The following is a 57012-nucleotide window of genomic DNA, read 5'->3' as shown; positions in this document are numbered from 1 at the left end:
GATTTAAAAGCGGGGGCAGCAGGTACAGTATTAAATCTGTTTGAAAGCCAGGCGTCATATCACTATGCAGTAATAGAGTCCGGTTTGCTGGAACAAGAGTGTCGCGAACAGTTACAGAGTTTTTTCAAGAGAAGACGTAAAGAGAAGAAAGCGCTGAAAGAGAAGAAATCTAATGGCAAACACCAGGACTGATGTTTGCCGTTTAGAAATACCGTATCTTCTGAATTAAGAGTCGAAGCAAAGAGCAAAAGCTCTGCTACGCCAAATCACTTTTTTCTTGTTATTGGCAAGCATTCGCTTACGACGGTTAGAAGATACAGCCTTTTGGAGCAGTCGTTTAGACGACTTTCTTTTGGAGAACATAGTTTCTCTCCTCTACCAAGCTAACAATAACGGCGCTGTTTTGTTTTTCTGGCACCGCCCAATCACTCATTCCACCGCTTTTCACTACGTCTTGTCTGCGGCGAAAAGTGAGATTTCGTTTACTGCGAAGCACTGTTTATAAGCTTCGATTGTTACGGGTTGATGACGAATCAAGATCAATCACCATCCCGTTCAATGTAAGGGCGAATTTAACATTTTTCAAGTGGTAGGATTTTGTTGTCGAATGACTGCTATTCAAGAGAGAAAAATTCGCGCCCGAAAGAGGATTCGAGCGCGGTAGGATTACTTCTTATCTTCTGTTGATTTACTTTCTTCTGAAGACGCCTTGTTTGAATCAACGTTCTCTTTTTCAGAGGGCTCTTCGTCGTTTGTAGTTTCAGCATTAGAAACCGACTCTGACGCAGAAGAGCCTGCTGCGGAAGAGATAGGCACATCAATCACCTGTAAGTCATCAATACTGAGCTCTTCATTATCGATTCGCTGTTTATCCACATGACCAATGATCGATTGGTAGTAGCGACGGATATTTTCTACGTAGTTCCTAGCTTCATCGCCACGCGCGTAACCATAGCGTGTTTTACTGTAGAACTCTTTTTTGCGTAGCAAAGGCAGGCGATCTTTCACATCTGCCCATGAATCCGGGTCGCCACCCTGACGTTTGGTCAGGCGGCGCGCGTCCATCATGTGACCATAACCGACGTTATAAGACGCTAATGCAAACCAGATTTTCTCATGCTCTGAAATGGAATCGGGTACGCGATCCACAATACGTCGCAAGTACTCCACACCACCACGTACAGATTGCTCCGGGTCGAGCCGGTTTTTCACCCCGACACTTTTCGCAGTAGGCAGGGTTAACATCATCATGCCCCGAACACCGGTTGGCGATTTAGCCAGAGGGTTCCAATGGGATTCCTGATAGGCCAAAGCAGCGATCAAACGCCAGTCAAACTCGTTGGAATGCTTTTTAAACAGGGATTCCCACTTTGGAAGCTTACTGTCCAGAGCACGAATAAAGGCACGTGTGTCAACGAAATCGAAGCTTTCTACGTGACCGAAGTATTTCTCTTCCAAACGTGCCAAGTCACCGGATTGTTTCAGCAGACCGAAGAATTCAATCAGTAAGGCATACAGGCTTTCGTCGTCGCTGCGACGCATGTACCAGGAAATAGGCTGATCTTCTGTCAGTTCAAAAGCGAGTGCCAAAGAAGGGTAGAGGCGCTGAGAAAGTGACAATTCTACAGAATCCGCCATCGTCAGTGCCAGTTCACCTTTGTAGACCTTTTGAAGGAGATCATTAACGTCTGCATCGTGTTCATCTCGGTAGATGAGCCCAGGTTTTTCTTTTTGCAGTGCTTTTAACGTACGTTCAAAGTGAGAATCTTTCACCACGACAATAGGGATTTGTTTGTCGACGAGCTGGTCGACATTACGTGGCCTCCAGGTGCCTTTTTTGTAGACCACTTGCTGAGAAACGTAATAGTAAGCGGGACCTGCTCTAAACTGCTTTAGTCTGTCTGGGGTTTGGCTCAGGCCTGCGGCAATCATGTCAATTTCGCCACGTTCTAGTGCTGGGAACAGCTCAGCTAAACGATAGGCAGGTTTCATTTCAAGTTTTACGCCCAATTCGTCAGCAAATCGCTTCGCCAGTTCGAAATCCAACCCGGTTGGACCATCAGGACCAATGTAATAAGACAGTTGGTTATTTAAGGTTCCGACTCTCAACGTGCCTCTTTCGCGAACTTTTTCCAGTTCGCTCTTGGGGTTCGATTCTATCTGACAGCCAGCCAGCACAAGGCTGAAAAGGGAGAAAAGTGTTAATCGCCTTAACCAAACTAACGGGGCAAAATTACTCAAAGTGACATACTCATATTAAAGCTGAGCCCTCTTTATATCAAAGCAGGTCAGTAGGGCAAAGTCAGATGCTTAAAAAGAATTAAAAAGCGCGAGCTGGTGGATGAAAGTTCACTCATCTACTCAACCGAGGTCAGAATTGAGAGGCGTCTGAAACCGCGTGCGACAAAAAAAGACGCAAACGGTTGCTATTTGAGGTTACGTCACAAATTTTTTCCTCTATAATACGCCCGCAAAAGCGAGGTGAAATTGGTATGAGTTTTCGGGTTGATTCTAACTCATTGAATTTATTGCAATATCACCTTAACTAACTGCATAAGAGACCTAAGCACATGAGAATTTTGCGTGGCTCCCCAGCTCTTTCTGAGTTTCGTGTTAACAAATTACTTGAACTTTGTCGTGAGCAAAGCCTGCCAGTAACAGGTATTTACGCTGAGTTTATGCACTTTGCTGACCTGACAGCGGATCTAGATGCGTCTGAACTCGACAAGCTAGAAAAACTGCTGACTTACGGTCCAACGATCGAAGAGCACGAGCCAGAAGGTCTTCTACTTCTTGTGACTCCACGTCCGGGTACTATTTCTCCTTGGTCCTCTAAATCCACGGATATCGCCATCAACTGTGGTCTTGAGAAAGTAAAACGTCTTGAGCGCGGCACGGCGTACTACATTGAAACGTCGGCTGAACTGTCTGGCGAGCAAACTCAGGCAGTCAAAGCCCTGATTCATGATCGCATGATGGAATCTGTGTTCACTGATCTTGAAGCAGCATCTGCATTGTTCACAGTTGCAGAGCCTGCGCCAGTGGCTCACGTTGATATCTTAGCGGGCGGTCGAGCGGCGCTTGAAGAAGCAAACGTTTCTCTTGGTCTTGCCCTTGCAGAAGACGAAATCGACTACTTAGTGGAAAACTTCACTAAGCTGGGTCGTAACCCTAACGACATCGAGCTGATGATGTTTGCTCAGGCGAACTCAGAGCACTGTCGCCACAAAATCTTTAATGCAGACTGGACTATCGACGGCGAGCAGCAAGAGAAGTCTCTGTTTAAGATGATCAAGAACACCTTCGAGACTACGCCAGATCACGTACTGTCTGCTTACAAAGACAATGCGGCGGTAATGACAGGTTCGAAAGTCGGTCGTTTCTTCCCAAATCCTGAAACTCGCCAGTACAACTACCATCACGAAGATGCTCACATCCTGATGAAGGTAGAAACACACAACCACCCAACAGCGATTTCTCCTTGGCCAGGTGCTTCTACCGGATCCGGTGGTGAAATCCGTGACGAAGGCGCTACTGGTATTGGTGGTAAACCAAAAGCGGGTCTTGTTGGATTCACAACTTCTAACCTGCGTATTCCTGGTTACGAGCAACCTTGGGAAACGGATTTCGGTAAGCCGGGTCGTATCGTTAACGCTCTGGACATCATGCTAGAAGGTCCACTAGGTGGCGCAGCGTTCAACAACGAATTTGGTCGTCCTAACCTGTTAGGTTACTTCCGTACTTACGAAGAAAAAGTAACTTCTCACGCGGGTGAAGAAGTACGTGGTTACCACAAGCCGATTATGATTGCTGGTGGTATGGGTAACATTCGTGATGAGCACGTTCAGAAGAAAGAGATCCCAGTAGGTGCGAAACTTATCGTACTGGGTGGTCCTGCGATGAACATCGGTCTTGGTGGCGGTGCGGCATCTTCTATGGCTTCGGGTCAATCAGCTGAAGACTTAGACTTCGCTTCTGTACAGCGTGAAAACCCAGAGATGGAACGTCGTTGTCAGGAAGTGATTGATCGTTGTTGGCAGTTGGGTGAAGACAACCCAATCGCGTTTATCCACGATGTGGGCGCTGGCGGTATCTCAAATGCACTGCCAGAGTTATGTGACGACGGTGAGCGTGGTGGCAAGTTCCAGCTACGCGATGTTCCTAATGATGAGCTTAGCATGAGCCCGCTTGAAATCTGGTGTAACGAGTCACAAGAGCGCTATGTAATGGCGGTCGCACCAGAGAACATGGAAACTTTTGATGCTATCTGTAAGCGTGAACGTGCCCCTTATGCGGTAGTGGGTGAAGCAACTGAAGAACGCCACCTAACGCTGGAAGATTCACACTTCGACAACACGCCTATTGATATGCCAATGGACATCTTGTTAGGTAAAACACCTAAGATGCACCGTGAAGCGACCACACTTAAAGTGGAAAGCCCAGCTATCGCACGTGACGGCATCGAGCTGAACGAAGCGGCAGATCGTGTTCTTCGTCTTCCTACCGTGGCAGAAAAAACATTCCTTATCACCATTGGTGACCGTACTGTAACGGGCTTGGTTGCTCGTGACCAAATGGTTGGTCCTTGGCAGGTTCCAGTGGCGAACTGCGCAGTAACGGCGGCAAGCTACGATTCTTACCACGGTGAAGCGATGTCGATGGGTGAGCGTACACCAGTTGCACTGCTTGACTTCGGCGCGTCTGCCCGTTTAGCTGTAGGTGAGTCTCTGACGAACATTGCAGCGACAGACATTGGCGACATCAAGCACATCAAACTGTCCGCAAACTGGATGTCTCCAGCGGGTCACCCTGGGGAAGATGCTGGTCTTTATGAAGCAGTAAAAGCAGTGGGTGAAGAGCTATGTCCGGCACTAGGTCTGACTATCCCTGTGGGTAAAGATTCTATGTCGATGAAGACTAAGTGGAATGAAAACGGTGAGGACAAAGAAGTCACTTCGCCACTTTCACTGGTTATCACGGCATTTGGTCGTGTGGAAGACGTACGTAAGACAGTCACTCCGCAGCTATTAACAGACAAAGGTGAATCATCTTTGGTTCTGGTCGACCTGGGTAACGGTAAGAACCGTTTAGGTGCAACAGCACTGGCACAGGTATACAAACAGTTGGGTGACAAGCCTGCTGATGTAGACAACGCTGAGCAACTAAAAGGCTTCTTCGACGCAATGCAAACCCTTGTTCGTGATGACAAGCTGGTGGCATACCACGATAAAGGCGACGGTGGCTTGTTTGTCACTCTGGCAGAAATGGCATTCGCAGGTCACTGTGGTGTTCGTGCTAACATTGCAGAACTGGGCGAAGATGCATTAGCAGCACTATTCAATGAAGAATTGGGTGCTGTGGTTCAGGTTAAGAATGACGACTTGGATACAGTGCTTTCTACTCTGGCTGCGAATGGCTTGGAGACATGCTCTCACGTTATCGGTAGTGTTGAAGATTCTGACGACTTTGTTATCACTTCAGGTGATACAGTTGTGCTTGAGCGTTCACGCACAGAGCTGCGTACTATCTGGGCAGAGACAACGCACAAGATGCAAGGTCTCCGTGATAACCCTGCCTGTGCAGACCAAGAATTCGAAGCGAAGAAAGACAACTCAGACCCAGGTCTGAACGTCAAACTGAGCTACGACGTGAATGAAGACATCGCTGCACCATACATTGCGAAAGGCGCTAAACCTAAGATGGCAATCCTGCGTGAGCAGGGCGTTAACTCTCACGTTGAAATGGCTGCGGCGTTTGATCGCGCCGGTTTTGAAGCGACTGATATTCACATGAGCGACATCCTGACTGGTAAAGCAGTACTGGATGAGTACAACGGTCTTGTGGCGTGTGGTGGCTTCTCTTACGGTGACGTGTTAGGTGCAGGTGAAGGTTGGGCGAAATCCATCCTGTTCAACGGTCAGGCACGCGAGCAGTTTGAAGGCTTCTTCAAGCGTGAAGACACCTTCTCTCTTGGTGTGTGTAATGGCTGTCAGATGCTTTCAAACCTGAAAGAACTGATTCCTGGTGCTGACTTGTGGCCACGTTTCGTGCGCAACGAATCTGAGCGTTTCGAAGCACGTTTCAGCCTGGTCGAAGTTCAGAAGTCTGATTCTGTCTTCTTCAATGGTATGGAAGGTTCTCGTATGCCAATCGCAGTGTCACACGGTGAAGGTCGTGTTGAAGTTCGCGATGCAGAGCACCTAGCCGCAATTGAAGCGTCTGGTACAGTGGCGGTGCGTTACGTTGATAACCACGGTAACCCAACGCAGCAATACCCGAACAACCCGAACGGTTCTCCAAACGCAATCACGGGTCTGACGACACAAGATGGTCGTGTAACCATCATGATGCCTCACCCAGAGCGTGTGTTCCGTACCGTAGCCAACTCTTGGTCACCAGAAGGTTGGGGCGAGAACGGCGCTTGGATGCGTATGTTCCAAAATGCTCGCAAAAATGTCGGTTAATTGAGTTTTCGCTAGCAACTGAATCTCAGTTTACCGTAACCGCCAGAGTGAAAGCTCTGGCGGTTTTTTTATCCCTCTTTTTCCTCCATCCAAACAATGTCTCGACATTGCATTCGTATGCAGTTTTGTGATCAAAATGTTAATAATACTGTTGCTATGATTGTTTTTTGAGCATATTCTGATTTTGGCATACGTATGCAGTCTGCGTATCTCAACTTACTAATTAGGATTTCCATGGAGGGATATCATGAAACTTTCTTCACTAATCTTTTTGTTTAGTGGTGTGGTGGTTAGCGCATTTTCGCAGGCGGATACCACCATTCGTATTGGTCACGCAACACCGGAAGTGTCGCCAATACATCAGTCTTTACTCTATTTTGAAAAGGAACTGGAATCGCGCTCCGAAGGCAAGATTCAAGTAGAGATTTATCCTGGTGGGCAACTGGGTGGCGTTAGAGAGATGACGGAATTGGTACAGTCAGGGAGCATCACAATGACTACTGGGGCTTCTGTGCACCTGTCTTCGACTGTCAATGAACTGGCAGTTTTAGATCAATTCTTACTGTTCCCAGATGAAGAAACTGCTCGTGGTGTGTTAGATGGGAAAGCGGGCAAAGCATTGGGAGAAGCGATAGAGAATCGAGGATTGAAGTCAATGGGTTTTATGGAGCTCGGTTTTAGGAGCTTCACTAACAATCGTGCTCCGCTAGACAGTTATGAGTCTTTTAAAGGATTGAGAATGCGTTCAGCAGACAACCCTATAGCGATCAAAGCCTGGCGTTCTGTTGATGCGGTTCCCGTTCCTTTGGCGTGGGGAGAGATTTATTCTTCGTTGCAGCAAAACCTGATTGATGGGCAGGAAAGTGCTCTGTCTTCAATGATCATTGAACGTTTTTTCGAAGTACAGAAGTACGTTTCGCTGACAAAGCATATCTATTGGCCAGAGCTGTGGATTGCCAATTTGGATTGGTACCAAGATCTGCCGTCTGATGACCGAGTTTTGATCGATGAAGTGGCAAGAGAGACCGTTGTTCTGCAGCGCCAGCTTACTTTTGATACCAACACCAAAACCCTAGACGAACTCAAAGCGAAAGGGTTAAAGATTAACAGCCTGTATGACGATGACAGAAAACGCCTCGGTGAAACCATGAACTCTTCAATTGAAGCCGACATTCGCAAAAAAGTAGGTGACGCTTTTTACGAAGATTTCATGAATGCACTAAAACAGTAATCCAGAAGCGAAGAGGCGGTCGTTATGTGGCGTAGTATCGAAAAGTATTTTGAGCCAACCGTAATAGTCATAGCTCTTACAGCAATATTGGTGTTGGTATTTGCAGATGTCGTGGCACGGTTTGCCTTTTCCACGTCTATTGTGATTGCCAATGAACTTGCCCGCTTGTGTTTTGTGTACATGATTTATTTCGGGATCAGCTATGCGATTCGAGAGCATCGGCACATGCGAGTCACCCTGTTGGTAGATAGTTTACCTCAATGGTTACAGCGCCCAGTAATGGCTTTGGCTGAAGCTGTGTTCCTCACTTATTCGATTGCGGTGTGTTACCTCGGTATTGAGATCACTCAGCAAGCTGTCGAGCGTGGTAAAACCTTGTCTGCAACTCAGTGGTCTACAGCCGTACTCTACGCCGCCATCATCTTCTCTGGTTTACTTTGTACTTTGCGTCTGAGTTATTCACTGTATCGAATAGTGGTGCATGGGGAATCGTGTTTTGCACCCAAAGGAGGACAGGAAGAATGACGGCAATAATTTTGTTCGGTAGCTTTTTTGCTTTTTTACTGATTGGAGTTCCCATTGGTATTTCTCTGGGTGTCGCTTCTTTGCTTGCCATTGCCAATATTCCGTTTCTGAAATTTGACCTCTACGCGTTAGGTTTGGTTAGTGGAATAGACAGTTTTACGTTAATTGCCGTGGTGTTGTTTACGCTGGCAGGTAACCTAATGAGTCAGGGAGGGATTTCCCGCAGGCTAATTGCGGTTGCAGATAAGTTGTTTGGTCGGGCACCTGGAGATTTGGGCACAGTAACCATCATGGCGTGTCTGTTCTTTGCCGCAATTTCTGGTACTGGCAGTGCAACGGTAGCTGCTGTAGGGCTTGCGATGATCCCTGCTTTGGTCGAGCGGGGATATGATCGTGCCTACGCTGGTGCCATGGTGGCGAGTGCTGGTGGGTTGGGAGTAATGATTCCTCCTTCGGTCGTCATGATTGTGTATGCAGTGGCTGCGGGGGTTTCGGTTACTGCTCTATTTATGTCCGGAATTTTACCCGGAATGCTGATTGCACTTGTGCTGATGGGTTACAACTACATGGTCAGACGCCAGTCAGTCGGCATGGCGCCAGTTATACCTAAAGAGCCAACAAGCACTAGCGAAATCCTTAAAGTACTTAACGATGCCAAGCTTGCGTTGCTGATGCCTTTGGTTGTTCTGGGGGGAATTTATGGCGGCATTGTCACCCCTACCGAGTCGTCTGCTGTTGCAGTGGTTTACGCGCTGGTGGTGTCCTGTTTTGTTTATCGAGAACTGTCCGTAAAAGCTCTTCCAAAAATCATGTTGGAGTCTGCACTTTTGGTATCTGCAGTGCTCGTCATCATTGGTGCATCAGTTGCGTTCGGGCGAATTATCACCCTAGAACGAATTCCTTTGGAATTAGCGCAGTTTGTTGTGTCAGTGACGGAAAACAAATACTTGGTGCTAATTGCCGCCATAGTGTTGCTTCTGATTATTGGTACTTTTCTTGAAACTCTTGCATCGATCGTCATCCTTACGCCAGTTTTGTTGCCTGTACTGACAAAACTGGAAATCGATTTGATTCACTTTGGCATAGTCATGATAATTGCATTGGCAATCGGGTTTGTGACGCCTCCCCTTGGCGCGAACCTTTTTATGGCAGCACAAGTGGGTAAAATTCCTTTTGATCAACTGGCACGTAAAATACTGCCCTGGGTTGTGGTGATGGTGTTTGCCCTGATGATCATTGCATTTTTCCCAGCCATATCTCTGATATTGCCTGAGCTGTTTTTAGATTATGGAAAATAGTGGGAACTGGTAGTGAGCAAAAAGGGAAACAGAGTTGAAATATGTTGTGAAAAAGCCAAGTAGTGAAAAAGTTACATCGACGCAGGTAGCAAAATTAGCAGGTGTCAGTCAGTCAGCGGTTTCCCGGGTGTTTACGCCCGGAGCCAATGTGTCCAAGCGCATGTCTGAAAAAGTCAGAGCGGCGGCTGATAAACTCGGGTATCGCCCTAATGCTTTGGCTCGCTCACTGATCACAGGTAAAAGTCAGATCATCGGTTTGGTAGTGACCTATCTTGAAAATCAGTTTTACCCTCAAGCGATAGAGCGGCTTTCTAACGAGCTGCAGAAGTATGGTTACCACATACTGATCTTTATGGCGTCTAACGACAACAAGAACACCCAAACTGTAATTGATGAACTTCTGGATTATCAGGTCGATGGGATCATTACTGCGTCGGTTGGGTTATCGAATGACTTGACCGCGCGCTGCGAAGCAGCTGGCATCCCGATTGTTCTTTTCAACCGCCAGCAAGATTGTGACCATATTTCTGGTGTTTGTTCCGATAACGTGTCAGGTGGGCGTAAATTAGCTGAATTATTGGTGAATGCCGGGCATAAGCGCATCGCCCATATTGCCGGATGGGAGAGTGCATCGACTCAGCGGGATCGCGAAGCGGGCTTTATGTATGGCTTGCAAATGGCAGGGCAAACTTTATATGCCCGAGAAGTCGGAAACTTTGACTTTGAAGAAGCTAAAGAGGCGACCCGACGAATGTTTGCTGGCGAAGACATTCCAGATGCTGTTTTTGTTGCCAACGATCATATGGCGTTTGCCGTGATGGATGTGCTTCGCCATGAGCTCAAACTCAGAATACCTGAGGACGTTTCCGTCGTCGGATACGACGACGTTCCATTGAGTGCGTGGTCAAGTTACGACCTGACGACCATTCGCCAGCCAGTAGACAGAATGGTGGAAGAAACGGTCAGAACCTTATTGACTCATATAGATGAACCTGACTCTGAGGCTCGTCGAATTTCAATTGATGGTCCTCTGGTTTTAAGAGGCTCATGCCGATTACCTTAATTCACGCATTTCGTATATGAAGAGGTTTGGCGGCAAAAAAGAGCAGCGAAATGATTTTATTTATGCTCTAATACCGCGCTTGCCAAGGGATGGCTGAATCCCTTTACCGAAATCCCTTAGGAATACAGAAATGTCGAAAAACAGAAAGTTTGCTATCCGAGTCTCCGAAAAGCGCAAAGGCTGGACAGCAGAAATTACCCGCCAAGTGACTTCTCGCCGTACCATGGTATCGAAGCGTGAAAGTGGTTTTGAGTCTGAAGCACAGGCGCAAGACTGGGCGGAAAAAACACTGGCTGAATTTGTAGAGAATCAAGCAAAGCGTAACGATCGCAAAGCAGAAAAACGCAGCGAGCGTGAAGCCGCGGCATTGGCTGCCGCTGAAAAGAAAAAAGCATTCGAAGAAGCGAGAAAAATCGCTGACGAAGAAGACGGCGAATAAAACGTCTTTCCTAAGATACAAAAAGGCTGGCAAATTGATTTGCCAGCCTTTCTTTTTTGCAGGAGATTACTTTTTCTCAGGAATCGCTTCTAGCAGTGCGACCATCTGCTCCCAGTAAAGTGCAACCGTATCGATTTTCACTTTTTCATCAGGAGAGTGTGGGAATTTGATTGTTGGACCAAAAGAAACCATATCCATTTCAGGGTAAGGTTCTTTAAACAGACCACACTCAAGACCAGCGTGGATAACCATGATGTTTGGCTTGTGACCGTAAATGCCTTCATACATGTCACGGAAAATTGCCATGATCTCTGAATCTGCATCAGGTTTCCAACCAGGGTACGCGCCAGAGAAATCAATTTGAGCACCAGCAAGCTCGGCAATAGAGCGAAGCGTACTTTCGACTTGCTGACGACCAGAGTCGATCAGAGAGCGGATAAGACAAAGTACAGTTACTTTATCAGCTTCAGTCGTGATTACACCTACGTTCAAAGACGTTTCCACTACACCTTCGATATCGTCACTCATGCGAATCACACCATTTGGCGCAGCGTTCAAAGCGGCGATGAAGCGAGATTGATCTGCTTGAGAGAATACACCGCTAGTGGCGTCAGAATCTTCATTGAAAGAAACAATGTCAGTTTCGATACGACCTAGCTCAGCACTAAGAAGCTCAGTGTAGGTTGAAAGTAGTTCGGCAAGTTTGTCTTGGTTGGCAGCCGGTACTGCGACCGTTACCCAAGCTTCACGCGGGATTGCGTTTCGTAGGCTACCACCACGGAAATCGATTAGACGTAGATCCAGTTCTTGTGCATGACCTGCCAGGAAGCGAGCGAATAGTTTGTTCGCATTGCCGCGACCAGTGTGGATATCACAACCAGAGTGACCACCCTTTAGACCTTTCAGTGTGAGCAGGCGAGTCACGTAACCTTCCGGAAGCGCTTCACGGGTGATGTCGAATGTGATTGAGCTATCGATACCACCAGCACAGCCCATGTAAACTTCGCCTTCTTGCTCGGAATCAGTGTTAAGAAGGATATCACCCTCCAACCAGCCTTTTTCCAGACCAAAAGCACCCGTCATACCAGCTTCTTCATCAATGGTTAGAAGCACTTCTAAAGGACCGTGCTTAATATCATCTGATGCCAGAACCGCCAGACAAGAAGCCATACCGATACCGTTGTCAGAACCTAGGGTAGTGCCTTTCGCCGTAACCCACTCGCCGTCGATATATGGTTGGATAGGGTCTTTTGTGAAGTCGTGGTCAGTGTCTTCGTTTTTCTGAGGCACCATATCAATGTGTGCTTGAAGAACAACGCCTTTTTTATTTTCCATACCAGGAGTTGCTGGCTTTTTGATGAAGACGTTTCCTGTTGGGTCGCGCTTTACATCAAAACCTTGTTCAGTCGCCCAATTAACGATGTATTGCGCGAGCTCTTCTTCATGTTTGGAAGGGTGAGGGATTGAACAAATCTTGTCGAAAAACTGCCAAAGTTTAGCGGGTTGCAACTGGCTGATTTCAGAATGGAACTCAGACACGGAAAACTCCTTTATTTTTTGAATACTGACAGGATGAAATTGTAAGTGGAGAGCAGGAAGCTAACCAAAAATCGCAACCATAGAACTGATTGCCACATTTCATCCTAATCAGCTCTGTGACGATGGGCTTAGAATACCATTTCCCTATCGGATTTACGTACCAATTCTCAATCTAATCTTTAGCAAGTGCGTAACAAATAGTTGGCAGTACCCAATTTGGTGATGGATATATCAAAATTTCTCGTAAGTTGTTATGAAATAAGTTTATTAATAAATTGTCATTATTTGATATTTTTGTAATTTAATTACATTGATAATTTGATTCATCGCAACTTTGGAAGTTTTTTGTGATCTAGATCGATTTAGATCTTGTAATTATTTTTCGTGATGGTATATTGGCAACCAACTTCAGAGATGAAGAGAAAATGCTCAAAGGATGAGTCCGTTTATCGCCTCCAAGGAACTGAGAATCAACTTTTGTTTAATTGATTTAAAGGTGATAACTATGAAAGGTTTACCGTCTGCGATGTTCTGGAATGTACCATCTATTTACACAGGTAACTTCGCATACCCAACCAGCTTTGGTTACTAGTCATAATCAAAGTGTGATTGAACTAATTGTTCACCCCTATAATTGGAATTCATATATAACCCAGTTTTTTTGCTGTCGGGATATCAAGATTCTACCGCCACTCAAGTTGAGTGGCGTTTTTTTATGCCTAAGAAATTCCCATTCCGTGACTTTTACCTCACATAAGCCTGCAATTTCATAACAGGCTCATTTTTAAACACTACCGTCACCAAATTTCTACGAAATGTGTACTTAGTCTAACAATGTGTTCATATTTCAACCTACAATGATGAGCTCTATGCGAAGACGGCATAGTCAAAAGTTAAGGGATTAAGTGATTGATATAAATGGTAAAGATGTGATGTGCATTCTTTATGAGTTATAGAGAAAGGGTAGAGCTTTAATTCTAGCTAGAATTTGATATTTGATATCTTTATAATTCGCGCCAATCGATTACGCAAACGTTTATTTTACACATTTTTAGGGACTCGATTATGCTCGAAAGGCTATTCAAATTGAGTGAGCACAATACCAGCGTGCGCACGGAAATCATTGCCGGGTTGACTACCTTCCTCACCATGGCTTACATCATTTTTGTTAACCCAGCAATTCTTGCTGATGCGGGTATGGATCGCGGTGCGGTGTTTGTCGCGACCTGTCTTGCCGCAGCGGTGGGTTGTTTCATTATGGGTTTTGTTGCCAACTATCCGATTGCGCAGGCTCCAGGAATGGGCTTGAACGCCTTTTTTACCTATTCCGTTGTTTTAGGAATGGGTCATACGTGGCAAGTCGCACTGGCAGCTGTATTTGTCTCCGGTATTTTATTCATTCTTCTTAGTGTGTTTAAGATTCGTGAGTGGATCATTAACTCCATTCCAATGTCTTTAAGAACGGGTATTTCTGCTGGTATCGGTTTGTTCCTGGCGTTTATCGGTCTTAAAAATGCGGGTATTGTTGTTGATAACCCAGCAACGTTTGTCTCTTTAGGTGCGATTACTTCTCTTCCTGCTGTTTTGGCTTCTTTGGGCTTTTTCCTGACGATAGCTCTTGTACATAAAGGAGTGAAAGGCTCTGTTATGATCGCGATTCTGGCGATCACCGGTCTGGGCCTGGCATTTGGTGATGTGCAGTGGGGCGGTGTAGTTTCAATGCCACCAAGCATTGCGCCAACATTCATGCAATTGGATTTCTCTGCCGTATTTGAAATTGGCATGATTTCTGTGGTGTTTGCATTCTTGTTTGTCGATTTGTTCGATACAGCAGGTACTCTGGTTGGTGTTGCACAAAAAGCTGATCTGATTCAGAAAGATGGCAAAATTCCTCGCCTGAACCGTGCCCTTCTTGCGGATTCGACCGCTACCTCTGTGGGTGCCGTTCTGGGTACGTCGAACACGACTTCTTACATCGAAAGTGTATCTGGTGTTGCTGCGGGTGGTCGCACAGGTTTAACGGCGGTTGTAGTTGGCATTTTGTTCTTACTTGCTTTATTCTTCTCGCCATTAGCTGGCATGATCCCCGCTTATGCAACAGCAGGTGCGCTATTTTATGTTGCAATCCTAATGCTCTCTGGCTTGGTTAGTATCGACTGGCGCGATCTGACTGAAGCGGCTCCTGTTGTTGTGACGTGTCTTCTTATGCCTTTAACCTTCTCAATCGCAGATGGTATCGCATTAGGCTTTATCGCTTATGCGGCAATCAAAGGTTTAAGTGGTAAAGCGAAAGATGTGTCCATAAGTGTATGGGTGATGGCAGCCATCTTCACAATTAAATTCGTTCTTAGCGCCGCTTAAGATTTCGTCTAAACAGGTTTATAACAATTATGAGTAACAAATTTATCATCTCCTGGGACAACATGCAGATGTACTGTCGTCAGCTTGCCGAGCGTCAAATGCCTGCTGAACAATGGAAAGGCATTATTGGTGTGAGTCGCGGTGGTTTGGTTCCTGCTGCTATTTTGGCGCGTGAACTGGGTATTCGCTACGTAGATACCGTATGCATCTCTAGCTATGATCACGACCATCAGCGTGACATGACCGTTCTGAAAGCACCTGAAGGAGACGGTGAAGGTTTCCTGATTGTTGATGACCTGGCAGACAGTGGTGATACTGCGCGTAAAATCCGCGATATGTATCCAAAAGCAAAGCTGATTACTGTGTGTGCGAAGCCAGCAGGTATAGACCTCGTTGACGATTATATTGTTGATATTCCTCAGGACACGTGGATTGAGCAGCCATGGGATATGGCGCTTACCTTTGTTGATCCAATCAACAAGTAATCGCTAATCCGAAGCTGAATGCTTCGTCAGACACTCAAATTTTCAAAATGACCCTGCTATAGGGTCATTTTTTTTATTACTATTAGGGACAAAGTTTCCCAATTCCACTGAAAAAGATCCTTGTCTTATGTCCATATCTGAAGAGCAAACCAGCAAAAACCTTTCAGAAGAACTGTTCCAGAACCACCGCCAAGCTAAAGAAACGTCAGCCCTTGTTCGCTATATGCCCAGTAATGAATCCTATCTGGATAAAAAGCGTGAAGAGCAGGGAGAGTCATGGTATCGAACGCTAAGAAAAATGCAGTGGATTTGGCAGGGAATCGAACCATTGGAGCTGGAAAGCGTTTTATCTCGTATCGCCTCTTCTGAACATTCACGAACTCACGATGAGTGGCTGGATACCGTGATGGGGTACCACTCGGGAAACTGGACGTATGAATGGATTCATCAAGGAATGATCAATCAGAAAAAAGGCGATGAGCTGAAGGGCGAGGAGGCTAGCAACGCTTACTTCAATGCTAGCTTGTGTTTTAGCATTGCCGGGTATCCGCATATCAAAGGGGATAGCTTATCTATACAGGCTCAGGTTCTGGTACACAAAGCGTATGACAAGGCGATGGAGCACAGCCAATACGTGACTAAAAAAGTCGAAGTGCCTTTTGGTAAGCGGAAAATTAAAGCCAATTTGCATCTGCCTCATACCGACAGGCAGCTGCCAGTCGTGATTGTCAGTGCTGGGCTGGATAGCTTACAGTCGGATATGTGGCGACTGTTCAGAGATTACCTTGCGCCAAATGACATCGCTATGCTGACTCTGGATATGCCTTCGATAGGACACAGCAGTCATTGGGATCTGACTGAAGATTCGAGTTGTCTTCATAAAGCCGTATTGGATGAGCTACCTAACCTGCCTTGGGTTGATCACTTTAAAGTAGGGTTGGTCGGGTTCCGGTTTGGTGGCAATGCAGCGGTAAGGTTGAGCTTCTTGGAACAGGATAGAATCAAAGCTTGCGTTGCTCTTGGGGCGCCAATTCATGATGTTCTTTCATCCACGGATAAGCTGCTTCAAATGCCGAAGATGTATTTGGACATGCTGGCTTCTCGTCTGGGTAAGGATGTTGTCGATATCCACAGCCTGGCGGGACAAATGAGAGCTTGGTCGTTAAAAGCTCAAGGTTTCTTGAGTAGCCGACGTACTCAGGTGCCTATTCTGGCAATAGGGCTGGAAGGAGACCCAGTTTCTCCCTATTCCGATAACAAACTAGTGTCATTTTTTAGTCAAGGCGGTAAGGCAAAGAAAGTGCCTTCTAAATCAATTTCGCAAGGATATGAGGAAGCTCTCTCATTGGCGATGCAATGGCTAAAAGATGAACTAAAATAATGACTTTTGATCTATTTTAGTCAATGATTAAGTATATCTGTCCAATTTATCCTGCGCATGAATTGGCAGATATCCATGCTCTGGCAGGTAGCAATTGAGCATGGAAAAAACTAATAAATCTAAAAACTGAAATGGAGATTCAATATGGCTGAAAATACTGCGAATCCCACACACTTTCGTTTGCTATCGGCTCTAAAAGCGATAGGCCCGTACTTGCGAGAGAAGGAATCTCAGGAAGGTCATTACTTGTTTGATTGCTTGTCTGTTTGCGTTAATGACAAAAAGTCACCGGAGGAGAGAGAATTTTGGGGGTGGTGGTTAGATTTCGACAAGCAAGAGGAAGGCTTCGTCGCTAACTACAGTTTAGGGCTCTATAATCTTGAAGGTAATTGGGAAGCGAAAGCTATTCCCAAAAAAGCACAGGATGAGGTCACCAGAACCCTGGAAGACTTTGATAAAAAACTGAAAAAAGCGTTATCTGAGCGATTTGAAATTGATTATGAATTGCATAAAGAATCAGTAGAAGTCACTTAAATCACGCATTTGAATTGCTTCATGCATAAAAAGGCGCATTTTTGCGCCTTTTCTTCTTGTTAAAACCTCACTTCATTGTTACAACATCTGTTCTTCGTTTGTTTTAACCAAATTGACAATGACAATGAATCAAAAAATCGGGAAAGCCTCCCAAACTCAAACTATCGTGGTGAAATTAGGAACCAGTGTGCTGACAGGTGGCACTTTGGAGATCAATCGACCCCACATGGTTGAGCTAGTCAGACAATGTGCAGAGTTGAAAAAGCAAGGTCACTCTGTGGTTCTGGTTTCTTCTGGTGCGATTGCAGCAGGCAGAGAGCACTTAGGCTACCCGACATTGCCCAACAACATGTCGAGTAAGCAATTACTGGCAGCGGTTGGGCAAAGCCGATTGATCCAAACTTGGGAATCGCTGTTTGATTTATTTGGTCTTAAAATCGGTCAAATGCTGTTAACTCGTGCTGATCTGGAAGACAGAGAAAGGTTTCTCAATGCGCGTGATACCATTCAGGCTCTGGTCGAGAATGACATTATCCCAATTGTGAATGAGAACGATGCAGTTGCGACCTCTGAAATCAAAGTCGGGGACAACGACAACCTGTCAGCACTGGTCGGCATTCTGTGCAGCGCAGATAAGCTTCTGCTTCTGACCGATCAGCCAGGTCTTTTTACTGCCGATCCACGAAAAGACCCAAACGCAGAACTCATAAAAGAAGTGAAAACGATTGATGACACGCTGCGCAAGATTGCGGGTGGCAGTGGCACAACGTTGGGCACTGGTGGCATGGCAACCAAGCTTCAGGCCGCTGACATAGCAAGGCGAGCAGGGATCGAAGTTATCATTGCTGCTGGCAGCGGGCAAAATGTCATTTTCGATGCCTTGAGCCCGTCGCCACAAGGCACTCGATTCTTACCGCTGGAAGAATCTTTAGAAAACCGTAAGCGCTGGATTCTGGCTGGTCCCGCCGCCAGTGGCGACATTATTATTGATGAAGGTGCCGTCAACGCTGTAATTACCCGTGGTAGCAGTTTACTCGCCAAAGGTGTGGTTAATGTCAGTGGTTCATTTGCACGTGGTGAAGTAGCTAGAGTTACAACATCGGGCGGGCAGCTCGTCGCGAAAGGAATCGCAAGTTATTCAAGTGGCGATCTCGCCAAGATCATTGGAAAGCACAGCAAAGATATCAGTTCAATATTAGGTTATGAGTACGGTGCAGAAGTCATTCACCGCGATGATCTTGTTGTGATTCAAGAATAAGTTTTAAGGAGAAAAGTCGTGAATTTAACAAATATGGGAAAGGCTGCAAAAGACGCAGCTTTCCATCTGGCTACTGCATCCACTGCTCAAAAAAACAAAGCGCTTGCAATCATTGCGGATGAGTTGGAAGCCAATGAACAGATCATTCTCGAAGCCAACGCCAAAGATATAGAAGCAGGCAGACAAGCGGGGCTAACAGAAGCCTTGCTGGACCGACTGCTTTTGAACAAGGAGCGCCTTGCTGGGATTGCCAGTGATGTGCGTAACGTCATCAACTTAACAGATCCGGTTGGCAGCGAAATAGATAGCAAGGTGCTAGAAAATGGCATGTTTCTGACGAAGCGCCGAGTGCCACTTGGTGTTGTCGGAGTCATTTACGAAGCGCGTCCTAATGTAACGATTGATATCGCTGCACTGTGTTTGAAAACGGGTAATGCCAGTATTCTTCGCGGCGGTAAAGAGACCTTCCATTCCAATATGGAGCTAGTGAAAGTTATCCAGTCGGCGCTTGAGAAGGCAGAGCTGCCAGCCGCGTCGGTGCAGTATATTGAAAAGCCAGATCGTGAACTGGTATCTCAGCTTCTTAAGCTGGATGAATATGTAGACATGATCATCCCGCGTGGAGGCGCTGGTCTGCACAAAATGTGTAAAGAAAACAGCAATATTCCTGTAATTATCGGTGGATTTGGTATCAGCCATATTTTTGTCGATGAAAGTGCCGATTTAGAGCGTTCTCTGGATGTGGTGGAGAACGCCAAAGTACAGCGTCCGTCTGCTTGTAACGCGCTCGATACTTTGCTTGTCCATGAAGCGGTTGCTGACGAATTTTTACCAAAGTTGGTTACGAAAATGTCCGAAAAAGTGGCGTTTGTCGCGGATTCAAGTGCTAAAGCACTGCTTTTAGAAGCAAAAGATCTTCGCGATGCCAAAGACGGGGATTTTGATACAGAGTGGCTCAGCTTCACACTGGGAATCAAAGTGGTCAAAGATCTTGATGAAGCCATTCATCACATGCGTGTGCACAATGCCAGTCACTCAGACGCCATTATGTCAAACGACCTAGTGAACACTGAACGCTTTATCAATTCAGTCGATTCAGCAGCGGTATATGTGAACGCGTCAACCCGTTTTACCGACGGTGCTCAGTTTGGTTTAGGAGCCGAAGTTGCGGTATCCACGCAGAAACTGCACGCTCGCGGTCCAATGGGTTTAGAAGAATTAACCAGTTACAAATGGGTCGGAAAAGCGAACTATTTGCCGCGTAGTTAACAAAATATGTGCTTAAGTATCGATAAGGGCTCCTCGTGAGCCCTTTTTGCTTTTCTCAACCTGTTGAATTCCGTTAGACTAAGACAAATTTTTGGAGGTGATATGCATTGTCCATTTTGTTCAGAAAATGACACCAAAGTAATTGACTCACGATTGGTCGCAGATGGGCACCAGGTTCGTCGCCGTCGTCAATGCCTGGCGTGTAATGAACGTTTTACTACGTTTGAAAGTGCTGAGCTTGTGATGCCAAAAGTCATCAAGTCTAACGGTAACCGTGAGCCATTTGATGAAGATAAAATGGTAGGTGGTTTACAGCGCGCATTGGAGAAACGTCCGGTTGCCGCCGACGCAACTGAATTGGCTATCAGCACCATCAAATCTCAGCTCCGTGCTACGGGTGAACGCGAAGTACCTAGTGAGATGATAGGGAATCTTGTGATGGACCAGCTTAAAGAGTTGGATAAGGTTGCCTATATTCGTTTTGCTTCGGTGTATCGCAGCTTTGAAGATATCAGAGAATTCGGCGAAGAAATCGCTAAGCTGGAAGACTGATGCGCAGTACCGAGTTAGACCATCAAATGATGGCAAGGGCAATCGCGCTGGCAAAAAGAGGGCGTTTCACCACTTCTCCTAACCCGAATGTCGGCTGTGTTATTGCCAAAGATGGCAAGATTGTTGGCGAAGGGCTGCACTTCAAAGCGGGAGAACCACACGCGGAAGTTCATGCCTTAAGAGCGGCAGGGGAAAACGCGAAAGGGGCGACAGCCTATGTCACTCTGGAACCTTGTTCTCATTATGGTCGCACTCCTCCTTGTTCAGAAGCCCTCATAAAGGCAGGTGTGGCAAGAGTCGTCTGCGCAATGCAGGATCCAAATCCGGTCGTCGCTGGGCGAGGCGTTAAAATGCTTCGTGATGCTGGCGTAGAGGTTGAAGTCGGGGTGCTGGAATCGGATGCTCGCGCGTTAAACAAAGGGTTTCTCAAGCGTATGGAAACGGGAAAACCTTTTGTTCAGCTTAAGCTTGCAGCGAGTCTCGATGGGCAGACAGCATTGAGTAACGGGGAAAGTAAATGGATCACTTCACCTCAGGCTCGTCAGGATGTTCAAGCCTATCGAGCGCAGTCTTGTGCGATTGTTTCTACCAGCAAAACAGTGATAGATGACAATGCATCACTGAACGTACGTTGGTCTGAACTACCTGAAAGTACGCAGGTAATTTATCCTGAATCGGAACTAAGACAACCTGCTCGTGTGATATTGGATCGACAGCAAAAACTCCATCAGAATCTCTCCTTGTTCCAGACTCCCGGCAATATTGAAGTCGTAGACCCGAAATCTCCATACTTTCAGCTTAATTCAGCTGGTCAGGTGGATATTCCCTATGTTTTCGATAAGCTTGCTGAAAAGCTGGGCATTCAACATATCTGGGTTGAGGCAGGCGCGACACTGGCAGCCAGTTTAATTGAACAAGATTTGATGGATGAACTGATTGTTTATCTGGCGCCCAAACTGATGGGCAGTGATGGTCGTGGTTTGGTTCATATTCTCGGTCTCACTTCAATGCAGCAAGCCATTGACCTAGAGATAAATGATGTTCGTATGGTAGGACCGGATATCCGAATTACCGCGAAAGTTATCAAAAATACGTAGAAGTAGTTATGTTTACAGGAATTGTAGAGGCGGTAGGAACTCTTACTGCCATCACGCCTAAGGGCGAAGACATCAGCGTAACGGTGGAAACTGGAAAGCTGGATATGGCAGACGTGAAACTCGGTGACAGTATTGCCACAAACGGTGTGTGTCTGACTGTTATCGAGTTTACCGAAAATAGCTACACAGCAGATTTATCTGTGGAAACCATGAACAAAACAGGGTTCACCCAATACCAAGCGGGTGACAAAGTGAACCTGGAAAAGGCAATGTTACCGAACACACGCTTTGGCGGTCACATTGTTTCTGGTCATGTGGACGGCATTGGTGAAATAGTCGAGCGAAATCAGGTTGGGCGAGCCGTTGAGTTTTGGGTTGATATGCCTGCTGAAATCAGCAAATACGTCGCTGAGAAAGGCTCGATTACCGTTGATGGAATCAGTCTGACTGTCAATGCGTTACGTAAGAATGCTTTTAAGCTCACTATCGTGCCACACACTTCTTTGGAAACAACCATCAACGATTTCCAGGTCGGTCGAAAAGTGAATTTGGAAGTTGATGTATTAGCACGTTACATGGAACGTCTGCTTCAGGGAAATCAGCATCAAGAGCCAGAATCCAAGATATCCATGGAATTTTTACAACAAAACGGTTTTGCTTAGGGAACATCATTATGTCAATCAGTACGCCGCAAGAAATCATTGAAGACATTCGTTTAGGTAAGATGGTCATCTTGATGGATGACGAAGATCGTGAGAATGAAGGCGATATCATTATGGCCGCTGAGCTCGTGACGCCAGAGGCCATTAATTTTATGGCGACATACGGTCGTGGTCTTATTTGCCTTACAATGACCAAGGAGCGTTGTGAACATCTTGGACTTCCTCCTATGGTTCAGGACAACAACGCACAGTACTCAACAGCATTTACCGTCTCGATTGAAGCGGCAGAAGGTGTCACGACCGGTATTTCTGCTGCTGACCGGGCATTGACGGTTCAGGCAGCTGTTGCCAAAGAAGCGAAAGCTGCTGACTTGGTTCAGCCTGGTCATATTTTCCCGCTGACTGCGCAGGATGGTGGAGTTCTGACTCGAGCAGGTCATACGGAAGCCGGGTGCGACTTAGCAAGACTGGCTGGTTTAGAGCCTGCTGGTGTTATCGTTGAAATCCTAAACGACGACGGCACCATGGCGCGTCGCCCGGATTTGGAAGTGTTTGCGGAAAAACACAACATCAAGCTGGGTACAATCTCTGATCTGATTGAATTCCGAAACAACACGGAAACAACAATTGAACGTGTGGCGCAATGTAAGCTGCCAACTGAATTCGGCGAATTTGAGTTAGTCACTTACCGCGACACAATTGATAGTCAAATCCATTACGCACTTAAAAAAGGCGATCTGAAAGAAGAAGCACCATTAGTACGTGTTCACTTGCAAGATACCTTTACGGATGTGCTTCGCAGCGACCGCAGCGCCGAACGTAGCTGGACGCTCGATAAAGCCATGAGACGCATTAGTGATGAAGGTGGTGTATTGGTGATTCTGGGCAACGAAGAGTCGTCTGAATTCATCATTCACAAAGTGAAGACGTTTGAACAGCAAGACAGCGGCAACGCCCCTAAAATGGCGAAAAAGCAGGGTACTTCACGCCGCGTCGGCGTCGGTTCTCAGATCCTCGCCGATCTTGGCATCAGCGATATGCGCCTGTTATCCTCAAGCAAGAAACGTTATCACTCATTGTCAGGTTTCGGTCTGAATGTTACCGAGTACGTCTGCGACTAAGTTTCTTCTGATTAAAAATACAAAAGAGCAAGGGGATATCTCCTTGCTTTTTTCGTTGAATACCGATCCTTTATTTTCCCGCCCATTCGCTTTGTTTACTCTCAATTTCCATTAGATATCTCTCACACTTTTGTGCTAGAATCCGGCGATTCTCACTTGATGAACATAGTTAAAGGAAAGCTTTATGAAAGTGATCGAGGGCGGTTTCCCAGCGCCAAATGCAAAAATTGCTATCGTTATTTCTCGTTTTAACAGTTTTATTAACGAAAGCCTGTTATCTGGTGCAATCGATACTTTAAAGCGTCATGGACAAATCAGCGAAGACAACATCACAGTAGTACGTTGCCCGGGTGCCGTTGAACTACCTCTCACCGCTCAGCGCGTTGCAAAGACAGGTAAATTCGATGCCATTATTTCTTTGGGTTCGGTTATTCGTGGTGGTACTCCTCACTTTGACTATGTTTGTAGTGAATGCAACAAAGGTTTGGCTCAGGTGTCTCTGGAATACAGTCTTCCGGTGGCGTTTGGTGTACTAACCGTTGATACCATCGATCAAGCTATCGAGCGTGCAGGAACCAAGGCTGGTAATAAAGGTGCAGAGGCTGCACTAAGCGCGCTAGAGATGATCAACGTTCTTTCTGAAATTGATTCCTAATGGGGGCCAGTGTGAAACCAGCCGCACGTCGTAACGCACGTCAATTTGCATTACAAGCCATATATTCGTGGCAGATTACTAAAGAGAATGTTGCTACTGTTGAAGAGCAATTCCTATCTGGAGGCAAGTATGATGAAGAAGAACATCATGCGTCAGAGCCTTCATTGTCTGCACCGGAAACTGACGTTGCTTACTTCCGTGACCTGTTGTCTGGCGTTGTATTAAGCCACACAGAGCTAGACAGCAAACTGCGTCCATACTTGTCTCGCCCGATGCAAGATTTGGATATGATGGAGCTGGCTTTGCTGCGTCTTGCGATGTACGAAATGACTCGTCGTGAAGATGTACCTTACAAAGTAGTGATCAACGAAGCAATTGAGCTGGCAAAGGTTTTTGCCGCAGAAGATAGCCATAAATTTGTGAATGGTGTACTTGATAAAGCCGCACCGCATGTTCGCAAAAAGTAATCGCTAGAATTTTTAAAAGGTCAGCTAAACGCTGACCTTTTTCTTTTTATGGGGCATTAAGTAAACTGCGTCAGGCAAGTTTGATTTACTTAGGTATAATTAACACAAATAACAACATACAAGAGTCAGCCATGGCAGGTGAATTCAACCTAATTACCACCTATTTCGTCAATCGACAAACCCAGCGCAAAGATGTTCAGCTCTCTTTAGGAGACGACAGCGCATTAGTTACATCCCCCGAAAACGTTCAGATCGCAATTAGCACCGATACCCTCGTGGAAGGGACACACTTTTTAGAACATGCAAACCCTGCTTGGGTAGCGCATAAGGCTCTTGCGTCTAACTTAAGTGATTTGGCTGCGATGGGGGCATCACCAGCTTGGGTGTCTTTAGCACTAACGCTGCCTGAGCCTGATGAAATGTGGCTGGCACCATTTAGCGAATCCTTTTTTGAACTGGCTAATTACTTCAACATTCAGCTAATTGGTGGCGATACGACGAAAGGCCCATTGAGTATCACTCTGACCGTGCAGGGCTTCGTACCTGAAGGCAAAGCCATGCGACGTGACAGTGCCAAAGTGGGCGACTGGATTTATGTAACAGGAACGCTAGGAGACAGTGCTGCTGGTTTGCAGGTTGTACTGGACGAAACCAAACGCGCGAAACCACATGCCGAAGAGCTTGAAAAACGCCACTACCTTGCTACCCCTCGCTTGGTTGTGGGACAAGCCTTAAGAGATGTTGCATCAGCCTGTTTGGATATCTCGGACGGATTGATGTCTGACCTTCGCCATATCATGGAAGCATCCAATGTTGGTGCTGTGATTGATGTGGACAGTATTCCATTGTCTGATGAGCTAAAAGCCTTTTGCTCAGACGACACAGAGGCTCTTCAACTGGCACTGACCAGCGGCGAAGAATATGAGCTGTGCTTCTGTGTACCTGAAGAGCACAAAGGACAAATGGACACTTTACTGGCATACTCCGGAACAACCGCCACTTGTATTGGTCAGATCCGTTCTGGCGACGAATTGGTATTAGAACAACAAGGAAAGAAACTGGACTGGCAATTGTCTGGTTATGATCATTTCAAGGTTAACTCGTAATGTCTTCACCTTTATCCCTGATTTCGCTTAAAAACCCATGGCATTTGTTAGCAACGGGTTTTGGCAGTGGGCTTTCTCCAGTCATACCAGGCACCATGGGCACTTTGGCTGCAATTCCATTTTACTTTTTGCTGGTGCAGTTACCTTTTCCTATGTATGTGGTAGCCGTAGTCGCTTCCTGTTTTATAGGGATAAAGATTTGTCAGGTGACTTCCGATGATATGGGCGTACACGACCATGGTTCGATTGTCTGGGACGAATTTGCAGGCTTCTGGCTAACTATGATGGTGGTGCCTTTATTTAAAATACCTGCTGATGACTGGAAGTGGCTGATTACAGGTTTTATCCTGTTTCGTTTTTTCGACATGGTAAAACCGTGGCCAATCGGTTGGCTAGATAAGCGTGTACACGGCGGGCTCGGCATTATGCTGGATGATATCGTTGCCGGAGTCATGGCAGCTATTTCACTGTGGTTGGTCGGTAAGTACGCGGGCTGGCTCTAGGGTCTGTTGAATTTGAAAAAATAAAGCCGAACTGAGTTCGGCTTTATCTGTTTTTACGGGTGAGAGATCTAAGTTTACTTAACCTAAGTTCGGCTTACTTGGCTAGATATTCACGAATAGACTGTTCTATTCCGGCAGAATCCAGACCTAGCTCGGCGTGCATTTCATCTTGTGTGCCCTGAGCAACAAACTCATCAGGCAGACCCAAGTTCAATACTGGGAGAATCTGCTTACTGTTCATCAGGTGTTCGACAACACCAGCACCAGCGCCACCAGCAACCACGTTTTCTTCGATGGTGACAAGTACATCATGATCAGCAACGAGTTGGGAGATAAGTGCTTCGTCGAGTGGTTTGACGAATCGCATATCCGCTACAGTTGCATCAAATGCCTCTGCAGCCTTCAATGCATTTGGTAGGAACGTACCAAAGCTCAAAATGGCGACTTTAGGCTGCTCGGTTTTACCACCTTGGCGAACAATTCGACCTTTACCAATTTCAAGTGCAGTCATTTCTTGCTGGATTTCAGCACCACAGCCACTACCACGAGGATAACGAACAGCGGAAGGTCCTGTGTGCTTGTGACCGGTGTACAGCATTTGACGACATTCATTTTCGTCGCTTGGTGCCATGATCACCATGTTAGGAATACAGCGCATGTAGCTCAGGTCAAATGCACCCTGGTGAGTCTGACCATCTGCACCGACAAGTCCCGCACGGTCGATAGCAAACATGACGGGTAAATTCATGATGGCAACATCGTGAATCAACTGGTCATAACCGCGCTGTAGGAAGGTAGAGTAAATCGCCACAATCGGGTTAAGACCTGCAATAGCAAAGCCGCTGCCTAGTGTAACAGCATGCTGCTCCGCAATCGCTACATCGAAGTATTGCTCGGGAAACGCTTTTGAAAAACGCACCATACCCGAACCTTCACGCATCGCAGGAGTGATCGCCATTAACTTAGGATCTTGCGCCGCCATATCACACAGGAAATCACCGAAAATATTAGAGAAAGTCGGTGAAGCTGCCTTGGCTTTCGGCTTATTCGGATCAGGGTTCAGAAACTGTTTAGGTACAGCGTGGTAGCCGATTGGATCCTTTTCAGCAGGCTCGTGACCTTTGCCTTTTTTGGTCATGATGTGCAGGAACTGAGGGCCTTTTAAGCCACGCATGTTTTTCAGCGTCTTAACCAGCTCATTCACATCGTGCCCATCAACAGGACCAATGTAGTTAAAACCAAGCTCTTCGAACAGGGTGCCAGGAACCACCATACCTTTTAAATGCTCTTCAGTACGGCGAACCAGTTCTTTGATTGGAGGCAGACCGGAAAGGACCTTCTTTCCGCCTTCGCGGATTGAAGTATACAGATTACCGGAAAGCAATTGAGCGAGGTGATTGTTAAGTGCGCCAACGTTCTCTGAAATCGACATTTCGTTGTCGTTCAGAATCACCAACATATCAGTATGAACGTCACCCGCATGGTTCATGGCTTCAAACGCCATGCCCGCAGTGATGGCACCATCACCAATCACACTGACGACTTTACGGTCTTTGCCTTCTTTTTCTGCGGCAATCGACAGACCAAGTGCCGCACTGATTGAAGTTGATGAGTGTCCGACTGACAGCACATCGTATTCACTTTCTCCGCGCCATGGGAACGGGTGAAGCCCGCCTTTTTCACGAATAGTCGGCAGTTGCTCACGACGACCAGTTAAGATTTTATGAGGATAGGCCTGATGACCCACATCCCAGATTAACTGATCAAAGGGTGTGTTGTAGACATAATGCAAAGCAACGGTCAGTTCCACTGTACCCAGACCGGATGCCAAATGCCCACTGGATTGACTCACCGAGTTAAGCAGATAAGTTCTCAACTCATCGCATAACATAGGCAAGCTTTCCTTCGGAAGAAGGCGAAGCTCATCGGGTGTATCTGCCAGTGCTAAAGTAGGATATTTTGAAATATCGAGAGTCATATATATCAGCGCTTATTGTTTAGTTTTTGCGCTCGACCACGTAACGGGCGAACTCTTCAAGTAACTGTGTATCATAGGGGATGGCTTCCAGCGCTCCCAGTGCATCATCAAGCAGCTCTTGCGCTTTCTTCTGAGCACCTTCCAATCCTAACAAGGATGGGTATGTACTTTTGTTTAATTCTTGATCCGAACCCTGAGGTTTTCCTAAAGTTTCGGTATCACTAATGATATCTAGGATGTCGTCCTGAACCTGAAATGCGAGACCGACCAAATCGGCGTATTTCTCTAGTTCAGGCAAGACTTTAAGCCCTTTTTCTCCCGCTGCCATTGCCCCCATCTTGATGGCGCTTTTGATCAAGGCAGCAGTTTTATTCAAGTGAATGCTTTCCAGCTCTTGCAAAGAAACCGATCGATTCTCAGCCGCTAAGTCCAGCGCCTGTCCCATACACATGCCGCGCACACCAGATGCCTGAGCTAAAGTCTGGACCATCTTTATACGGTTGGGTTCGCCTTCTGGGCTAAGTTCGCCTTCGGAAAGAATCGAAAAAGCCAGAGTCTGCAGTGCATCGCCAGTGAGAATAGCGGTCGCCTCATCAAATTTGATGTGGCAGGTGGGTTGCCCGCGACGCAGTTCATCGTCATCCATTGCAGGCAGATCGTCATGAATCAGAGAGTAGGCATGAATGCATTCAACGGCACAGGCTGGGGTATCGAGTTCGTCTAAGGTGCAACCAAGCATTTCACCCGTAATGTAAACCAGATACGGACGAGCTCTTTTGCCACCCAAAGTTAAACCATGGCGCATGGCCTGGATAAGAGGTAGATCCTGATAGGGCAAAGTATCCAACCAAGCGTTCAGCTGTGCGTTGCTGCGCTCTTGGTAAGAGGTTAAAGATGCGGACATAGTAATTATTCTTCAGAATTTGGATCGAAGGGCGTTAATTCAGCCTGATCGTCTTCTTGGGTCAGAATGGCAACGCGTTGTTCAGCTTCAGACAGTTTTCCCTGGCCAGCTCTGGCAAGGTGAATACCACGCTCGAACTTTTTGAGGGCGTCTTCTAATGCCAGATCGCCGCTTTCCAGCTGCTCTACAATAGAATCTAATTCAGTAAGCGACTCTTCAAAAGTCATGTTTTCTGGTTTTTTGCTTGCCATACGATTTCTGCTGCTAAAACGTTGCACGCAAGTTAACTCAGCGATAGCGGCTGGTCAAACTCGCAATAGAGAAAATTTAACAAAAGTGCAGTATATCAGTTTTTACAATGGATTCGTTATTATCAAATGGTCTCAAAGTATGAGTGTGCCTCTTTTTTGTTCAATCAAGCTGAAGTCACAGCACAAAACAGGAAATTGCCTACAATGTCTTTAGGCTGGGACCGTAGGTAAAATTAGGTATAGTCTGTTAAAGTTAAAAGAAAATTTGCGAACGCTGTCGGTAAAAGTCCTAAATAAAACGAAGACCCTGCCGATAGCTGGAGTTAAGCGCACATTAGAATTTTTAGCATGAGGGGTGCTTTGTGGATTTAGCAACGTTAATTGGATTAATTGGCGGATTTGCATTCGTAATCATGGCAATGGTTTTGGGGGGAGGCATCGGTATCTTTATCGATGTGACATCTATCCTGATCGTTGTGGGTGGTTCGACTTTCGTGGTTTTGATGAAATTCACCATGGGGCAATTTTTCGGTGCAGCTAAAATCGCTGGTAAAGCCTTCATGTTTAAAGCGGACGAGCCAGAAGACTTAATCGCGAAAGTAGTCGAAATGGCAGATGCCGCCCGTAAAGGTGGTTTTTTGGCGTTGGAAGAAATGGAGATCACCAGCTCCTTCATGCAAAAGGGTATCGACTTGCTGGTGGATGGTCACGATGCTGATGTGGTGCGCGCAACACTACAAAAAGATATCTCATTAACCGATGAGCGCCATGAACAGGGTAGAGCGGTATTTTCAGCTTTCGGTGACGTTGCTCCTGCGATGGGTATGATCGGTACTCTGGTTGGTCTGGTTGCCATGCTTTCAAACATGGATGACCCAAAATCCATCGGTCCCGCGATGGCGGTAGCACTTCTGACAACTCTGTATGGTGCTATTCTTTCTAACATGGTGTTTTTCCCAATCGCAGATAAATTGTCTCTGCGTCGTGAACAGGAAAAACTGAATCGCCGCCTGATTATGGATGGCGTACTGGCGATCCAGGATGGTCAGAACCCTCGTGTAATCGACAGCTACCTGAAGAACTACCTGAACGAAAGTAAGCGTGTTCTTGATGTCGATGGTGAGTAAGGGGAAGTAGGATGGAAGAAGAAGAGTGCAAATGTCCCCCCCCGGGGCTCCCATTGTGGATGGGTACGTTTGCTGACTTGATGTCACTGCTAATGTGCTTCTTCGTACTTCTGCTTTCATTTTCCGAAATGGACGTACTGAAGTTTAAGCAGATCGCCGGTTCCATGAAGTTCGCATTTGGTGTTCAAAACCAGTTGGAAGTGAAAGACATTCCAAAGGGTACCAGTGTTATTGCTCAGGAATTTCGCCCGGGTCGACCTGAGCCGACACCTATTGACGTGATTATGCAGCAAACCATCGACATGACTCAGCAAACGCTGGAGTTTCATGAAGGGGAGTCTGACCGTGCGGGTGGTACCAAACGTGAAGTGGGTAAGCTGACGGGTGGTAAGTCGCCAGATACATCCACCAAAATGAACCAGAACAACGAGTCTGAGCAGCAACAGCAACAGTCTGAAGCGCAATCGCAAGAGATGGAAACCATCGTCGAAAGCATCAAAAAAGCGCTAGAGCGTGAAATTGATGAAGGCGCGATAGAGGTAGAAAACCTAGGTCAGCAAATCGTTATCCGAATTCGTGAAAAAGGGGCATTCCCTGAAGGTTCAGCATTCCTGCAACCTAAGTTTCGACCTTTGGTTCGCCAGGTGGCTGAGCTGGTGAAAGACGTACCGGGTATCGTCCGTGTTTCTGGTCACACAGATAATCAACCACTGGATTCTGAGTTGTATCGTTCGAACTGGGATCTGTCTTCTCAACGAGCGGTTTCCGTTGCGCACGAAATGGAAAAAGTCAGAGGTTTTGAACATTCAAGGCTTCGGGTTCGAGGTATGGCGGATACTGAGCCATTGGTCAGCAATGACACTGCTGAAGGACGAGTGGAAAACCGACGCGTTGAAATCAACATCATGCAGGGTAAACCACACTTCAGTGATGAGGTCTCAGCACAGCAGTAATTTAGCAAGAACGGACAGTTTTAATATTATTAAGGTGAGTACATAAAGTGCTCACCTTTTTTTGTGTGGTTATCTCGGTTATAATCGCGCGCCTCAGAATTGCTGCGGCAATCCAGTTCTTAACCAGTGAAGCAAATCCATGAAGTTTATCGTTAAGCCCCATCCAGAAATTTTTGTTAAAAGTGAATCCGTTCGTAAGCGTTTCACTCGTATTCTGGAGTGCAATATTCGTATCATTATCCAAAAGCACACTGAGAACGTGGCGGTATTTAACCGTCGTGATCACATTGAGGTGAGCGGTAAAAACGACGAGCACTACGATAAAGTTCTGTCCATCCTGACGCAGACTCCGGGTATCCACCATGTACTTGAAGTTCAACAATCAGACTTCGAAGACATGCACGATATTTACGAGCAGGTACTGGAACTGAACCGTGAGAAAATCGAAGGGAAAACTTTCGTTGTTCGTGCGAAGCGTCGTGGCAAACACGATTTTACGTCGATCGAACTGGAGCGCTACATCGGTGGTGGTCTGAACCAGGCGGTTGAAAGTGCGAGCGTAAAACTCCACAAGCCAGACGTAACGGTAAAAATCGAAGTGGCCAGCGACAAGCTGAATCAGATTCTGGCACGTCATAAAGGTTTGGGTGGCTTCCCTCTGGGTACTCAGGAAGATGTGCTGAGCTTGATCTCTGGTGGCTTTGACTCAGGTGTTTCCAGCTATCTGCACATCAAACGTGGTTCTAAAACTCATTACTGCTTCTTTAACCTGGGTGGTCCTGCTCACGAAATTGGTGTTAAGCAAGTTGCTCACTACCTTTGGGACAAATACGGTTCTTCTGCCAAGGTGAAATTCATTTCCGTGGATTTTGAACCTGTGGTTGCTGAGATTCTTGAGAAAGTCGATGACGGTCAAATGGGCGTTATCCTTAAGCGCATGTTTATGCGCGCAGGTGGAATGATTGCCGAGAAGTTTGGCATTCAGGCTTTGGTCACGGGTGAAGCACTTGGTCAGGTTTCTTCTCAAACCTTGACCAATCTGCGTCATATTGATGGCGTAACAGAGACGTTGATCCTTCGTCCACTTATCAACTGGGACAAAGAAGACATCATCGATTTGGCTCGTGACATTGGTACGGAAGATTTCGCGAAAACCATGCCTGAATACTGTGGTGTGATTTCTAAAAAGCCGACTGTGAAAGCGGTGAAAGAGAAACTGGAAACGGAAGAAGCGAAATTCGATTTCTCTGTGTTGGAGCAGGTGGTGTACGACGCACGCATCATGGACATTCGTGATATTGCGAAAGAAAGCCTAGAGCAAGCACCTGAAGTTGAGCAAGTGGAAGACGTTGACCAAAATGGCATCGTGCTGGATATTCGTAGCCCGGAAGAAGAGGACGAAAAACCACTTGAGATTGATGGCGTTGAAGTGGTTCACATTCCATTCTTCAAACTGGCGACTAAGTTCGGCGATTTAGACCAGGATAAAACTTACCTGTTATACTGCGACCGCGGTGTAATGAGCCGCTTGCAAGCGCTTTACTTGCAAGAGCAGGGCTACAACAACGTAAAAGTGTATCGCCCGTAACAAAGTTCGTTAGTGTTTTCCAAGCCACTCACCAGAGTGGCTTTTTATTGAATTAACACCCAAGAAATAGCAAAGACAAAGTTTATGAATGAATTTATCAAAGCGTGGCAACTGGCTTTTGAATTTAAAGGTCGCTCTCGCCGAAAAGATTACTGGATGTTTCTACTGATCAACTTCATCCTGAATATGGTCGTCTCTTTCATACCACTCATTAATGTGGTCTATCCGTTGATGGCGCTGGTGCCTCAGATAGGACTGGGTATTCGTCGTTTGCACGACATCGGTAAAAGTGGCTGGTGGATGGCATCGCCATTTGCAGGCGTGCCTGTCGTACTGTTTGGCATGAGTTTGTCCTCAGAAGCCATCATCTTATTTGGTGGTGCGATGGTGGCAGCAGCGTCTATCATGCTTTTGGTGTTTAGTGTGATGGATAGTCAGGCAGGTACAAACCAGTACGGACCAAACCCGAAAGAGAATCCTAGCAGCGGAGATTCGGATCAAGGGACGATAGTCGCCTAGTTAAAACGCTAATAATTGAGCCTCGCACTTGCGGGGCTTTTTTATGCAAAGTTGAGTTGAATACAGATAAAAAAACACCGCCTAAGTAGGCGGTGTGAAAATTTGACAGACAGGTCAAAATAATACAGGAAGTATGGTCCTAGCGCTGAGCGCCGAGACACTGGTAGATAACTCTACCAACTCGAAATTCGAGTTTATGCAAACACAACATCGCAACAACTAAACCAATTGATTATCAAAGATAATCAAGCCGTTCAGGCTCAGCGTTGCGAAACGAAATATAGATTTTCTCTGGCTCATCGGCAATCGACAATTTATAATGTTTCGGATAAAAAAAACTAATGCTTAGTTTAATTAGGTGAAACATGTCGAGACGTCTTCCCCCTCTCAATTCACTCCGTGTGTTTGAAGCAGCAGCCAGACACCTGAGTTTTACCCGAGCTGCTGAAGAACTCTTCGTTACTCAGGCGGCGGTTAGCCACCAAATCAAAACGTTAGAAGACTATTTAGGGCTGAAACTTTTCCGCCGTCGTAATCGGTCATTGCTGCTTACTGAAGAAGGGCAAAGCTATTTTCTGGACATCAAAGATGTCTTTACCTCGCTGGCAGAAGCCACAGATAAAGTGCTCGAACGCAGTGAGAAAGGGGCTTTGACCATCAGCTTACCCCCAAGTTTTGCGATTCAGTGGCTGGTTCCAAGGCTGGCGGACTTCAATCTGCAAGAGCCAGATATCGATGTTCGGATTAAAGCGGTTGATATGGATGAGGGTTCGCTGACTGATGATGTGGATGTAGCCATCTACTATGGTCGGGGAAATTGGTCTGGTTTGCGGGCAGATAAACTTTATCAGGAATGTTTGATTCCGGTCTGCTCTCCACAACTGCTATTGAGCAAAAAACCATTAGAATCTCTTGGGGATTTAAAACATCATACGTTATTGCACGACACATCCAGAAAAGATTGGAAACAATTTACTCGCATTCATGATATTGAAGGCGTGAATGTAAACCACGGTCCGATCTTCAGTCATTCCACTATGGTGCTGCAAGCCGCGGCTCACGGTCAGGGGGTTGCTCTAGGTAATAACGTACTAGCACAACCTGAAATTGATGCAGGGCGGCTGGTGTGTCCGTTTGACGAAGTGCTAGTCAGCAAAAATGCCTTTTATGTTGTGTGTCATGAACAACAGGCGGATACCGGTCGAATCGCGACATTTCGAGATTGGATGCTGGCGAAAGCGGCAAAAGAACAAGAGGATTTTATTGAATGACCCAAGTGTTAATCGATGGAGAAGGTGACTTAACGTTTTTGTTTGCACACGGCGCGGGTGCAGGCATGGAACACGAATTTATGGAGCAGGTCGCCAAAGGCTTGTCTGGTCTTGGAATCCGTGTGGTTCGCTTTAATTTTCCTTACATGGTGAAACGCAGTGAAGACGGGAAGAAGCGCCCGCCTGATCGTGCGCCAAAATTGCTGGAAGCTTATCAAACCACTCTGGAAGACCAAGCCAACGGCAAGCCAGTGGTTATCGGTGGTAAATCCATGGGTGGGAGAATGGCAAGCCTGATGTCTGAGTCGGAACTTGTCGGTGGTATTGCCTGCCTTGGCTTCCCGTTTCACCCACCGGGCAAACCTGAAAATTATAAGGGCGACCATCTGGCTACGATAGCAAAACCTACCCTGATTCTTCAGGGAGAGCGAGATACTTTCGGGAAGAAAGAAGAATGTGCCGATTTTGCTTTTTCGAAGCATGTCGAGCTCACGTTTATTCCTGATGGCGACCACAGCTTCAAGCCCAGAAAAAGTTCAGGGCATACTCAGGACAGCAATATTGAGTTAGCGGTATCGCACCTAGAACGATTCATTCGGAGTTGCTATGAAAAGTAAAACGATTCTTGCTACAGCAGGTTTCTTTGGTGCAACAGCGGTGATGCTCGGGGCATTTGCCGCTCACGGATTGAAAAAAATTCTCTCAGACTACCTTATTGGTGTTTTTGAGACCGGAGTTCACTACCAGTTTGTTCATATGATTGCCCTGATTTTGGTGGCGATTCTGCTGCAAAGAAATCTTGGTGAAAAGGCGCAAAAAGGACTGCGATTCGCCGCCATTTGCTTTATCATCGGCATCCTTTGTTTTAGTGGCAGCCTATACGCATTGGCACTGACTGGCATCAAATGGTTTGGTCCTATCACTCCGTTTGGTGGCGTAATGTTTATTGTGGGTTGGGTGAGCTTCACTATTGCTGCGTTAAGAATTGAAGAGGTGAAGTCGTGAAACACTTAATGCTCTACTGCCGCCAGGGTTTTGAAAAAGAGTGTGCAGGTGAGATCCAAGATCGTGCTACCCAGCTAGAGGTGTACGGTTTCCCGAGAGTACAAAAGAACACAGGTTACGTTCTGTTTGAATGCTATCAGGAAGGCGATGGTGCGAAACTGGCTCAGGAGCTGGACTTCAATTCGTTGATCTTTGCTCGTCAGATTTTTGCTGTGGCGGCAGAGTGTAAAGACCTTCCTCAAGATGACCGTATTTCTCCGATTCTGGAAGGGTTGACCGAACACGAAGATTTGCCACGCTGTGGTGACCTACGTGTTGAAACGCCCGACACCAATGAAGCCAAAGAACTTCTGAAGTTCTGCCGTAAATTTACGGTGCCACTGCGTCAGGCTTTGCGTGGTAAAGGCGTACTTTACAACAAAGACAACCCGAAAAAACCAGTGCTTCATGCATGCTTTGTCGCACCGGGTCATTGCTTTGTTGGCTACTCCTTATCGGACAACAACTCTAAATTCTTTATGGGTATTCCAAGGCTGAAGTTCCCGGTGGATGCCCCGAGCCGTTCCACGCTTAAGCTGGAAGAAGCGTTCCACGTGTTCATTCCTAAAGAGGAGTGGGATACAAGACTTGCGTCGGGCATGTGGGCTACGGATTTGGGTGCTTGTCCTGGTGGCTGGACTTATCAATTGGTTAAGCGGTCGATGTTCGTCCATGCGATTGACAATGGCATGATGGCGCAAAGTCTGATGGATACGGGTCAGGTGAAACACCACATGGAAGATGGCTTCAAGTTCGAGCCACCAAGAAAAAACGTCACCTGGCTGGTATGTGACATGATTGAAAAGCCTTCTCGTGTTGCTCAGTTGATGGGTGAATGGCTTATTAAAGGCTGGGCGAAAGAGACAATCTTCAACCTTAAGCTGCCAATGAAGGGGCGCTATGATGAAGTGCTTCAGGATATTGAAAACCTGAAAGTGTTCCTAATCGACAATAAGGTGAAATTCCGCCTTCAGGCTAAGCATCTGTATCACGACCGTGAAGAAATTACGGTGCACATTCAGTGCCTGTCTAATATTTCTCCTCACTAGGATGTATTTTCCTAGAAAATAAAAAAACGCTCCTGACTGGAGCGTTTTTTGTATCAGCGTCTATTCTTCAAATCGCGCCTTTTCTTGCTTTTCGACCTCAGACAATTTGGTGAGTTTTAAACCCAGTTCCTTGCCACGGTGCCTTGCATACAAAGTGTTTCCCACGAACGCCAAGGTGGTCAGCAGCAGCTCCACAATGGCTAACCAACGCTCCCCTTCATTGACATATAAAATGGTCAGTGAATGGAGAAAGTACAGCATAAGAACAAAGTTTGCCCATGCATGAGTGTACGGTCTGCCAGCAAGAATCCCCGGCAGTGGCAGCAGCAATGGGACACTCCAGGCGATGGCTAATGTTATGTTGCCGATATGAGGGTGAGGGGACAGACTCAGCTGCCATAATAGTACCCAACCCAGCAACCCAATATTTCCAGCCAAAGCGAGATAACGAAACTTGATAGAGGATGTTTCTACCATCACAGATCCTTAGTCTACAGACCCTAGTTTTTCAGCTTCTTAGCGCATTCGCCCAGACGTTTACCGAGCGCGAAAGCAAGTTGTCCTTCATCGGATTGATTGGATTGTATCTGGCTTCCAAGGGTGGATGCACCATACGGTGTGCCACCTTGTGATGTGGTGTGCAAAGCAGGTTCAGAATATGGGATACCGAGCAGCATCATACCGTGATGAAACAGTGGCAACATCATGCTCTGAAGCGTGGTTTCCTGACCGCCATGCAGCGAAGATGAAGACGTAAAAACGCATGCTGGCTTATCGATGAGATCCCCTGCTACCCATAGTGGGGTAGATGAATCCCAAAAATGCTTAAGAGGTGCTGCCATGTTACCGAACCACACGGGGCTTCCCATGGCTAAACCGTCGCATTGTTTCAGTTCATCAAGCGAAATGACGGGATCTTCTGGCTGCGAGGCGTTCTCGCTTATTTCTTCTACGGTTCGGATGAGAGGTTCACACCCCTCAACCGAAGAAACGCCACGGGCAATCTGACGCGCTAGTTTTCGCGTGCTACCGTGGCGACTGTAGTAAAGGATAACGACCTTTACACTCATAGGATTTCTAAAACCTGCTCTGGCGGGCGACCCAGACGAGCAGCGTTACCCTTGATCACGATTGGGCGCTCGATAAGTTTTGGGTTGGCGACCATGGCTTCGAACAGTTGCTCGTCGGTTACAGATGCATCCCCCAGATTAAGCGTTTTATAGATATCTTCTTTTGTGCGCATCATTTTACGCACGCTATCAAGACTTAGCTGGGCAAAAACGGTTTTCAGTTGTTCGACGGTGAGGTCCGCATCAAGATACTTAACAACGTCTGGTGTAATGCCTTTTTCTTCTAGTAACGCCAGAGTCTGACGGCTCTTAGAGCAGCGTGGGTTGTGATAAATAGTGACCGACATGTCTTCTCCCAATTCTTGGTTTTGTAATACTTGTTTTTGTAGTGCTTATTAGTTCTGCAATGCATAGAAGCGATCGCGTTCCAGCCCGAGCTGGTCAATTCGCGCATCGTATCTTGCCTGTTTTAGGCTTCCCAGATCAACGAGCTTACTGGCTTCTGCGTAAAAACTGATCGCCTGTTTCCAGTCAGCTTTGAGTGCGAAGATCTCTCCGCGCGCCGCCGCTTCTTCGTCACGTTTACCCTGCTTTCCAGAAGCATCAGACAGCAATGCCCAGCCGTTTAAATCTTCAGGATGATCATGAGTATAGCGTTGAAGTAGACGAGCCGCTTCAGCGTATTTGTCGCTCTCTATCATTAAGTTTGCGTAGTTAATGGTGAGCACTGGGTTATTCGGCTTTTTATCCAGTGCACGTTTTAACATGGCTAAACCTTTGTCGTACTCTTTTTTGTAAAGGTACAGATCTGAAAGCGCATCAAGATAAAAATTGTTGTTAGGATCTTGCTTGTCCAGCTCTACCAACAAGGTCTCTGCTTTATCCAGTTTTTTCAAATCCAGATACGCCAGCGCTTTGCCATATTTCAACGTAGGGACGATGTCCTTGTGCGCCTTCTTAAGGCGTCTGTCCATCCAGTCGATGGCGGCATCGCTGTCGATACCAGCATGGCGAGCAATGATGCGAGCTCTAGCAAGATGGTATTCAATGGAAGGACCTAAGCGCTTCGGAGGCATACTCTGTGCTCTGGCACGGGAATCTGTGATTCGGTCTTCAGGCAGCGGGTGAGTTAATAGCATTGGTGGTGGCTTGCTCACGTAACGGAATTCATCCGCTAAACGACCAAAAAATCGTGGCATGGCCTGTGGGTCAAAACCCGCTTTAGACATTGTGACAATGCCAAAGCGATCCGCTTCTTTTTCATTAGAGCGGGTGTAGTTGATTTGGCTCTGGATCATTCCCGCCTGAGTAGCAGTAATGGCGGCAATACCGGCTTGCGGTGCAGCGACGGCTAACAGAAGTGAGCCAACTAAAGCTGCAATGGTTGCTGGCGAACGACGCGCTTGATCTTCCATTGCTCTTGCTAAGTGACGTTGAGTTACGTGTGCAATTTCGTGCGCGATAACGGAAGCGAGTTCGCTTTCTGAACGAGCATGCAAAAACAGCCCGGAATGCAGTGCGACATAGCCTCCGAAAAAGGCAAATGCGTTGATATCACGATCCTGAATCAGGAAGAAATTGAAAGGCGTTTTTACGTCATTGGCATGAGCGACAAGTTGGTGCCCAAGGTTGCTGATGTATTCATTTAAAACAGGGTCATGCACAATTGGCTGGCTTCTGCGCAACATGCGCATGTAAGCGTCCCCGTACTGCAGCTCCTGATCAATAGTCAGGGTGGAAGCAGCTGCCGTACCAATATCTGGCAATTCATACCCCGAATTCTGAGCAATCGCTGGCTGACCGATCAGGGCTGCCATGCTGAGATACAGGGTTGAACGAGTAAGTTTAAACATTCTGCTCCATCATATTGTCATTTTTATTTTTTATCGTTTTATTGGACTACTGAACACCTTTAAGGTTCGTTTAACGCCGTTCAGGTGCTGTTCTTTTCAACAATTAGCGCAGTTTAAAACGTTAAAAGCTCACAAATTTCGATACGTTTTGCCTCACATCTGCAATTGAAAATGGAGAACACGGGTCTAAATGCTATTACAATACGGGCAATATAGTAAGTATTGGGATTCAGAATGAACAGCTACACGCTTGATTTATGTGAAGAACGCTGCCCAATGGCGTTGCTGAAAGCAAAGCGGCGTGCAGCGAGTTTGAAAACGCAGGAAATGTTAGTCATTCATTCCAATGACAAAAGTTCAGTTCAAGATATGATACGATACTTCTCTTCTGCCCTCTTTTCGGTCCGATTGGAAGAGAATGAGAGTGTTTCCACGTTAACCGTAATAAGAGAGAGCAACACCTGATGTTTGATATGGTCAGCCGCTGGTATAAGCGACGTTTTTCCGACCCTCATGCTGTTAGTCTGGTAGCCATTCTGTTATTTGGCTTTGCCACTATCTATTTCTTCGGACATTTGATTGCTCCACTACTGGTTGCCATTGTGATTGCATACCTGCTTGAATGGCCGGTCACTCAAATGATTCGTCTTGGTTTACCCCGTACTGCTGCGGTACCGATCGTCGTGCTCGCATTCCTTGGATTGATGTTAATGGCCATTTTTGGCTTGATGCCGACTATCTGGAGTCAGGTTGGCAACCTTATTAACGACATTCCGAACATGTATAACGGGTTACAAGGGTTTATCGCCTCGATACCAGAAAAGTACCCCGAGCTTGCTAACCTCCAGATTGTGGAATCCATAGTCTCGAATGCCAAAAATAAAGTACTGGGCTTGGGCGAAAGTGTCGTTAAAGGTTCATTGGCGTCTTTGGTCAGCATTGCAACTCTGGCGGTTTATCTGATTCTTGTGCCTCTTCTGGTTTTCTTCCTTCTTAAAGACAAAGCCGAAATGCTCTCTATGCTGAGTGGTTTTCTTCCGGAAAACCGACGTTTGGCAACCAAAGTCTGGCGCGAAATGAACCAGCAGATCTCGAACTACATTCGAGGCAAGGTGATGGAAATCCTTATCGTTGGTGGTGTCAGCTACGTCACCTTTGCGATTCTGGATTTGAGATACTCAGTACTTCTGGCGGTTGCCGTAGGGTTGTCGGTATTGATTCCTTACATTGGCGCAGCCGCAGTGACCGTGCCTGTTGCCATCGTCGGTCTGTTCCAATGGGGACTCACTTCAGAGTTTTACTGGTTACTGATCGCCTATGGCATTATTCAGGCGCTGGATGGAAACGTATTGGTTCCGGTTCTGTTTTCTGAGGCAGTCAACCTGCACCCAGTCGCCATCATTGTTTCAGTTCTGGTTTTTGGAGGGCTCTGGGGATTCTGGGGCGTTTTCTTCGCTATTCCGCTGGCCACGTTAGTCAAGGCGGTAATAAACGCCTTACCCAATACGGAATCTAAAACCTCGATAGCCGAAGCTGAATAGAAAAAAAGACCTCTGATTAGAGGTCTTTTTTGTATCTGAAAGTGGTTTGCTGTTACGCAGATTGTTTTAGGTAATCCAATACCACTTCATGGTGCGTTTTGGTTTTGAACTTGTTGAACACATGTTCAATCACACCTTCTTCGTTAATCAGGAAGCTGATGCGATGAAGCCCGTCGTACACTTTACCCATGAATTTTTTCTCGCCCCAGACACCAAACTGTTCAGCGACTGCGTGGTCTTCGTCTGAAAGAAGCGTGAAGTTCAGGTTGTCGCGCTCAATAAATTTGCCCAGACGTTTTACTGGGTCGATGCTGACACCCAGAACGACAATATTGTGCCCATCCAGCTCGGCTTTTACATCGCGCAAGCCTTGTGCCTGAACCGTACAGCCAGGTGTCATGGCTTTAGGGTAGAAGTAGAACAACACTTTTTTGCCTTTAAAGTCAGACAAAGTCACTGTGTTTCCGTCTTGATCGAGAAGTGAGAAGGCAGGTGCCGGAGTACCAGCAGTCAAAGTTTCCATTGAGCGATCCTTTAATTTTTTATTGGCTGTTTTTTATGAAATTCAGGGACCCTTGAACCGACAGTTCAGTGCATAGCGTCTGGAATTCCTCTTCCAGTTGCATCAGATTACACTCACCATCTACATGGGCAGTTAACGCAATATGAAATTGATTTTTTTCTTTTTCAACCTTTGCTTTATCTATCGTCTGCGCACTCAGCGAAGACATTCCGATTTGGCGGTCGGCAAAGAATTGCGTGAACTTTTCGGTCAGACCCATTTTGTCTTCCGACTCGACAAAGACTTCGATGCGGTAAACATGTTCTGGGTCTTGATGAGGAGAGGTACGTTTCATGATCGTAATTAGATCATGTTCTTGCCCCATAAGTGGGAGACTGGTTTCAACGCGTGCCAGACTGTTGTTATTGCCAGATAACAGCATGATGAGGGTGAATTCGCTACCAAACAGTGCGATTCGGCTGTCGATAATATTACAACCTGACTCAGTGACCAGATGAGTTATTTGGTTACTGATACCCGGGCGATCCGTACCAATAGCGGTTATCACTAGATGTTGTAACATGGGGAAGCAATTTTTCGATAAGTCTTATTCTGCATGGTAGCACAGTTCCTTTGAGATAGCCTGATAGCGGGGTGGCAAATTCTGTTCTCTGACACGAAAAAATCGCCGCTCTGCTAAAAAAACAGCCAATCTATGCTTAACCTCCAATTATTGACGCGAGTTTGTCATCTAAGGCGGTCTGAACCCTTGTTTTAATCAAGGATGTTAAAGTACCATGCTAGAAACCCATTTGAGCGTAGACGTACCCGTTTGGGGAGGCTTTAACGCCATTTGGTATAAAAAATTATTAAGGAGATGGACATGTTTTCTGGAAGCTGGGTTGCGCTTTTGACACCGTTTAATGAAGAAGGTGAAGTGGATTTCGAAAGCCTAAAGCAACTTGTTGAGTACCACGTTGACGCCGGTACAGATGGAATTGTCGCGGTAGGCACGACAGGAGAATCTGCCACTTTAACAATTGAAGAGCATGTCAAAGTTGTGAATAAGGCAGTGGAATACGCAAATGGTCGCATTCCTATCGTGGCAGGTACGGGTGCGAATGCAACGCACGAATCGGTTACGTTCAGCCGATTGCTTCAGGGTTCTGGCATTGTTGGTGTACTGAGTGTTACACCTTACTACAATAAGCCAACTCAGGAAGGTTTGTACCAGCACTACAAAGCCATCTCTGAAGCGAGTGATGTGCCAATCATTCTTTACAACGTACCGGGGCGTACGGCTGTTGATCTTCAACCTCAAACTGTTGCGCGTCTTGCCGAGCTTGAAAACATCGTTGCGATCAAAGATGCGACCGGTGATTTGGAACGAGTTGCAATTCACCGTGAACTTTGTGGCGAAGATTTTATCTTACTAAGTGGCGATGACTCTACAGGTCTTGAATTCTGTAAGCTAGGTGGTCATGGCGTTATCTCTGTTACCAACAATATTGCGGCAGCAGACATGGCGAAAATGATGCATCTAGCAAAAGACGGTGAATTTGAAGAAGCAGCACAAATCAACCAGCGTTTGATGACTCTGCACAAGAACCTGTTTATTGAGGCAAGCCCAATCCCTGTAAAATGGGCCGCTCATCAGTTGGGTCTTATCAAATGTGGTCACCTAAGACTGCCAATGACCGAGCTATCCGAGCAAGCACAGCCAGTGATTTCAAAATCTCTGGCGGAAGCAGGAATCCAAGCATAAACGTTGATCCCGAAGCTTTGCGCTTCGGGAAACATTTAGGAGTTTTAATGAAGTTTTCACGTCAGCTAGTGACTGGTTCGCTGGCTGTTTTCGTACTGGCTGCTTGTTCAAGCGACCCGTCTTCTCGCCGTCAGGCAAAAGATGATTTTACCTATCTTGAAACCAAGCCTCTGAAAGAGTGGTCGTTACCTCAGGGTGCGACGCCTCAGTTCTACCCTAATTACGATATCCCTGCTGGTGAGTACACTGGGGGCATTGGTAAGAGCGTTGATATTCGTCCACCTCAACAGATTCTGGATCTGATTCCAGGAGCGCGTTCTGAAGTGAAAGACGGTGAAGCAACGTTGTGGTTAGTTCGTGAATCGGAACAGGAAAAAGTGTGGCGCACGGCGCTTCAAATGATTTCTAATCAAGGCATTGGTCTGCGTGATAACACGTCAAATCGTATTGAAACGGACTGGGTCACCTGGAGATCGGAAGACGAAGACACAGACATTGGTAGTCGCTATTTGCTGGAGCGTTTTGAGTCTAATCGCCGATATGGTTTTAAGATTTCACTGATCGACTGGCGTGAAGGCAATCAGGTAAAACCTGTGAAAGCGACCGACAAAGAGCGCTACAACATTTTAATGACTAACCTGGTTACCTCAACGTACGACAATAATCTTCGTGCCGAGGCTGCGCTGAAAGCGCAAGAGCTTGTGAAGCGTATTCCTATTAGTTTGGGTAAAGACCGAAGCGGGCTACCTGTCATCATTGCACGTGCACCTTATGCGACGTTGTGGCAGCACATGCCAACCATCCTGCCGCAGATTGGGTTTGAAATCGAAGATCGCAACCAGTCTCAGGGCATCATAAAAGTGAAGTACGCTAAGCCAGATGATGAGTTTTGGCAGAAGATTGGTATGAAACCACTGGATTTGAGTGGCAGTTCGTTCACGTTCCTGATGGGGGATTTGGATAACCGAACTTCTATCAACGTGACAGACAGTTCTGATAAACCAATCAACGAGCAATTACTGACCGACTTAGCGCCAATTCTGGCGAAAGTCGCTGAAAACTCCGTTCAGTAACATCACAGTTCGATGAAATAGAAAAAGGTGCCAATGGCACCTTTTTTGTGTTCATTTTTCGCAATTATCGTCAATCTTGCTTCTTCTGCTGGTTGTCTTTATCCAGATCGTTCAGCTTATCCAGGTCGCTTTTCCCTCTTTCAACCTGCGTAAACTTCATTTTTGCTGTGTACTTTAATGCGGCGATGTTGCCAATCACGACCGCCAATACAATGATAATGATAACCCAAGGGTTGGTGAGAAATTCCATCTTAATCCCCTACGTTGTTGATGAAGCGATTGTATATGGTATCAAGCATGGGGAGAACGATTTGCAGCCCTTCAATGGGGGAAATGTGCAACGTCTCTCGGATTGTTTCCACATTCAAAGCGTTTAAATTAGGTTTTGCTACCGCTTCAAAACTGATGTGCCAGGGCTCGATGGCTACTCCGCCTAAATCGCTCTGATAAGGCAGATAGAACCCGAAGGATTGCATTTCCTGACTCAACCAGTCTGAAAAGGCTTTTTGATGACCCGTCTGGTATTCCCAGGGCTCCAATTGCAGGCTGACTCCATCGGGCAGACAGTTTTTGGCGTAAACGTCAAAATCGGTTCCCCAGTGATGGCGACTCGCACCGGGCAATGCAGACCAACGCAATATTGCCAGTACTTTTTCTTCGTTCGACAAAGAAGCAGGATCAATGGGTTGAGAATGGCTATCGAGAATCGCTCTCTGACCAGAATACTTAGCATCCCATATCGCCTTCTGACGGTGATAATCGCGAAACCCGCTGGCAATACCTAACTCAAATCCAGCCTTTTCTGCCTGGTGATAAAGCTTTTCTAAAGCTTCTCTGGCTAAAGGGTGAGCGAGTACCGACTGAGTGCCTATCTGGCACTCAGTTAGGTGGTTTTGAGTCAGTCCTGTCAGCGATTCACGGCTCATTTGTTTGCCAGTAACTCTTCAAGCGTAACTTGATACATGTCGGTCAGTAGCTCTAGATCAGCAACACTGACACACTCATTCACTTTGTGGATAGTGGCATTAACAGGACCGAGTTCGATAACCTGTGCTCCCATTCGAGCAATAAAGCGACCATCAGATGTGCCACCAGTTGTTAGTAGTTCTGGCTTCTTGTGATTCACTTTCTCAACAGCAGTCACAATGGCGTCTTTCAGTGCACCTGCATCGGTTAAGAATGGGTGACCACTTAGTGTCCATTCCAGATCGTAATCCAATCCGTATGAATCCAGTGTGGAATGAACGCGACGTTTAATGTCTTCATCCGTCAGTTCGGTACTGAAACGGAAGTTGAACTGGACGTTAAACTCACCTGGAATGACGTTAGAAGCCCCTGTACCTGATTGCAGATTTGGGATCTGGAAACTGGTTGGTGGGAAATAGTCGTTTCCATCATCCCACTTAGTCGCCGCCAATTCTGCCAAAGCTGGCAGTGCTTGATGCACCGGGTTGTTCGCCAGGTGAGGGTATGCCACGTGCCCTTGTGTTCCTTTCACGACAAGATCACCAGTGATAGAGCCGCGACGACCATTTTTCACAACATCACCCACATTGTGAGTACTGGAAGGTTCACCGACAATACACATGTCGATCATCTCGTTGCGCTCCACTAATGTATCAACGACACGAGTCGTACCATTGATAAAGGGTCCTTCTTCATCTGAAGTAATAAGGAAAGCAATCGAGCCTTTGTGATCTGGGTTTTCAGTCACGAAACGTTCTACAGCAACCACCATACATGCCAGTGAACCTTTCATGTCAGCGGCACCACGTCCGTGGAGATGACCATCAATAACCGTTGGTTCAAATGGAGGGGTATGCCATTGTTCTAATGGACCGGCTGGCACGACATCAGTGTGTCCTGCAAAAGCAAACAGAGGTGCTTCTGTACCACGGCGTGCCCAGAAGTTAGTGGTGTCTTCAAACACCATCACTTCAATTTCAAACCCTAGCGCCTTTAAGCGTTCGATCATAACTTCCTGGCAGCCTTCATCCAGTGGCGTTACTGAAGGGCGGCTAATGAGATCTTTGGCTAGCGCCAATACTGGGCTGTCTGTCATCCTTGAAAATCCTTACTTACTTGAAAATATCTTGGTACTGATCGGCTTTAAAACCGATGTGGTAGGCATCTTCTACCAAAAGAATAGGGCGTTTAATCATCGCAGGGTGCTCGACCAGCAATTCAATTGCCGATTGTTCATTCAGCGAGTCTTTTTGTTCTTGTGAAAGCTGACGGAAGGTTGTGCCGCGCTTATTCAAAACCTGTTCCCAACCCAGCTGTTGGCAAAAGGTTTCAACCATAGATTTATCGATTCCCTGTTTGCGGTAATCGTGAAATTCGTATGCGATGTTTTCAGCGTCTAACCACTTTTGTGCTTTCTTAATTGTGTCGCAGTTAGGAATGCCGTACATGATGTTTGCCATAGCGCTATTGCTTCCTTTTTACTTTTGAGGTTTCAAATCCTATCAGGTTAAAAAGGGGTCGCAAGTCCAAAGCGCTCGTCAAAGCAAAAATACGGTATTTATTGGCCAGTTGATAACTAAAAACAGGCACTCGGAAAGCAATAATGTCTCATTTATCAGCAAAGCGTTTCGTGTACGATAAACGAGAGGTTAATCACTCCCAATCTCATTAAGTTTGATCAAGCGCAACATATCACGTGCCAGAACATCAATAATGAGGAAGTTCCCACCATGAGTGGGGGTATTACCAGAGATCTCAAAGGAGAAGATCCTTGGCTAGAGAATACAGCGGTAGGAGGTGTCAATGGAATTGAATCCTGTATTTGCAAGACGATTATATTTGGCTTTATTAGTAGAGAGTCTGGACAGACCGAACGTTCCTAAGCTTATCGAGAAAACTGGCTGGCCCAGACGCACCATTCAAGATGTTCTTAAAGCATTGCCAGGCTTAGGCATTGAACTCATGTTTGTACAGGATGGACGCCGTCATAACGATGGCTATTACCAATTATCCGATTGGGGACCATTTGACAGCCAATGGGTACTAGACAGACAAAAAGACATTGCATCAACGCTGGGATATTGAGCGTAAAGGTGGATTGATTCAGCCAGCATTGTTGCTGGCTGATTTTTTATGGGCAAAAGTAAGCGTTACCAAAGAAGGTTACAGATGTTTTGAAATGGATTGGGCTGTTTAAGTAAACGCGATTCGCCCCAAGTGATGAAGCCCGGTTCTTTAAGTCATTGACTGCGCCCTGAATCATGGCATCGTTGTTGAAAAACAAAAATGAATACCAGTGACCTTCACTGCCTGTTAACTCGCCTTTCCACTGACAGGCTTTATCTACCTCGGCAGAATCTGCATAAACCGAAACGTGCTGGGCGTTGGGTTGTATTCTTTGAGATGGCGTAGAACATGCCGCCAGCGCTAGTACACTGACCAAGAAGATTGCACGCCCAATGAACTTCAACATTATTTATTACCCAGAGTGAACGCAATAAAGCCTATCCAGCTTACTGCCAGAAGAATCCAGGGTAAAAGGTTAGTAGATTTTTGTTGCACGGGTGCGTCAGCCGTTTGTGGCTCATCATTTTCTACCAAATTTTGCTGCTGCTTACTTTTCTGAACCTTCTTTTTGGCTTTGTCTGCCTGACGTTGCCTCTCTTTCTGCTGCTTTTTGTAGAGTGCAATGCCTTTTTCAATTCCTTGAGCAATTAACTTGGTCTGCTCCTTAGTTTGCCCGGGCTTTTGCGTCGCTTTAGCAATTTTTTGGGCTTCAGATTGTGTTTCTGCAGATGGGACAATTTTTTTCTGTTTCATTGCGAACCGCGGCTTGGTATGTTTGGCCTAGAGGGTGATGCCCTAGTCTAACATTATGAAACGCAGAGGTGATAGTGCGCTATCCGATTGAAGATTACGACAAACATGGTTATTTGAAAGCCCCTATCTGGCTATGGTTAGGCTGGCTTTTTTTAGCAAAAGCATGGGTTGTATTTGTCGTTGCAGGTGTCAGTCGAGAATCTGGAAGTAAATTACTAGAAATGATCTACCCGGTGAAAGACACCCTTTATCTTGGTTTAGCCATGGGGCTACCGTCGATTTTGCTGATGTGGTTAATTGGCTTTCGCAATCCGGAAAGGAGCTGGATTAATCGGTTAATGAGCTGGGGTAGAGGGATCACCTTAGGTCTGATTGGCGGTCACTTTGCTTTAGTGGTGTACCAAATCAAACTGGGTGGTGCTGCTTTCAGTTGGTCTCACTCCATCACTGCTGTTTTACTGATTTGGTTTTTTCTGTTTGTCTGGAAAAGCCGCAGGTTAAAAGAAAGCCTGAAATGGGTGAAATAAATATCACGGTTCTTTGATTTCGCTTTCACTTTTATGACTTACATTTATGGCACTATGCTTGTTATATCCCCCCAAGCAGAGGCGGGAGTAATAATCGCTAACTAAATGTGAGTAATAATATGTCGAATCCGCAACACGCGATTGTGCCGGAAGCAGGTGCATTCGCTCTTTATTCTTTGTTTAAAATCAGTAGCGAACCTCAAGCTGTTTTGTCTGCACTGCAAACTCTTCCTTCTTTAATCAAAGAAGTGAATGATCAACAGGAAGCAGATGTAAAACTGAGCGTGTCTTTCACTCACCAGTTCTGGTCCAAATTAAATCAGCCAATGCCAGGTGAACTGGAACCTTTCCGCGAACTGGGCAAAGGCGACATTAATGCGCCAGCAACAGATGTCGACTTCCTGATTCATTGTCATTCAGACAGACACGATCTGCACTTCTTTGTATTGCGCAAATTCTTAACACCCATCGCAGAGCACGTAGAGCTGGTGGATGAAACTTATGGTTACCGCTACCTCGACTCCCGAGACATGACCGATTTTGTTGATGGCACAGAAAACCCGAAAGGGGATCAGCGTCATGATGTCGCGATAATCCCTGAAGGCGATTTCGCTGGTGGCAGTTACGTGATGGTTCAGCGCTTTATTCATAACTTGCCCGCCTGGAATCGTCTCAATGTATCAGCGCAGGAAAAAGTGGTGGGAAGAACCAAGCCCGATTCCATCGAACTTGATGATGTACCCGCCGCTTCCCACGTTGGTCGAGTAGACATTAAAGAAGAGGGCAAGGGGTTGAAGATTGTTCGTCACAGCCTGCCTTATGGCTCAGTGTCGGGTGAACACGGGTTACTCTTTATTGCTTACTGTCAAACACTGCATAACTTCAAAGCCATGCTTGAAAGTATGTATGGTGAAACCGACGGTAAAACCGATCAGTTGCTGCGTTTTACCTCAGCAGTGACTGGCGCGTATTTCTTTGCACCATCTGAAGCGATGCTTTCTGAATTAGCATTGGCTTAGCCTGAGTCCTTCTGGCTACTTATCCTGAGTACAGGCTAAGTAGCCAGAAAATAAGCGTTTCCTGTCATGAACAAAAAATATTCAATTTTTTCCTAAAGGTTTTTAAACCCCCGCCGCTATAAAGCTGAATACCCTTAATTTGAGTATGCAGAACAATGGCAGTTACCGTTAATACTAATGTTTCAGCACTGGTCGCCCAGAGAAATCTTGGGGTGGCGACTCAGGCGTTGAATCAATCTCTGGAGCGCTTGTCTTCAGGGAATCGTATTAACAGTGCAAAAGACGATGCTGCTGGTTTGCAAATTTCTAACCGACTGGAAACGCAGATGCGTGGTTTGGACGTTGCAGTCCGAAACGCGAATGATGGCATTTCCATTATGCAAACCGCAGAAGGGGCGATGAAAGAATCCACCAACATTCTGCAAAGAATGCGGGATCTTTCTCTCCAGTCTGCCAATGGTTCTAACAGTCGAGCCGAGAGAATTGCACTGCAAGAAGAGATGAGCGCGTTAAATGACGAGCTTAATCGAATTGCCGAGACTACCTCGTTTGGCGGAAAAAAACTGCTGAATGGCACTTACGGTAGTTCGGCTTTTCAGATAGGCGCGAGTGCTGGTGAAGCGGTCAATGTGTCGCTGAATAGTATGCGCTCTGACACCCTTGCCATGGGTGGTGCCAGTTATATTGCGGCAGGAAAAGCAGGCAGTGACTGGACAGTTGGTGCCGGGCAAAACGAATTCAATCTGTCCTTTACTGACAGCGCTGGCGCTGCAATTAACATTAGTATTCAAGCGAAAGTCGGAGACGACATCGAAGAACTGGCGACCTACATCAATGGTCAGACCGACTTGGTGTCTGCGTCTGTCAACGAAGACGGGCAGCTTCAGATTTTCGCTTCAGCTAACGAAGTCGCGAGCCCAGTCAGCTTTAGTGGCAGCCTGGCTGCTCAACTTGCGATGTCTGGACCTGCACTCGAAACCGTGGACGATATCGACATTACCGATGTTGGCGGGGCGCAACGTGCCGTCTCTGTCATCGATACAGCATTAGGGTATGTGGATAGCCATCGGGCAGAGCTGGGGGCGTATCAAAATCGCTTTGATCATGCGATCAGCAATCTCGATAACATTAATGAGAACCTCGCCGCCTCAAACAGTCGAATCAAAGATACCGACTTTGCCAAAGAATCGGTTGAGATGATCAAGCAGCAAATGCTGCAACAAGTCAGCACCACCATTCTTGCTCAAGCGAAGCAAGCTCCCAACATTGCTTTGACGCTACTTGGCTAAATAGGCTCAAAGGTCTTTAAACTTCTTTTCTAAAAAACTGATTAACGCCTGTGTTTTTCTGGATTTGTCTCTTTGGGAAGGGTATACCGCGTAAATAGGTCCCGGCGTTTCGACCTGATAGCCTGGAAGCAGTTTGACCAACCTGCCTTGCTTCACAAACTCTTCCCCAAAAACTTGCGGGAGCACCGCAATCGAGTTCCCATGAATCAGTGCTTCCGCCAACGGTCCAAAATCGTTGCTGAAAATTCGATAATTAGTGGAAATCACATCGCTTTGACCGTCTTTGTATACCCGCCAGTCTTTCGCGAGATATGGGATGGTGAGCGCCGATACCTGATTTAACTGACTTGGGTGTTTGGGTAATTTATTGCTTTTAAGCCACCTTGGGCTGGCAAACAGGTTCATTTTTGTTTCGTAGAGCTTTTTGGCTATCAAACTTGAATCTTTTAAAGGACCGGGGCGAATGGCGAGATCGATTTGATCACCAAACACATCTTCCAGTTTGTTGCTGATACGAAATTCGATTTCTAGGTCTGGATGCAACCCCTGAAACTCGGCTATCCAGGATGAAAGACGGAAGTAAGATAAGAAAATAGGCGCAACGATAGTCATCTTTCCCCGAATAAGCCCCCCTTGTTCCTGCAGAAAATCGACACTATCCAGCAACCCCTGCAAATGTGGCGACGCCTGTTGGTTAAGCAGTTGACCCGCCTCTGTCAAAGAGACGGTTCTGGAGGTGCGTTGAACCAAAGTCACTTGCAGGCTTTTTTCCAGTTCAGAAACACGCCGGCTCACTGTGCTGGTGGGCATATCAAGTACTGCTGCCGCGCCATTAAAGCTACCTTTATCAGCAATGGCTTTAAGAACGCGTAAGTCATTTAGGTTAATCATTAATAAGGCTCTCAAGATTAATCCCAAAAATGGGATGTTGCGTTCTCTTTATGTTATTTGAGTTTCATATTTGGGTCTATACCATTGGCTCGTTCGTGAAAGGAGTCAATACCATGAAAATCAAAAGTTTTATCCTAGCTTTAGTTGTGTCCCCTTTGTCATTTGCACAAACCAGTCAGCCTCAGTTTTCAACCGATGGCAGTGTCGATGTGTCGGTCAGTGTTTTGGATTGCGGTCGAATTGAGTCAAGAAAACCATCCATGTTTAATCCAAAGGCGACCAGCGAGAAGCCACTGAAAATGGTGAACAGTTGTTATGTGATTTCTCACCCGAAAGGTAAGCTTTTTTGGGATGCTGGCATTAATGACGAGTTCATTACGCAGAAAGACGGCATTGAAGTCATGGATGGGGCATTTCACTTTTCCGTTGAGAAAACGCTGTCTGAGCAATTGCAGACACTCAATGTGTCTACGAAAGATTTTGACTATATAGCACTGTCGCATCTGCACTGGGATCACTCTGGAAACGCCACCAAGTTTCAAGACTCTACCTGGTTAGTTCAGAAGCCAGAATTTGACGTTGCATTCGATACACAAAAGCTCCAGAACTATGGATTTAACTTGAGCGACTATCAGCACCTGCAACCAAAAGCGAAAGTCATAGAAGGGGATCATCAAGTGTTTGGGGATGGCTCTGTGGTGCTTATCTCTGCTTACGGTCACTCTCCTGGTCATCAGGTGCTGTATATCGATTTACCTCAGCATGGTCCAATCCTTCTGTCCGGTGATCTATACCACACCCGTGAAAACTACAAACGCAAAGCCATTCCGATATTCAATCAGAAAGAGCAAACCGTATCCGCCTTCAAAAAAGTGGACGCCATTCTGAAGCAAACAGGAGCTGAACTTTGGATTGGGCATGATGCGACTGAGTTTAGTGAGCGAAAGCTTGCTCCCTATTTGTACAGATAGAACTCAACAAATCAGCAAGGCGAGCCAAAGAGCTCGCCTTTTTGCCAAAAGAGGTCAAATTTGTATTTTGGAATAAAAAGTAACCAGAATGGCGTGTATTTTAAAGTAAAGCCAAATAATTGACGGAATTATTAGGTGTTTTATTTACTTTAAGCAAGTCCGATATAGAAGCAAGGCATTCAATTAACCCTGTTATTGATAGGCTTTATGCCTTTATTTTAAAGGGATTGAGTGGCAAAAAAGAAGCTTGTATCGGCGAAGTGAAATCGAACTTTAGAAGGAAATCGAAAGAAATAGCGCGTTTGATTCATTTGTAGCCAGTTGAACAAATAAATCCATTTTTTTAACGAAATCCGCTCAAGTAAACACATGTCATGTCGTTAACCGTAGGGTCTGTCGACCTTTCGCGATGAAGTTTTGTTCGAGCTAGAAGCGTTTTAATCGCGGCGCAAGGGGTTTAGCTTAGTCATTCTAAGCAAAGACCTTGCAACAAAGAGTAAAACGCTTATAGCCGAACCCTTTGGGCAGCGTTTGTGGCTCCTTTCTACAGCGTTATCGCTTATATGATGTAGAGCGACTACACCGAATAAGCGTTGCCTTGTATAAAGAACCCACAACTCGCTGCAAAAATCATCTCGAAAGGTTAACAGACCCTAACATCTTGAAAATAACAACGTGGTTTTCCGTTTGCACGGAAAGCGCAACAACGGAAAATCATTTGGAGCAATACCCATGAGCATGACAGTAAATACCAACGTTTCGGCAATGACAGCACAACGTCACCTGAACAATGCGGCTAGCGATCTAACAACGTCTATGGAAAGACTTTCTTCAGGCTTTAAGATCAACAGTGCGAAAGACGATGCTGCGGGCTTGCAGATCTCGAACCGCTTAAACGTACAAAGCCGTGGTCTTGACGTGGCAGTACGTAACGCTAACGACGGTATTTCGATTGCTCAGACCGCCGAAGGTGCAATGGATGAAACAACTAACATCCTGCAACGTATGCGTGACCTTTCTCTTCAATCAGCTAACGGCTCTAACTCCAAAGCTGAACGTATCGCGATTCAGGAAGAGGTTACTGCACTAAACGACGAGCTGAACCGTATTGCAGAAACCACGTCATTTGGTGGTAATAAACTGCTCAACGGTACCTACGGTACCAAGTCGTTCCAGATCGGTGCTGACAATGGTGAAGCCGTTATGCTTTCATTAAAAGATATGCGAAGCGACAACAACATGATGGGCGGTCAGTCTTATCAGGCAACCAATGGTAAAGATAAAGACTGGGAAGTGTCAGCGGCGGCATCTGATCTTACTATCAACCTGACAGACAGTTTCGGTCAGGCACAGACTCTGACTATCAACGCAAAAGACGGTGATGATATTGAAGAGCTTGCTACCTACATCAATGGTCAGACAGACTTAGTAAAAGCATCGGTAGGTGAAGAAGGTAAGCTTCAGATCTTTGCTGGCAATAACAAAGTTTCAAGTGATCTCGCTTTCAGTGGTGGCTTAGCCGGTGAGCTGACGATGGGACCTAAACAAGACGTAACAGTAGACAGTATTGACGTTACCTCTGTAGCCGGTGCTCAAGAATCGGTTGCGATTATTGATTCGGCGCTTAAGTACGTAGACAGCCACCGTGCTGAGTTAGGTGCGTTCCAGAACCGTTTCGATCACGCCATTAGCAACCTGGACAACATTAACGAAAACGTCAATGCGTCTAAGAGCCGAATCAAAGACACTGATTTTGCGGCGGAGACGACGGCAATGACTAAGTCACAGATCCTTCAGCAAGCGTCCACATCGATTCTTGCACAGGCTAAGCAGGCACCAAACTCAGCAATGAGCCTGTTGGGCTAATTTGCCTACTACCTGCCAACAGAAGTACTAAAAGAAGCACGGGCAGAAATTTCTGCCCGTCTTTATGCATAATCCTGACCCTACCACGAAATAAACCTCGTCAAATAACACCTATTAATGTGAGATCAATCTAAGGATCTTTGTCAGTTTCGCTCAAAAATCACTCCCAATTCTTCACGCAACTATCTGAATAAATGGATGTTTAAAAAATATTCAAAGACACGATGAATTTTCTCTAAAGATCTTTGTGACTGAGCCGTTATAAAAAGCACGAGAGAGAAATACGCTTGGTTTTCCGCGACGGCGGAGACCGTAATAACGGAAAATCAACTGGAGAATACATCATGGGCATGACTGTAAACACCAACGTATCAGCAATGACAGCGCAGCGTCACCTAAACAACGCAGCGAGTGACCTAAACCTATCTATGGAGCGCTTGTCATCCGGTTTCAAAATCAACAGCGCGAAAGACGACGCGGCAGGTCTTCAGATCTCCAACCGTCTGAACGTGCAAAGCCGAGGCTTAGGTGTCGCGGTACGAAATGCTAACGACGGTATTTCGATCGCTCAGACCGCCGAAGGTGCGATGAACGAAACCACGAATATCCTGCAACGTATGCGTGACCTGTCCCTGCAATCTGCGAATGGCTCTAACTCAAAATCAGAGCGTATTGCGATTCAGGAAGAGATGACTGCACTGAATGACGAACTGAACCGTATCGCAGAAACCACATCCTTTGGTGGTAACCGACTACTGAACGGGACTTACGGTACAGCGGCATTCCAAATCGGTGCAGACAACGGTGAAGCGGTTATGCTCACCATGCGAGACATGCGTAGCGACAACGAAATGATGGGTGGTAAGAGCTACCAGGCAGCGAACGGCAAAGACAAAGACTGGACAGTGCCAGATGCCGCGACGGACCTGACCATCACTCTAACCGACAGCTTCGGCGACCCGCAAACACTGAACGTCAGTGCCAAAGCAGGGGACGACATCGAAGAACTGGCGACTTACATCAATGGTCAGACAGACCTGGTGAAAGCATCAGTTGGTGAGGGTGGTAAATTACAAGTCTTCGCAGGGAACAACAAAGTCATTGGCGACGTGACTTTCGGTGGTGCACTGGCAGGTGAACTGGCGTTTAACCCAGGTCAGAACGTTACGGTCGATACTATCGATGTAACCTCTGTGGCGGGTGCTCAGGAATCTGTTGCGATTCTGGATACTGCGTTGAAATACGTGGACAGCCACCGAGCAGAGCTGGGTGCATTCCAGAACCGATTCGGACACGCCATCAGTAACTTAGACAACATTAACGAGAACGTGAACGCTTCGAAGAGCCGAATCAAAGACACTGATTTCGCCTCCGAGACAACGTCGATGACCAAAGCGCAGATCCTGCAACAGGCATCCACCTCGATTCTGGCTCAGGCGAAGCAAGCGCCAAACGCAGCGATGAGTCTGCTGGGTTAACTGAACTTCTAAAAGACCAATACATCAAAAGGAGTCGAATGGCTCCTTTTTTGAGCTTTATAATTAATTAATAACATATCTTATGGGTTTTGGTGCTTTTTTGGTGTGAGTGACTTACTAAAAATTAGGTTTGGAAAAGTTTTTAAAGAAAATTGGAAAAAATTCTAAAGTATCTGGTTTGGGTGCCGTTAAAGAAAGTACAGAGAGAGGAATGGGTTCTGCGTGAGAAACAGAGCTCGGATTAACTAACATTTTTTGGAGAATTACATCATGGGCATGACTGTAAACACCAACGTATCAGCAATGACAGCGCAGCGTCACCTAAACAACGCAGCAAGTGACCTAAACCTATCTATGGAGCGTTTGTCATCCGGTTTCAAAATCAACAGCGCGAAAGACGATGCGGCAGGTCTTCAGATCTCCAACCGTCTGAACGTACAGAGCCGCGGTCTGGATGTAGCGGTACGAAATGCCAACGACGGTATTTCCATCGCTCAGACAGCCGAAGGTGCGATGAACGAAACCACGAATATCCTGCAACGTATGCGTGACCTGTCCCTGCAATCCGCGAACGGCTCTAACTCCAAAGCCGAACGTATCGCGATTCAGGAAGAGGTAACCGCACTGAATGACGAACTGAACCGTATCGCAGAAACCACATCTTTTGGTGGTAACCGACTATTGAAC

The 57012-nt window shown here is 46.4% G+C and carries 61 protein-coding genes (1 of these 61 only partly in view); 43 read left to right on the top strand and 18 right to left on the bottom strand.

From position 1 onward, the window contains the following. Positions 1-192: the 3' end of a tRNA adenosine(34) deaminase TadA gene (gene tadA / locus RH89_RS26030; RefSeq protein WP_004408478.1), read on the top strand. 318 nt of this gene lie to the left of the window's left edge; 192 of the gene's 510 nt are visible here — the last part of the coding sequence; the start codon falls outside the window, past its left edge; the stop codon is at positions 190-192. A gap of 474 nt (positions 193-666) precedes the next feature. On the opposite strand, the gene mltF is transcribed toward tadA, so the two are convergent. Then, positions 667-2241 (bottom strand): membrane-bound lytic murein transglycosylase MltF, encoded by a 1575-nt coding sequence (gene mltF, locus RH89_RS26025; RefSeq protein WP_004408473.1) that lies wholly within the window; start codon positions 2239-2241, stop codon positions 667-669. A 329-nt stretch (positions 2242-2570) separates the two neighbouring features. Here mltF and purL point away from each other — a divergent pair, with 329 nt between their 5' ends. The 6 genes from purL (at position 2571) to RH89_RS25995 (ending at position 11020) form a co-directional block, all read left to right on the top strand. Beyond that, positions 2571-6464, top strand: a complete 3894-nt coding sequence (gene purL / locus RH89_RS26020) for a phosphoribosylformylglycinamidine synthase (protein ID WP_004408472.1) — start codon at positions 2571-2573, stop codon at positions 6462-6464. A 247-nt stretch (positions 6465-6711) separates the two neighbouring features. Next, complete coding sequence (locus tag RH89_RS26015; protein ID WP_004408471.1) at positions 6712-7695, top strand: TRAP transporter substrate-binding protein; 984 nt, start codon at positions 6712-6714, stop codon at positions 7693-7695. 24 nt (positions 7696-7719) lie between these two features. After that, positions 7720-8220 (top strand): TRAP transporter small permease, encoded by a 501-nt coding sequence (locus RH89_RS26010; RefSeq protein WP_004408470.1) that lies wholly within the window; start codon positions 7720-7722, stop codon positions 8218-8220. Beyond that, positions 8217-9518 (top strand): TRAP transporter large permease, encoded by a 1302-nt coding sequence (locus tag RH89_RS26005; RefSeq protein ID WP_004408468.1) that lies wholly within the window; start codon positions 8217-8219, stop codon positions 9516-9518. The genes RH89_RS26010 and RH89_RS26005 overlap by 4 nt, the downstream gene beginning before the upstream one ends. Before the next feature lie 46 nt (positions 9519-9564). Further along, positions 9565-10581 (top strand): LacI family DNA-binding transcriptional regulator, encoded by a 1017-nt coding sequence (locus RH89_RS26000; protein ID WP_038124432.1) that lies wholly within the window; start codon positions 9565-9567, stop codon positions 10579-10581. Between the two features lie 130 nt (positions 10582-10711). Continuing rightward, on the top strand, positions 10712-11020 hold the full coding sequence (locus RH89_RS25995; RefSeq protein ID WP_004408464.1) for a DUF3622 domain-containing protein: 309 nt from the start codon (positions 10712-10714) through the stop codon (positions 11018-11020). 66 nt (positions 11021-11086) lie between these two features. Here RH89_RS25995 and RH89_RS25990 read toward each other — a convergent pair whose 3' ends face one another. Further along, entirely contained in the window at positions 11087-12559 is a 1473-nt protein-coding gene (locus RH89_RS25990; protein WP_004408462.1) for an aminoacyl-histidine dipeptidase, read from the bottom strand. Positions 12560-12995: 436 nt separating this feature from the next. Between RH89_RS25990 and vcdP the strand changes: the two genes are divergently transcribed. The 15 genes from vcdP to pgpA all read left to right on the top strand — a co-directional run bounded on the left by vcdP (position 12996) and on the right by pgpA (position 26010). After that, positions 12996-13151, top strand: a complete 156-nt coding sequence (gene vcdP / locus RH89_RS30745; RefSeq protein ID WP_483050723.1) for a small protein VcdP — start codon at positions 12996-12998, stop codon at positions 13149-13151. Between the two features lie 473 nt (positions 13152-13624). After that, positions 13625-14920, top strand: coding sequence for an NCS2 family permease (locus RH89_RS25985; RefSeq protein ID WP_004408459.1), 1296 nt, complete (start codon positions 13625-13627; stop codon positions 14918-14920). Between the two features lie 29 nt (positions 14921-14949). Next, positions 14950-15405: a xanthine phosphoribosyltransferase gene (gpt, locus tag RH89_RS25980; RefSeq protein ID WP_004408457.1), complete on the top strand. Its 456-nt coding sequence runs from the start codon at positions 14950-14952 to the stop codon at positions 15403-15405. Between the two features lie 127 nt (positions 15406-15532). Further along, positions 15533-16786, top strand: a complete 1254-nt coding sequence (gene frsA / locus RH89_RS25975; RefSeq protein ID WP_004408455.1) for an esterase FrsA — start codon at positions 15533-15535, stop codon at positions 16784-16786. A 144-nt stretch (positions 16787-16930) separates the two neighbouring features. Next, positions 16931-17320: a sigma factor-binding protein Crl gene (gene crl / locus RH89_RS25970; RefSeq protein ID WP_004408452.1), complete on the top strand. Its 390-nt coding sequence runs from the start codon at positions 16931-16933 to the stop codon at positions 17318-17320. Between the two features lie 118 nt (positions 17321-17438). After that, on the top strand, positions 17439-18578 hold the full coding sequence (gene proB, locus RH89_RS25965; RefSeq protein ID WP_086027459.1) for a glutamate 5-kinase: 1140 nt from the start codon (positions 17439-17441) through the stop codon (positions 18576-18578). A gap of 18 nt (positions 18579-18596) precedes the next feature. Beyond that, entirely contained in the window at positions 18597-19847 is a 1251-nt protein-coding gene (locus RH89_RS25960; RefSeq protein ID WP_004408450.1) for a glutamate-5-semialdehyde dehydrogenase, read from the top strand. A gap of 102 nt (positions 19848-19949) precedes the next feature. Next, a complete protein-coding gene (gene nrdR, locus RH89_RS25955) occupies positions 19950-20399 on the top strand; it encodes a transcriptional regulator NrdR (RefSeq protein ID WP_004408449.1) in 450 nt (149 codons plus the stop codon). Continuing rightward, entirely contained in the window at positions 20399-21496 is a 1098-nt protein-coding gene (gene ribD / locus RH89_RS25950; protein WP_004408448.1) for a bifunctional diaminohydroxyphosphoribosylaminopyrimidine deaminase/5-amino-6-(5-phosphoribosylamino)uracil reductase RibD, read from the top strand. The genes nrdR and ribD overlap by 1 nt, the downstream gene beginning before the upstream one ends. 8 nt (positions 21497-21504) lie before the next feature. Further along, positions 21505-22158: a riboflavin synthase gene (locus RH89_RS25945; RefSeq protein WP_004408444.1), complete on the top strand. Its 654-nt coding sequence runs from the start codon at positions 21505-21507 to the stop codon at positions 22156-22158. An 11-nt stretch (positions 22159-22169) separates the two neighbouring features. Further along, positions 22170-23279 (top strand): bifunctional 3,4-dihydroxy-2-butanone-4-phosphate synthase/GTP cyclohydrolase II, encoded by a 1110-nt coding sequence (ribBA, locus tag RH89_RS25940; protein WP_004408442.1) that lies wholly within the window; start codon positions 22170-22172, stop codon positions 23277-23279. A gap of 184 nt (positions 23280-23463) precedes the next feature. Next, positions 23464-23934 carry a 6,7-dimethyl-8-ribityllumazine synthase gene (gene ribH, locus RH89_RS25935; protein WP_004408440.1) on the top strand — a complete coding sequence of 157 codons (471 nt, stop codon included), beginning with the start codon at positions 23464-23466 and terminating at the stop codon, positions 23932-23934. Beyond that, a complete protein-coding gene (nusB, locus tag RH89_RS25930; protein ID WP_022549928.1) occupies positions 23934-24401 on the top strand; it encodes a transcription antitermination factor NusB in 468 nt (155 codons plus the stop codon). The genes ribH and nusB overlap by 1 nt, the downstream gene beginning before the upstream one ends. A gap of 131 nt (positions 24402-24532) precedes the next feature. Next, on the top strand, positions 24533-25507 hold the full coding sequence (thiL, locus tag RH89_RS25925) for a thiamine-phosphate kinase (protein ID WP_004408436.1): 975 nt from the start codon (positions 24533-24535) through the stop codon (positions 25505-25507). Next, positions 25507-26010 (top strand): phosphatidylglycerophosphatase A, encoded by a 504-nt coding sequence (gene pgpA, locus RH89_RS25920; protein WP_004408433.1) that lies wholly within the window; start codon positions 25507-25509, stop codon positions 26008-26010. Before thiL ends, pgpA begins: the two co-directional genes overlap by 1 nt. Before the next feature lie 94 nt (positions 26011-26104). On the opposite strand, the gene dxs is transcribed toward pgpA, so the two are convergent. The 3 genes from dxs to xseB are packed head-to-tail and all read right to left on the bottom strand — an operon-like array spanning position 26105 to position 29143. Next, positions 26105-27988 carry a 1-deoxy-D-xylulose-5-phosphate synthase gene (gene dxs / locus RH89_RS25915; RefSeq protein WP_038147421.1) on the bottom strand — a complete coding sequence of 628 codons (1884 nt, stop codon included), beginning with the start codon at positions 27986-27988 and terminating at the stop codon, positions 26105-26107. 19 nt (positions 27989-28007) lie between these two features. Then, complete coding sequence (ispA, locus tag RH89_RS25910; protein WP_004408430.1) at positions 28008-28892, bottom strand: (2E,6E)-farnesyl diphosphate synthase; 885 nt, start codon at positions 28890-28892, stop codon at positions 28008-28010. Between the two features lie 5 nt (positions 28893-28897). After that, entirely contained in the window at positions 28898-29143 is a 246-nt protein-coding gene (gene xseB, locus RH89_RS25905; RefSeq protein WP_004408428.1) for an exodeoxyribonuclease VII small subunit, read from the bottom strand. Positions 29144-29505: 362 nt separating this feature from the next. Between xseB and pomA the strand changes: the two genes are divergently transcribed. From pomA to rlmM, 8 genes are all read left to right on the top strand, one after another. Continuing rightward, entirely contained in the window at positions 29506-30270 is a 765-nt protein-coding gene (pomA, locus tag RH89_RS25900) for a flagellar motor protein PomA (protein ID WP_004408426.1), read from the top strand. 11 nt (positions 30271-30281) lie between these two features. Continuing rightward, positions 30282-31223 carry a flagellar motor protein MotB gene (locus RH89_RS25895; protein WP_004408425.1) on the top strand — a complete coding sequence of 314 codons (942 nt, stop codon included), beginning with the start codon at positions 30282-30284 and terminating at the stop codon, positions 31221-31223. A gap of 139 nt (positions 31224-31362) precedes the next feature. Continuing rightward, entirely contained in the window at positions 31363-32811 is a 1449-nt protein-coding gene (thiI, locus tag RH89_RS25890) for a tRNA uracil 4-sulfurtransferase ThiI (protein WP_004408424.1), read from the top strand. 84 nt (positions 32812-32895) lie between these two features. Then, the gene (locus tag RH89_RS25885) at positions 32896-33330 is read left to right on the top strand and encodes a DUF805 domain-containing protein (RefSeq protein ID WP_004408423.1); all 435 of its coding nucleotides are present in this window, start codon (positions 32896-32898) and stop codon (positions 33328-33330) included. A gap of 365 nt (positions 33331-33695) precedes the next feature. After that, entirely contained in the window at positions 33696-34601 is a 906-nt protein-coding gene (locus RH89_RS25880; RefSeq protein ID WP_004408421.1) for a transcriptional regulator GcvA, read from the top strand. Then, positions 34598-35218, top strand: a complete 621-nt coding sequence (locus RH89_RS25875; protein WP_004408420.1) for an alpha/beta family hydrolase — start codon at positions 34598-34600, stop codon at positions 35216-35218. Before RH89_RS25880 ends, RH89_RS25875 begins: the two co-directional genes overlap by 4 nt. Next, positions 35208-35606, top strand: coding sequence for a DUF423 domain-containing protein (locus RH89_RS25870; RefSeq protein WP_004408419.1), 399 nt, complete (start codon positions 35208-35210; stop codon positions 35604-35606). The genes RH89_RS25875 and RH89_RS25870 overlap by 11 nt, the downstream gene beginning before the upstream one ends. After that, positions 35603-36694, top strand: a complete 1092-nt coding sequence (rlmM, locus tag RH89_RS25865) for a 23S rRNA (cytidine(2498)-2'-O)-methyltransferase RlmM (RefSeq protein ID WP_004408418.1) — start codon at positions 35603-35605, stop codon at positions 36692-36694. Before RH89_RS25870 ends, rlmM begins: the two co-directional genes overlap by 4 nt. A 60-nt stretch (positions 36695-36754) precedes the next feature. On the opposite strand, the gene RH89_RS25860 is transcribed toward rlmM, so the two are convergent. The 4 genes from RH89_RS25860 to bepA are packed head-to-tail and all read right to left on the bottom strand — an operon-like array spanning position 36755 to position 39617. Next, complete coding sequence (locus RH89_RS25860; RefSeq protein WP_004408416.1) at positions 36755-37171, bottom strand: DUF2069 domain-containing protein; 417 nt, start codon at positions 37169-37171, stop codon at positions 36755-36757. A 23-nt stretch (positions 37172-37194) separates the two neighbouring features. Then, on the bottom strand, positions 37195-37764 hold the full coding sequence (wrbA, locus tag RH89_RS25855; protein WP_004408414.1) for an NAD(P)H:quinone oxidoreductase: 570 nt from the start codon (positions 37762-37764) through the stop codon (positions 37195-37197). Further along, positions 37761-38111 carry an arsenate reductase (glutaredoxin) gene (gene arsC, locus RH89_RS25850; protein WP_004408413.1) on the bottom strand — a complete coding sequence of 117 codons (351 nt, stop codon included), beginning with the start codon at positions 38109-38111 and terminating at the stop codon, positions 37761-37763. Before arsC ends, wrbA begins: the two co-directional genes overlap by 4 nt. A gap of 48 nt (positions 38112-38159) precedes the next feature. After that, positions 38160-39617, bottom strand: a complete 1458-nt coding sequence (bepA, locus tag RH89_RS25845) for a beta-barrel assembly-enhancing protease (RefSeq protein WP_004408412.1) — start codon at positions 39615-39617, stop codon at positions 38160-38162. Between the two features lie 234 nt (positions 39618-39851). Between bepA and RH89_RS25840 the strand changes: the two genes are divergently transcribed. After that, positions 39852-40082, top strand: coding sequence for a sulfurtransferase TusA family protein (locus tag RH89_RS25840; protein WP_004408411.1), 231 nt, complete (start codon positions 39852-39854; stop codon positions 40080-40082). Continuing rightward, a complete protein-coding gene (locus RH89_RS25835; protein ID WP_004408410.1) occupies positions 40082-41158 on the top strand; it encodes an AI-2E family transporter in 1077 nt (358 codons plus the stop codon). Before RH89_RS25840 ends, RH89_RS25835 begins: the two co-directional genes overlap by 1 nt. Positions 41159-41210: 52 nt before the next feature. On the opposite strand, the gene bcp is transcribed toward RH89_RS25835, so the two are convergent. Next, positions 41211-41681, bottom strand: coding sequence for a thioredoxin-dependent thiol peroxidase (gene bcp / locus RH89_RS25830; RefSeq protein WP_004408409.1), 471 nt, complete (start codon positions 41679-41681; stop codon positions 41211-41213). 19 nt (positions 41682-41700) lie between these two features. Continuing rightward, a complete protein-coding gene (locus RH89_RS25825) occupies positions 41701-42243 on the bottom strand; it encodes a glycine cleavage system transcriptional repressor (protein ID WP_004408408.1) in 543 nt (180 codons plus the stop codon). Between the two features lie 300 nt (positions 42244-42543). Here RH89_RS25825 and dapA point away from each other — a divergent pair, with 300 nt between their 5' ends. Both dapA and bamC read left to right on the top strand, forming a co-directional pair. After that, the gene (gene dapA / locus RH89_RS25820) at positions 42544-43425 is read left to right on the top strand and encodes a 4-hydroxy-tetrahydrodipicolinate synthase (protein ID WP_004408406.1); all 882 of its coding nucleotides are present in this window, start codon (positions 42544-42546) and stop codon (positions 43423-43425) included. Positions 43426-43472: 47 nt separating this feature from the next. Continuing rightward, a complete protein-coding gene (bamC, locus tag RH89_RS25815) occupies positions 43473-44498 on the top strand; it encodes an outer membrane protein assembly factor BamC (RefSeq protein WP_004408405.1) in 1026 nt (341 codons plus the stop codon). Between the two features lie 70 nt (positions 44499-44568). On the opposite strand, the gene RH89_RS25810 is transcribed toward bamC, so the two are convergent. Genes RH89_RS25810 through RH89_RS25795 form a run of 4 tightly spaced genes read right to left on the bottom strand, consistent with a single transcriptional unit; the run spans position 44569 to position 46924 of the window. After that, the gene (locus tag RH89_RS25810; protein ID WP_004408404.1) at positions 44569-44748 is read right to left on the bottom strand and encodes a DUF2897 family protein; all 180 of its coding nucleotides are present in this window, start codon (positions 44746-44748) and stop codon (positions 44569-44571) included. A gap of 1 nt (position 44749) precedes the next feature. Beyond that, on the bottom strand, positions 44750-45424 hold the full coding sequence (locus tag RH89_RS25805) for a M15 family metallopeptidase (protein ID WP_004408403.1): 675 nt from the start codon (positions 45422-45424) through the stop codon (positions 44750-44752). Continuing rightward, entirely contained in the window at positions 45421-46560 is a 1140-nt protein-coding gene (gene dapE, locus RH89_RS25800; protein WP_004408402.1) for a succinyl-diaminopimelate desuccinylase, read from the bottom strand. The genes RH89_RS25805 and dapE overlap by 4 nt, the downstream gene beginning before the upstream one ends. 16 nt (positions 46561-46576) lie before the next feature. Further along, positions 46577-46924, bottom strand: a complete 348-nt coding sequence (locus tag RH89_RS25795; protein ID WP_004408401.1) for an ArsC family reductase — start codon at positions 46922-46924, stop codon at positions 46577-46579. A gap of 343 nt (positions 46925-47267) precedes the next feature. Here RH89_RS25795 and RH89_RS25790 point away from each other — a divergent pair, with 343 nt between their 5' ends. After that, positions 47268-47549 carry a winged helix-turn-helix domain-containing protein gene (locus RH89_RS25790; protein ID WP_004408400.1) on the top strand — a complete coding sequence of 94 codons (282 nt, stop codon included), beginning with the start codon at positions 47268-47270 and terminating at the stop codon, positions 47547-47549. Positions 47550-47595: 46 nt separating this feature from the next. Here the strand turns inward: RH89_RS25790 and RH89_RS25785 are convergent, their stop codons facing one another. Beyond that, positions 47596-47937, bottom strand: coding sequence for a DUF4156 domain-containing protein (locus RH89_RS25785; RefSeq protein WP_004408399.1), 342 nt, complete (start codon positions 47935-47937; stop codon positions 47596-47598). Continuing rightward, complete coding sequence (locus RH89_RS25780; RefSeq protein ID WP_004408398.1) at positions 47937-48284, bottom strand: DUF2956 domain-containing protein; 348 nt, start codon at positions 48282-48284, stop codon at positions 47937-47939. The genes RH89_RS25785 and RH89_RS25780 overlap by 1 nt, the downstream gene beginning before the upstream one ends. A gap of 74 nt (positions 48285-48358) precedes the next feature. Here RH89_RS25780 and RH89_RS25775 point away from each other — a divergent pair, with 74 nt between their 5' ends. From RH89_RS25775 to RH89_RS25765, 3 genes are all read left to right on the top strand, one after another. Next, a complete protein-coding gene (locus tag RH89_RS25775) occupies positions 48359-48811 on the top strand; it encodes a DUF2919 domain-containing protein (RefSeq protein WP_004408396.1) in 453 nt (150 codons plus the stop codon). Between the two features lie 119 nt (positions 48812-48930). After that, positions 48931-49830, top strand: a complete 900-nt coding sequence (locus RH89_RS25770) for a Dyp-type peroxidase (RefSeq protein ID WP_004408395.1) — start codon at positions 48931-48933, stop codon at positions 49828-49830. A gap of 155 nt (positions 49831-49985) precedes the next feature. Next, complete coding sequence (locus RH89_RS25765) at positions 49986-51119, top strand: flagellin (RefSeq protein ID WP_004408394.1); 1134 nt, start codon at positions 49986-49988, stop codon at positions 51117-51119. A 6-nt stretch (positions 51120-51125) separates the two neighbouring features. Here RH89_RS25765 and RH89_RS29390 read toward each other — a convergent pair whose 3' ends face one another. After that, entirely contained in the window at positions 51126-52010 is an 885-nt protein-coding gene (locus tag RH89_RS29390; RefSeq protein WP_004408393.1) for a LysR family transcriptional regulator, read from the bottom strand. A gap of 113 nt (positions 52011-52123) precedes the next feature. Here RH89_RS29390 and RH89_RS25755 point away from each other — a divergent pair, with 113 nt between their 5' ends. From RH89_RS25755 to RH89_RS25740, 5 genes are all read left to right on the top strand, one after another. Further along, positions 52124-52981, top strand: a complete 858-nt coding sequence (locus RH89_RS25755) for an N-acyl homoserine lactonase family protein (protein WP_004408392.1) — start codon at positions 52124-52126, stop codon at positions 52979-52981. A gap of 119 nt (positions 52982-53100) precedes the next feature. Continuing rightward, complete coding sequence (locus RH89_RS29790) at positions 53101-53298, top strand: hypothetical protein (RefSeq protein WP_139063363.1); 198 nt, start codon at positions 53101-53103, stop codon at positions 53296-53298. Between the two features lie 415 nt (positions 53299-53713). Further along, positions 53714-54847, top strand: coding sequence for a flagellin (locus tag RH89_RS25750; RefSeq protein WP_004408391.1), 1134 nt, complete (start codon positions 53714-53716; stop codon positions 54845-54847). Positions 54848-55191: 344 nt separating this feature from the next. After that, positions 55192-56325, top strand: coding sequence for a flagellin (locus RH89_RS25745; protein WP_004408390.1), 1134 nt, complete (start codon positions 55192-55194; stop codon positions 56323-56325). A 270-nt stretch (positions 56326-56595) separates the two neighbouring features. Beyond that, the coding region (locus tag RH89_RS25740) for a flagellin N-terminal helical domain-containing protein (protein WP_004404443.1) at positions 56596-57012 on the top strand (417 nt) is incomplete at its 3' end.

It is taken from the genome of Vibrio nigripulchritudo ATCC 27043, assembly GCF_000222685.1.
Lineage (GTDB): Bacteria > Pseudomonadota > Gammaproteobacteria > Enterobacterales > Vibrionaceae > Vibrio > Vibrio nigripulchritudo.
The sequence above is the reverse complement of the archived record's forward strand: the minus strand, read 5'-3'. Positions and strand labels throughout refer to the sequence as shown.

Bases quoted from the DNA above. Each gene is read 5' to 3' on its own strand.
- RH89_RS25790 (WP_004408400.1), top strand. From the start codon at position 47,268: ATGGAATTGAATCCTGTATTTGCAAGACGATTATATTTGGCTTTATTA.
- RH89_RS25825 (WP_004408408.1), bottom strand. From the start codon at position 42,243: ATGTTACAACATCTAGTGATAACCGCTATTGGTACGGATCGCCCGGGT.
- ispA (WP_004408430.1), bottom strand. From the start codon at position 28,892: ATGTCCGCATCTTTAACCTCTTACCAAGAGCGCAGCAACGCACAGCTG.
- RH89_RS25805 (WP_004408403.1), bottom strand. From the start codon at position 45,424: ATGAGCCGTGAATCGCTGACAGGACTGACTCAAAACCACCTAACTGAG.
- nusB (WP_022549928.1), top strand. From the start codon at position 23,934: ATGGGGGCCAGTGTGAAACCAGCCGCACGTCGTAACGCACGTCAATTT.
- xseB (WP_004408428.1), bottom strand. From the start codon at position 29,143: ATGGCAAGCAAAAAACCAGAAAACATGACTTTTGAAGAGTCGCTTACT.
- purL (WP_004408472.1), top strand. From the start codon at position 2,571: ATGAGAATTTTGCGTGGCTCCCCAGCTCTTTCTGAGTTTCGTGTTAAC.
- RH89_RS25870 (WP_004408419.1), top strand. From the start codon at position 35,208: ATGAAAAGTAAAACGATTCTTGCTACAGCAGGTTTCTTTGGTGCAACA.
- RH89_RS26005 (WP_004408468.1), top strand. From the start codon at position 8,217: ATGACGGCAATAATTTTGTTCGGTAGCTTTTTTGCTTTTTTACTGATT.
- RH89_RS25785 (WP_004408399.1), bottom strand. From the start codon at position 47,937: ATGTTGAAGTTCATTGGGCGTGCAATCTTCTTGGTCAGTGTACTAGCG.
- ribD (WP_004408448.1), top strand. From the start codon at position 20,399: ATGCGCAGTACCGAGTTAGACCATCAAATGATGGCAAGGGCAATCGCG.
- thiI (WP_004408424.1), top strand. From the start codon at position 31,363: ATGAAGTTTATCGTTAAGCCCCATCCAGAAATTTTTGTTAAAAGTGAA.
- RH89_RS25810 (WP_004408404.1), bottom strand. From the start codon at position 44,748: ATGGAATTTCTCACCAACCCTTGGGTTATCATTATCATTGTATTGGCG.
- RH89_RS25770 (WP_004408395.1), top strand. From the start codon at position 48,931: ATGTCGAATCCGCAACACGCGATTGTGCCGGAAGCAGGTGCATTCGCT.
- bcp (WP_004408409.1), bottom strand. From the start codon at position 41,681: ATGGAAACTTTGACTGCTGGTACTCCGGCACCTGCCTTCTCACTTCTC.
- RH89_RS25885 (WP_004408423.1), top strand. From the start codon at position 32,896: ATGAATGAATTTATCAAAGCGTGGCAACTGGCTTTTGAATTTAAAGGT.
- gpt (WP_004408457.1), top strand. From the start codon at position 14,950: ATGAGTAACAAATTTATCATCTCCTGGGACAACATGCAGATGTACTGT.
- RH89_RS25780 (WP_004408398.1), bottom strand. From the start codon at position 48,284: ATGAAACAGAAAAAAATTGTCCCATCTGCAGAAACACAATCTGAAGCC.
- RH89_RS25750 (WP_004408391.1), top strand. From the start codon at position 53,714: ATGAGCATGACAGTAAATACCAACGTTTCGGCAATGACAGCACAACGT.
- dapE (WP_004408402.1), bottom strand. From the start codon at position 46,560: ATGACAGACAGCCCAGTATTGGCGCTAGCCAAAGATCTCATTAGCCGC.
- crl (WP_004408452.1), top strand. From the start codon at position 16,931: ATGGCTGAAAATACTGCGAATCCCACACACTTTCGTTTGCTATCGGCT.
- RH89_RS26015 (WP_004408471.1), top strand. From the start codon at position 6,712: ATGAAACTTTCTTCACTAATCTTTTTGTTTAGTGGTGTGGTGGTTAGC.
- RH89_RS25995 (WP_004408464.1), top strand. From the start codon at position 10,712: ATGTCGAAAAACAGAAAGTTTGCTATCCGAGTCTCCGAAAAGCGCAAA.
- RH89_RS25985 (WP_004408459.1), top strand. From the start codon at position 13,625: ATGCTCGAAAGGCTATTCAAATTGAGTGAGCACAATACCAGCGTGCGC.
- RH89_RS25745 (WP_004408390.1), top strand. From the start codon at position 55,192: ATGGGCATGACTGTAAACACCAACGTATCAGCAATGACAGCGCAGCGT.
- wrbA (WP_004408414.1), bottom strand. From the start codon at position 37,764: ATGAGTGTAAAGGTCGTTATCCTTTACTACAGTCGCCACGGTAGCACG.
- RH89_RS25875 (WP_004408420.1), top strand. From the start codon at position 34,598: ATGACCCAAGTGTTAATCGATGGAGAAGGTGACTTAACGTTTTTGTTT.
- bamC (WP_004408405.1), top strand. From the start codon at position 43,473: ATGAAGTTTTCACGTCAGCTAGTGACTGGTTCGCTGGCTGTTTTCGTA.
- frsA (WP_004408455.1), top strand. From the start codon at position 15,533: ATGTCCATATCTGAAGAGCAAACCAGCAAAAACCTTTCAGAAGAACTG.
- RH89_RS25860 (WP_004408416.1), bottom strand. From the start codon at position 37,171: ATGGTAGAAACATCCTCTATCAAGTTTCGTTATCTCGCTTTGGCTGGA.
- RH89_RS25840 (WP_004408411.1), top strand. From the start codon at position 39,852: ATGAACAGCTACACGCTTGATTTATGTGAAGAACGCTGCCCAATGGCG.
- nrdR (WP_004408449.1), top strand. From the start codon at position 19,950: ATGCATTGTCCATTTTGTTCAGAAAATGACACCAAAGTAATTGACTCA.
- vcdP (WP_483050723.1), top strand. From the start codon at position 12,996: ATGAGTCCGTTTATCGCCTCCAAGGAACTGAGAATCAACTTTTGTTTA.
- dxs (WP_038147421.1), bottom strand. From the start codon at position 27,988: ATGACTCTCGATATTTCAAAATATCCTACTTTAGCACTGGCAGATACA.
- RH89_RS25765 (WP_004408394.1), top strand. From the start codon at position 49,986: ATGGCAGTTACCGTTAATACTAATGTTTCAGCACTGGTCGCCCAGAGA.
- RH89_RS25755 (WP_004408392.1), top strand. From the start codon at position 52,124: ATGAAAATCAAAAGTTTTATCCTAGCTTTAGTTGTGTCCCCTTTGTCA.
- RH89_RS25945 (WP_004408444.1), top strand. From the start codon at position 21,505: ATGTTTACAGGAATTGTAGAGGCGGTAGGAACTCTTACTGCCATCACG.
- proB (WP_086027459.1), top strand. From the start codon at position 17,439: ATGACAATGAATCAAAAAATCGGGAAAGCCTCCCAAACTCAAACTATC.
- RH89_RS25795 (WP_004408401.1), bottom strand. From the start codon at position 46,924: ATGGCAAACATCATGTACGGCATTCCTAACTGCGACACAATTAAGAAA.
- ribH (WP_004408440.1), top strand. From the start codon at position 23,464: ATGAAAGTGATCGAGGGCGGTTTCCCAGCGCCAAATGCAAAAATTGCT.
- RH89_RS25895 (WP_004408425.1), top strand. From the start codon at position 30,282: ATGGAAGAAGAAGAGTGCAAATGTCCCCCCCCGGGGCTCCCATTGTGG.
- ribBA (WP_004408442.1), top strand. From the start codon at position 22,170: ATGTCAATCAGTACGCCGCAAGAAATCATTGAAGACATTCGTTTAGGT.
- arsC (WP_004408413.1), bottom strand. From the start codon at position 38,111: ATGTCGGTCACTATTTATCACAACCCACGCTGCTCTAAGAGCCGTCAG.
- dapA (WP_004408406.1), top strand. From the start codon at position 42,544: ATGTTTTCTGGAAGCTGGGTTGCGCTTTTGACACCGTTTAATGAAGAA.
- RH89_RS29390 (WP_004408393.1), bottom strand. From the start codon at position 52,010: ATGATTAACCTAAATGACTTACGCGTTCTTAAAGCCATTGCTGATAAA.
- RH89_RS26010 (WP_004408470.1), top strand. From the start codon at position 7,720: ATGTGGCGTAGTATCGAAAAGTATTTTGAGCCAACCGTAATAGTCATA.
- pgpA (WP_004408433.1), top strand. From the start codon at position 25,507: ATGTCTTCACCTTTATCCCTGATTTCGCTTAAAAACCCATGGCATTTG.
- bepA (WP_004408412.1), bottom strand. From the start codon at position 39,617: ATGTTTAAACTTACTCGTTCAACCCTGTATCTCAGCATGGCAGCCCTG.
- RH89_RS25835 (WP_004408410.1), top strand. From the start codon at position 40,082: ATGTTTGATATGGTCAGCCGCTGGTATAAGCGACGTTTTTCCGACCCT.
- RH89_RS25880 (WP_004408421.1), top strand. From the start codon at position 33,696: ATGTCGAGACGTCTTCCCCCTCTCAATTCACTCCGTGTGTTTGAAGCA.
- thiL (WP_004408436.1), top strand. From the start codon at position 24,533: ATGGCAGGTGAATTCAACCTAATTACCACCTATTTCGTCAATCGACAA.